Source organism: Pseudoflavonifractor intestinihominis (assembly GCF_040096055.1).
Classification (GTDB): Bacteria; Bacillota; Clostridia; order Oscillospirales; family Oscillospiraceae; genus Pseudoflavonifractor; species Pseudoflavonifractor intestinihominis.
The window spans coordinates 1-42,153 of the sequence record NZ_JBBMFK010000032.1; the positions used below are offsets into that span (position 1 = coordinate 1).

A 42,153-nucleotide genomic window follows, 5' to 3' on the forward strand; every position below is an offset into this window, starting at 1 on the left:
CTCCGTTGCCCAATCCTGCCTGACAGATGCCATAATCGTAATTCTTTCAAATCACTTTCTTATGACCACCTGTCCCACCCGGGGGATTTTTTGCGGGCAGCGTTCAGGACACGGAGGTGACCTGGTAGCCGGCCTCTTCCACGGCCTTCTTCAGCGCCTCGTCGGCCACGTCGTGGGACAGGGTGACCACGGCGCACTTGTTCTCCACGTCGGCCACGGCGGAGGTGACTCCGTCCAGGGCGGAGAGGGCCTTCTCCACGTGGGCCTTGCAGTGGGCGCACATCATGCCTTCAATTCCGAGCTTCTTTTCCATGGTGATCGTTCCTTTCTCAATGGTTTCTTTGGGCTGCGTATGCTGAGGGACAGCGGTGTCCCGGGGGGTGGGCCTGAAGAACTTGAGCCGCAGGGCGTTGGTCACCACGCACACCGAGCTGAGGCTCATGGCTGCCGCGGCGAACATGGGGCTGAGCTGGAGGTGGAACAGGGGATAGAAGGCCCCGGCGGCCAGGGGGATGCAGATGATGTTGTAGAAGAAGGCCCAGAACAGGTTCTCTTTGATGTTGCGGATGGTGGCCTTGGACAGCCGCACCGCGTCCACCGCGTCCATCAGGTCGCTCTTCATCAGCACGATGTCCGCCGACTCGATGGCCACGTCGGTGCCCGCGCCGATGGCCAGGCCCACATCCGCCCGGGCCAGGGCGGGGGCGTCGTTGATGCCGTCGCCCACCATGGCCACCTTCCGGCCCTGGGCCTGGAGGGCGGACACGGTCTTCTCCTTGTCCTGGGGCAGCACCTCGGCCACGATCTCGTCCACGCCCAGGGCCTGCCCCACCGCCTGAGCGGTGCGGCGGTTGTCGCCGGTGAGCATGACCACCCGGATGCCCAGGGCCTTGAAGCCCGCAACAGCGGCGGCGCTGGTGGGTTTGGCGGTGTCGGCCACGGCCACCACGCCCAGGAGCTTGCCGTTTTCCGCGAAGTAGAGGGGGGTCTTGCCCTGCTCGGCCAGGGCTCCGGCGGAGGCCTCAAAGCCGGACAGGTCCACGCCCGCCTCCTCCATCATGGCCCGGTTGCCCGCCAGCACGGGGGCGCCGTGGAGCAGGGCGGTGACGCCCCGGCCGTGGACGGCCTGGAAGCCCTCCACAGCCACCAGGGGGATGTTCCGGTCCCCGGCCTCGGCCACGATGGCCTGAGCCAGAGGGTGCTCCGAGGGCTGCTCCAGGGAGGCGGCCACGCACAGCAGCTCTTCCTCGGTGACGTCGTCAGCGGTGAGGCAGTCGGTGACCACCGGCTTGCCGCTGGTGAGGGTGCCCGTCTTGTCCAGCACCACCGTGTCGATGGTGTGGAGGGTCTCCAGGGCCTCGGCGGACTTGATGAGGATGCCGTTCTCCGCGCCCTTGCCGGTGCCCACCATGATGGCCACCGGAGTGGCCAGGCCCAGGGCGCAGGGACAGGAGATGACCAGCACGGCCACACCGGCGGTGAGGGCGGAGGTGATGCTGCCGCCGGTGGCGATGAGCCAGATGACGGCGGTCACCAGGGCAATGGTGATGACAGCAGGCACAAAGACGCCCGCCACCTTGTCGGCCAGCTTGGCGATGGGGGCCTTGGAGGAGGATGCCTCGTCCACCAGGCGGATCATCTGGGCCAGGGTGGTGTCCTCGCCCACTCGGAGGGCCTTGAAGGTGAAGGAGCCGGACTTGTTGATGGACGCGGCGGCCACCTTGTCCCCGGGGCTCTTGTCCACAGGCAGGCTCTCACCGGTGAGGGCGGACTCGTCCACAGCGGAGAAGCCGTCGGTGATGACGCCGTCCACCGGGATGCGCCCGCCGGGCCGCACCACGATCAGGTCGCCCACCACCACTTCCTCCACCGGCACCTCGGTCTCCACCCCGTCCCGCAGGACGGAGGCGGTCTTGGGGGCCAGGTCCATCAGGCGGGTGATGGCCTCGCTGGTCTTGCCCTTGGAGCGGGTCTCCAGGTACTTGCCCAGGGTGATGAGGGTGAGGATCATGCCCGCCGACTCAAAGTACAGGTCCATGGACCACTTGTCCGCCAGGGCCGTGTCCCCGTGGCCCAGGCCCCAGCCGATGGCGAACAGGGCGGCCACGCCGTAGATCAGGGCGGCGGCGGAGCCCATGGCGATGAGGGAGTCCATGTTGGGCGCGCCCTTGAACAGGGTCTTGAAGCCCACCTTGTAGTACTTGTCGTTGACATACAGGATGGGCAGCAGCAGCAGAAACTGGACCAGGGCAAAGACCATGGCGTTCTCTGTGCCGTGGAACACCCCCGGCAGGGGCCAGCCCATCATGTGGCCCATGGCGATGTAGAACAGGGGGATGAGGAAGACAAAGGACACGATGAGACGGCGCTTCATGTGCTTGAGCTCCGCCTCCATGGGAGAGGGGCCCTGCTGGGCGGCGGGGGCCTGCTTCCCGGCGGGCAGGGGGCAGGAGGCGCCGTATCCGGCGGCGGCCACCGCTTCCTCAATGGCTTGGGGAGAGGTCTTGCCCGGGTCGTACTCCACGGTCATGGAGTTGGACAGCAGGTTCACGTTGACCTCCGTGACGCCGTCCAGCTTGCGCACCGCTTTATCCACATGGGCCGAACAGGCGGAACAGGTCATGCCGGTGACGTCAAATTTCTGTTTCAAGGAAAACACCACACTTTCCGGTACAAAAAGAGATAGAATACAGAGCTGTCACTTGAGGATACGGCCCAGGGTCTGGGTGAACTCGTCGATCTTGGCGGCCCGCTCCTCGTCGCTGGCGGCCTCCTGGACGCAGTGCTTCAGATGGGCGGCCAGGATCTCCTTGTTGGCCCGGTTGAGAATGGCCTCGGTGGCCATGATCTGCTGGGAGATGTCGATGCAGTAGCGGTTCTCTTCCACCATCTTCAGGATACCGTCCAGCTGCCCCCGGGCGGTCTTCAGCAGGCGGGTCACGGTCTTGGGGTCGGCCATCATATCCGCCACCTCCGTTTCTCTGAGCAACACCCCCCCTGGGGGGGAGTGTTCTTACGGCGTAATCATACTCGGATAGTGGGGAATTGTCAAGCGGAAAAATCAAAAAACAGCGGGCCGCCCATAGGGGCGTTTTGAACGCGTGGGAAGGCGGACGATAAAAAAATCCGGGCCGGCATGTGCCGGCCCGGAGGCTGTCAGCGGGCAGTGCTGAGCTGCTTTGCGCTGGAGTGATAGATGGGCTTCCACTCCACCCGGCGCACCAGGGCGGCCAGGGAGATGGGGATGTAGGTAAACATGAAGATGGGGAACAGGAAGACATAGAAGATCTTCTTTACAGCCGGGGCATTGATCTTCTTCCACTCGCTGAGCACGGTAATGATGCCGTAGGCCAGCAGGCCCATGTAGAAGGTGAACAGGGAGGAGCCGATGAACTCCAGGCACAGGGACACCACATAGCGGGCGATGTAGGGGGGCTCCACCAGACAGGCGGCGCAGACAATGGCGTTGAAGAGGAACGCGGCCAGGGTGAGCAGCATGCCGGGGGCCACGGTCATCAGCATGTCGTAGCAGGACCAGCTTCTCCGATCCAGCCGGGCGCAGCCCTTCAGCAGGGGGAGGGTGTACTTCAGGTCCACCTGGTAGAAGCCCTTGGACCACCGCAGCCGCTGATCCCAGGACTGGCGGAAGGTGGTGGGCTGCTCGTCGTAGACCACGGCGGCGTCGCAGTAGCCGATGCGGAAGCCCTTGACCGCAGAGCTGACCGAGAACTCGATGTCCTCGGTGAGCAGGTGGTAGGGCCAGCCGCCGTTCTCCCGGATGACCCGGGAGGACACCAGGAAGCCGGTGCCGGACACGTGGCAGTTGCTGCCCAGCAGCATCCGGGGATAGCTGAGGAAGCGGGCCTCCCGCAGGAACCAGATGGAATAGCCGGCGGAGATCCAGTTGGCGCCGAAGTTCTTGGAATTGCGGTAGCAGGTGAGGGCGTCATACTTGCCGGTGTCAAAGACCCGGTTCATCTCCCGCACGAACTCCTTATCCACCAGGTTATCGGCGTCAAAGATGAGGTATGCGTCGTACACGTCACGGTTTTCCGCCGCCAGATGGTGGAAGAGCCAGTCCAGGGCGTAGCCCTTGCCCTTGAGGCGCTGGTCGTGTCGCTCGTAGACGATGGCGCCCGCGGCGCGGGCCGCGCGGGCCGTGTCGTCGGTGCAGTTGTCGGCCACCACATAGACATCCAGCAGCTCAGATGGGTAATTCTGCTGTTTCAAGCATTGTATGAGCTCTGCTATGACGCCCTCTTCGTTGCGGGCGGAGATCACAGCGGCGTAGCGGTGGAGCTTGCAGTTTTCCGGCAGGCGGGGCGGATGCTTCCGGCGCACCAGACCCACGCCCAGATAGATGAGCTGGTAGAAATAGAGTACCGTAAAGAGCACGGCGATAAAGAGATTCAGATGCTGTATCAAATGGATCATATTCATACACATTTCACCTGATAGCAGTTTTTATAGAAAGATAAAACCTTCTCTACCCATTTGCGATATCTTAGCACAATTTTTAAATGTTACAAGTTCTTTTCATAGATATTAATAAAAAGTTAAAAAAATTTTGTAGAAGTGACCAAAACCACAATTGAAAAAGGCAAAGTACAGGACATCTTGACAAGGGAATTGGGTGCCCCGTAATATATGTAAAGCAGAGGGGAGAGAAGACGTATTATAAGACGGGATAAAAAGAAAAAAATTCCATCTGGATTCTTTTGCTGGCGGAGTGAGGCGGGTCATGCTATACTGAATTATTCCAAATGCGAAAAATTTTCCTGACCCTCTTGACTTTCCACCCGGTGGAAGGTGTATGGTCTGGCTGTGGAGAGGTGAACGGCGATGAAGATCAATGAAGTGGAGGAGCGGGTGGGCATCACCAAGCGCAACATCCGCTACTATGAAAAGGAGGGCCTGCTCACGCCGGGGCGGAACAGCGACAACGGCTACCGGGACTACACCGAGGACGACGTGGCGGAGCTGAAGAAGATCAAGCTCCTGCGCAAGCTGGATATGCCCCTGGAGGAGATCCGCCGGATACAGGGGGGCGTGCTCACCCTGGAGGATGCCGTCCGCCGCCATATGATCGTGCTGGAGCGGGAGCGGAGCAACCTGGGCACCATGCAGGCCCTGTGCACCAAGGTGCTGGAGGAGGGCGCCCAGCTCTCCGAACTGGACGCCGACCGCTATCTGGCGGAGATGGAGCAGATGGAACAGGAGGGGACCCGGTTTGTGAACATCAAAAAGAAGGACACCGTCACCCGCTATCTGGGTCCGCTGGGGGCGGCGCTGATCTTTGTCGCCCTTATGGCGGGCATCATCGCATTTCTGGTGTGGGCCTTTACGCTGGACCCGGAGGAGGCGCCGCCCCTGCCGCTGGTCATCGCGTTCATTGCCATCCCGGCGGTATTCATCATCGGCGTCCTGGTGGCGCTGGTCCAGAGATTCAAACAGATCAAAGGAGGAGAAGAGGATGCTGCTTCTCAATATTGACTACATCCCCGACAAGAAGGTAGAGGCCCTGGGACTGGTAAAGGGCAGCGTGGTTCAGGCCAAGAGCTTCGGCAAGGACTTCATGTCCGGCATGAAGAACCTGGTGGGCGGCGAGGTGGAGGCCTATACCGACCTGCTCATCCAGGCCCGGCAGATCGCCACCAAGCGCATGGTGGACGAGGCCCAGTCCATGGGGGCCGACGCGGTGCTCAACATCCGGTACACCAGCTCCTCCATCATGCAGGGAGCTGCCGAGGTGACGGTGTACGGCACGGCGGTGCGTATCGTGTAACATATTAAGGAGGAAGCGGACGTGCTGAAGATCGAACATTTTTCCAAGACCTATCCCGGGGGAAAACGGGCAGTGGACGACCTGAATCTGAACGTTGCACCGGGTGAAATCTTTGGTTTCATCGGCCACAACGGCGCGGGAAAGACCACCACCCTCCGTGCGGTGGCGGGTGTGATGGACTTCACGGAGGGCACCATCACCATCGGCGGCCACGACGTGCGGCGGGATTCCACGGCGGCCAAGAAGATCACCGCCTTTCTGCCCGACAATCCGGATCTGTACGACTTCCTCACCGGCGTGCAGTACCTGAACTTTATCGCCGACCTGTACGACATCCCCCGCAGGGAGCGGCAGGAGCGGGTCCAGAAGTACAGCGACGCCTTTGAGCTCACCGGCAGCCTGGGCAGCCCCATCGGCAGCTACTCCCACGGCATGAAGCAGAAGCTGGCCATCATCTCCGCCCTCATCCGCCAGCCCAGGCTGCTCATTCTGGACGAGCCCTTTGTGGGCCTGGACCCGGTGGCCTCCCATCTGCTCAAGGGCTACCTGCGGGAGGTGTGCGACAACGGCGGCGCGGTGTTCTTCTCCACCCACGTGCTGGAGGTGGCGGAGAAGCTGTGCGACCGCATCGCCATCATCAAGCAGGGCAAGCTGGTGGAGGTGGGCGCCACCGAGGACATTGTGGGCAATTCCACCCTGGAGGACGTGTTCCTGGAGCTGGAAGGGGAGAAGGACCGTGACTAAATTCCTGGCTCTGGTGTCCGTCAACCTGCGGGCCACCCTGAACGCCATGCGCTTCGGCTCCAGGCGGAAGGGAAACAAGGCCGAGCGGCTCTCCGGCTTCGGGGCCCTGGTGCTGCTGGCCGTCCTGGGGCTCTATATCTCCGGCGTGTACAGCTTTACCTTCGGCAGCCAGCTGGCCCCTCTGGGCATGATCAACCTGATCATCCTCATCATGCCGGTGATCGCCGTGTCCTTTGGCCTGATGTTCACCATCTTTGCCGCCCAGGGCGTGGTGTTCGGCGGCAAGGACAACGACCTGATGCTGTCCATGCCCGTGTCCCCCTTCTCCCTCATGCTCTCCCGCACCCTGGCCCTGTACGTGGAGAACCTGGTGTTCACCGTCTTTGTTCTGGGCCCCGCCGGCGTGGCCTACCTGGTCTTCGGCGGAGCAGGCGGCGCGGGCTTCTTTGTGGTGTTGATGCTCGGCGCGGTGCTCCTCTCCGCCCTGCCCACCCTGTTCTCCCTGCTGGTGGGCTACGTGCTGGCCTGGGTGTCCTCCAAGTTCCTCCGCCGGGGCGTGCTGTCCACTCTGCTGTACCTGGTGTTCTTCCTGCTGCTCATGGCCGTGATCATGCGGCTGAGCTTTGCCATGGGCGACCTGAGCCGGTATGCCGCCGGGCTCCAGGACGCCTTCACCGGCTGGGGACTGCCCTTCCTGCTGCTGGAGCAGGCGGCCTGCGAGGGGAATCTGCTCTCCCTGCTGGCCCTCGCCGGGCTGTGCCTTGTGACCTTCTTCCTGGTGGTGTGGCTCTTTGCCGGTCGGTATAAGAAGATCGTCACCAGTATGGGCGCCCGCAAGGCCCGCAGCGACTACAAGCTGGAGCGGCTCTCCGCCTCCGGCCACCGCGCCGCCCTGCTCAAGAAGGAACTCAAGCGGTTCTTCGGCTCTCCGGCTTACTTCATCAACTCTGGCTTCGGCCTGATCCTCCTGGCCGCGGGCGGCGTGGCCTGCCTGGTGTTCCGGGGGCAGGTGGAGGAATTCCTGGCCCTCGTCCAGGGATTGGTACCCGTGGTGCCTGTGCTGGCGCTGATGATGGGCTTTTTTCTGTCCACGGTCCTGTTCACCGCCCCCTCCATCAGCCTGGAGGGCAGACAGCTGTGGATTTTAAAGGAGGCGCCCGTGTCCTGCGGGGAGATCTTCCTGGTCAAGGCCGGGGTGCAGATGCTGGTCACCCTGCCCTGCCTGCTGGTGGGGGTGATCTGCGCCGCCGTGGCTGTGGGTGTGGACCCCGGTTCCACTGTGGTGCTTCTGGTGCTGGGCGCGCTGTTCAGCGGCGTGATGGCACAGGGCGGCCTGCTGGCCAACCTGTTTCTGCCCAAACTGGACGCCCCCAACGACACGGTGGTGGTCAAGCAGTCCGCCTCGGTGCTGGTCACCATGTTCGGCTCCTGGGTGCTGCTGGCCATCTTCGGCTTCGGGTATGTCTTTGTCCTCTCCCGGCTGGGGGAGACGGCGGGTCTGCTGATCGTGGCGGCGGTGTGCGCCCTGCTGGACCTGGTGCTGTGGCGTCTGCTGGCCACTGTGGGCGTGAAGCTGTTCCGGGGACTGTAAAATGTGTAAAACTGCCGGTGGAGAGGGAACTTTTCCACCGGCAGTTCGTCTAAAGTGCGAAACCAACCGGGAAGGAGCTTTACGATGAGAGGAAACAAGATCCGCTTCGCAGTTGTATCCCTGACCCTGGCCGCCGCACTCTGCCTGTCCGGCTGTACCTCCGCCGCCGCTGAGGACAGCAATGCGTCCTCCGGTGTGGCGCCTTCCGTGCCTCCCGCGGAGGAGGCGGTCAGCGCCCCCGCCCAGACCACCGTACGCCCCGAAGAGGAGGGGCCGGCCTATACCATCGCCCAGCAGCACCAGCCCGACCTGGTGCGGGTCCAGGGCACCGTCTCCGTGGACGGGGACCGGATTTTGGTGACCAACCACAACGAGTGGGCCCAGTACCCTGAAATTGTCCTCAACGTGGACGAGGACACCCTGATTTTGAACGCGGTGGACGGCAGCCCCATGGCGATGGCGGACCTGCGGGGAGGGGAATATGTCTATGCCTATGCCGGTCCCGACATGACGGACAGCCTGCCGCCCATTGCCACGGCGGCGGTGATCCTGGCCGCCATCCCCGCAGACTACAGCGTGCCCGCCTACTCCATCGTGGAGCAGGTGAACGTGTGGGAGGGGCGCACTTCCGCACTCATGAGCGATGATATCGACTACGCCTTGACGGATGCGGAGCTGTTGGCCGGCCCCGGTTTTGACGGCGATGCGGTCACCCTGGCTGACATTACCCCGGGCTGCGGACTGCTGGCCTGGTACGACATGGTGGCCGAGTCCTTCCCGGGCCAGGCCTGGCCCAGCAAGGTGATGGTCATCCCGTCCCCCTACGCCGCATGGGCGGAGCTGGAGCCGGGGCGGCTGGCCGTCAACGGTACGGAAGTGGAGCTGACGGCGGCGGAGCAGCCCTATGTGGAGGGGGAGACATTGATGGTCCCCGTCCGGGCCTTTGCCGAGGCCCTGGGCTGCCAGGTCATCTGGAACGCCGACCGGCCCGAGCAGGTGAGCGTCCAGGGTGAAGGGGCAGAGTATGTCCTCACGCTGGGCAGCGACCGAGCCGCCACAGGGGACGGCGGCGACGGGACGGCGCTCACCGGGGCCCTTGCGGCCCGGAACGGGGTGTCATTCCTGCCCGCCGACGACCTGCTGGACCTCCACAATGTGAGGGCCGAGGGGCTCTGGCCGGTATAAGGGCAAAAAAGAAGAAAAAGCGCGGGCAGGCCTTGAGCCTGCCCGCGCTTTGTAGTAAAATGATTACATTATGTAAAGCAATACGGGCTTTGCGCCGCTGAGGCCCACGGCCCGATCCGATATCAGTAAGGGAGTTCTGCCCATGAAAGCGAAAAAGAAACTGCTGCGCCGCGCCCTGTCCGCCCTGCTGTCCCTGATGCTGCTGGCCGCTCCGGCGCTTGCTCTGGATACCGCCCAGGCCGGCGAACTGCTCCAGAAATATTACATCGACAGCGTCTCCCAGGAAGTACTCTCCCAGCCCACGGTGGAGCGCATGCTCTCCGCCCTGGGGGACCCCTATACCCAGTATTTTGACGGCCGGGAGTACGCCGAGTTTCTGGCCTCCATGTCCGACACCCGGACCGGCGGCGTGGGCGTGACCAGCACCATGACGGACCGGGGCCTGGTAGTGGAGGCGGTGACGGAGGGCATGCCTGCCCAGCGAGCGGGCCTCCGGCCGGGGGACATCATCACCGCGCTGGACGGCGTCACGGTCATCGGCCAGAGCGCCGAGGCTGCGGCGGAGCGGCTGCGGGGCGAGCCGGGCACCCAGGTGACCCTCACCGTGCTCCGGGGCGGGGAGAGCAGGGACTATGTCCTCACCCGTGAGGAGCTGGTGATCCCCGCCACCACCACCACGCTGACGGACGGCCACATCGGTTACATCCGCTGTACCACCTTCGGCGAAGAGACGGAGGGCCACTTTGCCGAGGGCATCCGGGCCAACGACACTGCCGCGGACCTCTGGATCGTGGACCTGCGGAGCAACGGCGGCGGCAGCGTCAGCGCGGCCACCCAGGCGGCGGGCGAGTTTGTGGGCCAGGGGAACCTGGTCTACCTGCGGGACAAGGCGGGCAGCTACGCCGTGGAGTCCCGGGAAGAGGACAAACTGACCATGGACCCGGTGATCGTGCTGGTGGACGGCGGCACCGCCAGCGCCTCTGAGATCTTCGCCTCTGTCGTGCGGGACGAGAACCGGGGGATCGTCATCGGCAGCCGGACCTACGGCAAGGGCGTGGCCCAGATCCTGCTGGACGAGACCGTATACCCCGGCAGCTTCACCGAGGGAGATGCGCTGAAGGTGACGGCCTACCGCTACTTCTCCCCCAACGGCACCACCACCGACCGGGTGGGGGTCATCCCCGACCTGCTGGTGGACGACGCCTATACCGCCGACGTGGCCTATCTCCTCTCTGCCCCCGCCCCCACCGGGGATACCTCCGGCCTGCTGCGGGTGGATATGAAGTGGCGGTGGTATGTGGACCTGGACGCGGCGGTCTCCGAGACGGGCAGGCCGGCCTTTGTCGCGCTGCTGGAGGCCCTCCCCACCCAGACGCCTCTCTGGCTGGGCACCGGAGGCGCCGACGGCTGGAAGAGGATCACTGCCGGCGAACTGGCGGAGCAGTACGGCCTGACGGACTATGCGCCCAGAGCCTTTACCGATCTGGAGGGCTCTCCCTACGCCGCCGCCATCAACACCCTGGCCACCTATGAGATCGTCTCCGGCCCGGGCGACGGGACCTTCCGGCCCCAGGGCACCCTGACCCGGGCGGAGTTCTGCGCCCTGCTGGCCCAGGCCCTCCACGACGGCAGAGCGGGGGACACCGGCTTTGCCGACGTCCCTGCCGACGCCTGGTATGCCCCCTCTCTCAACGCGCTCACCGCCATGGGGCTCGTCAGCGGGTACGGCGACGGCCTCTTCCACCCCGACGACCCCATGGACCACCAGCAGTTCCTGACCATCATGGGCCGGCTGGCGGAGTACCTCTCCATGAACTTCTATGGGGCGGCTCAGACCGAGCACTCCGCCGCCCTGGGGGACTACTGGGCCTGGGCGGACTGGTCCGTGGAGTCGGTGTGGCTGCTGGACGGCAGCCAGAGGAATATCATGGGCCAGCGGCTCTCCATCCTCTGGGACGATCTGCGTGACATCGACCCCACCGCCCTCACCACCCGGGAGGAGGCCGCCGCCATGGTGTACAATCTCTGCGTGGTCACCGGCCTGCTGACGGTGTGACCGGTCAGAAGCAGGCGCGGAAGGGCAGACTGCCGTCCTCTGCGGACAGGAGCGGTAGCGGGAGGCGGATGAATGGAGAAGATCATTTTGGCGTGCGACTCCCTGCGGCTGCATGTGGAGGCGGCGCAGGCAAAGATGGGCACCCGGTATGAGATGCGCCTGCTGGACAGCAGCCTCCATGCCCGGCCGGAGAAGATGAACGAGGCGGTATTTGAGGCCATAGCGGGGATGCCCGAACAGGTGGACACGGTGCTGCTGGCCATGGGCCTGTGCGGCGGCTCGGTGTCGGGCCGGGCCTTTCCCCGGCGGACGGTGATCCCCAAGGTGGACGACTGCATCACGCTGCTGCTCCACAGGGATCAGACCTGGCACCCGGACCTAAAGGAGTGCGGGCACTTCTACCTGACCGACACCCTGGACAGCCGGCTGTCCATCGAGAACATGTACCAACGCCTGAGAGAGGACTACGGCGAGACAGACGGCACGGAGATCTTCAACATGTGGTTTGCCAACTACGAGAGCGTGGATATCATCGACACCGGGGCCTATCCCTGCCGCTCGGCGGACTATGTGGAGAAGGCCAGGCGTCAGGCGGCTCTGGTGAGATGCCCCCTCACCTATGTGGGCGGCAGTAATCTGCTGCTGGAAAAGCTGGTCTCCGGGCAGTGGGACCACCAGTTCATTGTGGCGGAGCGGGGCCAGGTGCTGGATCAGACGGATTTTTCCTGCTAGCGCGGAGTCACAGATAGAAAATCTCCCCATCCTATGGATGGGGAGATTTTTTGTGCGCGGAGGCGGCAGGGGGCGTTTTCCTCAGCGGCGGAGGGGGGCCTATGGGGGAAAGGCCTTCCGGCTGCGGGGTCGTTCACTCCGGCGAGGCGCCGGAGAAATTGTCAATCCTTAATTTTTGGAAAGCGGCGGGTTGTTCACGGCTTTTTCATGGACTTTTTCAGCTGTATGTGATATTATCTAACGGAATCTATCTCGTGTGGAGGCATTGCATTGAGAATTGATGTACTGGGCGTCGGGTTTGACAACCTGACGCTGGACGAGGCCATCGAGCGGGGCGCCGGACTGGCCGCCGGGGAGAAGTTCTCCTACGCGGTGACACCCAACCCGGAGTTCCTGCAGCAGGCCAAGAAGAATGAGAAATTCCGCGCCGTGCTCAACGGGGCGGACCTGGTGCTGGCCGACGGCATCGGTGTGGTAAAGGCGGCGTCCATCCTGGGCCGGCCCCTGAAGGGCAGAGTGCCCGGCATCGACTTCGCCGCCGGGCTGCTGGGGCGGATGGCCCGGTCCGGGGAGCGGCTGTTCCTGCTGGGGGCCAAGCCCGGCATCGCCGAGACCGCCGCCGCCAATCTGCAGAAGCAGTACCCCGGACTGATGGTGTGCGGCACCCATGACGGCTATTTCCAGGACCCCAGGCCGGTGATCCGGGCCATTCAGGACGCCCACGCCGACGTGGTGTTCGTCTGTCTGGGGGCCCCCAAGCAGGAGCTGTGGATGGCCGAGTACGGCCCGTCCACCGGCGCCCGGCTCATGGTGGGCCTGGGCGGCGCGCTGGACGTGTTCGCCGGCGCGGTGGAGCGGGCCCCGGAGAAGTGGCAGAAGATGGGCATGGAGTGGCTCTACCGGCTGCTCAAGGAGCCCCAGCGCATCGGCCGCATGGCCAAGCTGCCCCTGGTGCTGGTGGACGCCGCTGGCGCCCGGCTGCGCGGAAAGTGAGGGCGCGGCAGATGTCCGGCAGGCTGATCGTATTTGAGGGGACCGACGGGTCGGGCAAGTCCACCCAGTTCGCCAAGCTGTGTGAGCGGCTGGAGGCGGGCGGCACGGCGTTCCGGCGGCTTATCTTCCCCCAGTATCAGGAGCCCTCGTCCGCCCTGCTGCGGATGTATCTGAACGGGGAGTTCGGCACCCACCCCGACGACGTGAACCCCTACGCGGCGTCCACCTTTTACGCGGTGGACCGGTACGCCGCATGGAAAAAGGACTGGGGCGGCTATTATCAGGCGGGCGGGCTGGTCCTGTCCGACCGGTATACCACCTCCAACGCGGTGCACCAGACCTGCAAGCTGCCCGAAGCGGAGTGGGAGGGCTTCATCCGCTGGCTCTTCGACTTTGAGTGCGGCAAGCTGGGGCTGCCCCTGCCCGACCTGGTGATCTACCTGGATATGCCCACCGACAAGGCGGTGGAGATGCTCCGCTCCCGGGAGAAGGCCACCCACACCAAGGGGGATATCCACGAGGTGGACACGGAGTATCTGGCCAAGTGCCGCCGCACCGCCCATGCCGCCGCCAGGCTGCTGGGCTGGCAGAGGGTCTCCTGCGTGGACGGCAGCGGCGCCGTCCGGTCCATTGAGGACATCCACCGGGAGATATGGGATATCATAACCGCGCAGAATCTGCTCTGACCCCAAGAACAATGGAAAATTCACCGGGGCGGCTGAGCTCCGGAAAAAACAGGAGGAAATGAACATGATTTATATTCTGCTGGGCAATGGCTTTGAAGAGTCTGAGGCGCTGGTCCCCCTGGACCTGCTCCGCCGGGCCGGCGCCAAGGTGACGCTGGTGGGACTGGACGGCCTGGAGATCACCAGCAGCCACGGCGTCACCGTGAAGGCGGACGTCACCATGGACGAGGCCCACGCCCCCGAGGATATGGAGATGCTGGTGCTGCCCGGCGGCCTGGGCGGTGTGGAGTCCATCCAGAAGAACCTGTTTGCCCTGGCTCTGATCCAGAAGGCCTATGACCGGGGCTGCTGGCTGTGCGCCATCTGCGCCGCGCCCACCGTTCTGGCCCGGGCGGGCTGCCTGGACCGCCGGAAGGCGGTGTGCTACCCCGGCATGGAGGACGAGATGGGCTCCGCCGTGGTGCAGAAGGGCAGCCAGGTGGTGACCGATGGCCGCATTATCACCGGCGAGGCTGCCGGCTCCTCCTTTGAGTTCGGCCTGCGCCTGGTGGAGGTCACCTGCGGCCGGGAGGCCATGGAGCGGGTGCGCAATGCCGTCCACTTCCATCACTGAGCAGAAAACGGCCCTGCGCCGGGCGGTGCGCGCCCGGCTGTCCGCCATGTCCCCGGAGGAGCGGGAGGAGAGCGACGGAATACTATTCCGCCGCTTTCTGGCGCTGCCCCCATTGGAGACGGCGGACAGGGTCCTGCTGTTTTACGGCATGGGCACCGAGCCGGACACGGCCCGGCTGATCCCCGCTTTGATGGACCGGGGGAAGGAGGTCCTGCTGCCCCGCTGTTTGCCCGGCCGGGCTATGGAGGCCCGGCGGGTGACCGGGGAGAGCGTCCTGATCCGGCACCGGTACGGCATGCTGGAGCCGGGGGAGGACTGCCCGCTGGTGGAGCGGGAGAAGATCGGCCTGATCCTGGTGCCCGGGCTGTGTTTTGATGGGCGGGGTTATCGGCTGGGCCAGGGCGGGGGATACTATGACCGTTACCTGGCCGGCTATACCGGGGTCACGGTGGGCCTGTGCCGCCGGGCGGTGCTGCAGGAGGCGGTCCCCCGGGAGCCCCACGACCATCCGGTGGACCTGGTGGTGACCGACGGAGAGCCTGTCCCGGTGTGAGACGGGAAAAGCGGGCCCCGGAGGGCCCGCCCATACCGCCGTCCGGCGGGAGGAGACGGCTCAGCAGCAGCCGCAGCCGTCGTTGCAGCCGCAGTTGTTGCCGCAGCCGCAATTGCAGCCGCAGGAGCTGCCGCCCCAGCTGCCGCCGCAGCAGCAGCACAGAAGGATGATGATCAGGATGATCCAGAGGCAGCTGCCGCCGCCCATACCGTTGTTACCACAGCACATGTAGATATTCACCTCACATTATTCTGAGGAACCGGGGGCCCGGGCCGCCGTTCCCTTCACGACCCATACTATGTCTGCCTCTGATCTGTGGTGACAGGAGGACATTTGATTTTTTCTTTTGCAATGGATAGGAGTTGAAGCAATGTCTCACTACGAAGGAAAGCGTGAGGTGCCCCGCCGCCAGACCCATCAGGAGAGCGGCAGCGCCGCGCCGCGGAGAGAGAGCGGCCAGCAGCCCCGCCGCCGCCGTCGCCGCCGGCTGGGCGCCCTGGGCGCGCTGCTCTATGTGGTGCTGGTCATCGGCGTTTCGGCCCTGCTGGCGGGCCTGGGCTGGATCTGGGCCGGGGATGTGCTGGCCCTGAACAAGGCCGAGGTCACCGCCACCATCACCCTGCCCGACGATATCTTTACCTACACCGAGGAGACCAATCAGGAGGGAGAGACGGTCACCGTCTCAAAAGCCGACGTGGGCTATGTGGCCGACCAGCTCAAGCAAAACGGCATCATTGAGTACAAGTGGCTGTTCCAGCTCTTCTGCGGGTTCACCGGCGGCAAGGAGAAGATGACGCCGGGCACCTATACCCTCAGCACCAGCATGGACTACAGCGCCATCATCCGCAACCTGAGCGCCAAGTCCTCGGCCCGGACGGAGGTGACGGTGGTCATCCCCGAGGGCTCCACAGAGGCCCAGATCTTTGCCATCCTGGAGGAGAACGGCGTGGCCACAGTGGAGGAGCTCAACGACGCCGCCGCCAACCACGACTTCAACTTCTCCTTCCTCAAGGGCGTGCTGCCTCTGGGGGACCCCACCCGGCTGGAGGGCTACCTGTTCCCGGATACCTATATCTTCTATCAGAATATGGACCCGGTGCAGGCGCTGAACAAGATGATCCTCCGCTTTGACGAGGTCTTTACCGACGAGATGCGGGAGAAGGCGGCGGCCAATGGCAAGACCGTCCACGACATTGTGATCATCGCCTCCATGATCGAGAAGGAGACCACCGGCAACGACCAGACCGACATCGCCGACGTCATCTACAACCGCCTCTACAACCCCACCTCGGAGACGGCGGGCTACCTGAACATCGACGCCACCATCCAGTATATCCTGCCCGAGCGGAAGGAAAAGCTGACGGCGGAGGATCTGGCCATCGACAGCCCGTACAACACCTACAAATATACCGGCCTGCCTGCCGGGCCCATCGCCAGCCCCGGCCAGGCCTCCCTGCGGGCCGCCATGAACCCCTCGGGCAACGGCTACTACTTCTACGCCCTGGGCGACGACGGCGAGCACCACTTCTTCAAGACCTACCAGCAGCAGGAGAACTTCAAGGCGACGCAGGAGCTGTATCAGAATGGATAAAAAGAGACCGGAGCTGCTCTGCCCCGCCGGGGACATGGAGCGGCTGAAGATGGCGGTGGCCTATGGGGCGGACGCCGTCTATCTGGCGGGAACCATGTTCGGCATGCGCTCCTTTGCGGGCAATTTCACCCCCGAGGAGCTTAAGGACGCCGTGGGCCTGTGCAAGGCCCACGGCGTGGCCGTGCATATCACCTGCAACACCATGCCCCGCAACGACGAGGTGGCCAGGCTGCCCGAGTGGCTGGAGTACCTGGACCAGACCGGCGTGGACGCCGTCATCGTGGCCGACGTGGGCACCCTGGCCCTGGTGAAGCGCTATGCGCCCCATGTCCGGGCCCATATCTCCACCCAGGCCAGCATCGTCAACTACCAGTCCGCCTCCACCTGGTACGACCTGGGGGCCAGCCGGGTCATCCTGGCCCGTGAGCTGACCCTGGATGAGATCCGGGAGATCCGGGCCAAGACCCCCAAAGAGCTGGAGATCGAGTGCTTTGTCCACGGGGCCATGTGCGTGTCCTATTCCGGGCGGTGCCTTCTGTCCAACTACATGACGGGCCGGGACTCCAACCGGGGCGCGTGCGCCCAGCCCTGCCGGTACAAGTACGCCCTGATGGAGGAGAAACGGCCCGGGGAGTACTTCCCGGTCTATGAGGACGAGAAGGGCACCTACATCATGAACTCCCGGGACATGTGCATGATCGACCACATCCCCGAGCTGGTGGAGGCGGGGGTGGACAGCTTCAAGATCGAGGGCCGGGCCAAGAGCGCCTACTACGCCGCCATTGTGACCGGCGCCTACCGCCACGCGGTGGACGCCGCCCTGGCGGGGGAGCCCCTGGACCCGGTGTGGCGGGACGAGGTGGAGCACATCAGCCACCGGCACTACTCCACCGGCTTCTTCTACGGCCAGCCCGGCCAGTTCACCGAGGACTCCCGGTACATCCGGGACTGGCAGGTGTGCGCGCTGGTGGAGTCCTGCCAGAGCGACGGCACTGCGGTCCTGTCCCTGCGCAACAAGTTCGCCGTGGGGGACGAGCTGGAGCTGGTGGGGCCGGACGTGCGCCCGGAGCGGTTCACCGTGTCCGCCATGACCGACGGCGACGGGCTGCCCCTCACCGAGGCCAGAAAGCCCCAGATGAAGCTGATCATGAAGCTGCCCCGGGCCGTGCCGCCCCTGTCCCTGTTGCGGCGGCAGGTGTCGGGAGAATAAGGAGGAATTTGTATGTTGGAGTACAAGTTTGACACCCAGCTTCTCATCGCAGGAGAGAACCTCTCCGAGGACGAGATCCACGATTACATCGCCCAGAACATCGAGGGCGACTGCCTGCTGGCCTTTGGCGACGAGGACCTGATCAAGATCCACTTCCACACCAACACGCCCTGGAAGGTGCTGGAATACTGCGCCTCCAAGGGCGACATCCACGACATCGTGGTGGAGAACATGGAGCGGCAGGAGAACGGCCTGAAGGGCTGACCCCATTGGGGGGAAGGAGGCTGAACGCCCCTTGAGCAAAGCGAAACGCGTCCGGCGGCTGGACTTCGACCTGCTCCGGGTGGCCTCCATGGCCGCCGTGGTCTACCTCCACACCGCCGCGGACGGGCTGCGCCAGTCGGAGCACATGGCCCTGTGGCACCTGTCCAACCTGCTCTCCGCGCTGGCGGTGGCGGCGGTGCCCCTGTTCTTCATGCTCTCCGGCGCACTGCTGCTGGGCTCGGACAAGACCGACGACCCGGCCTATCTGCTCCGCCGCCGGCTGCCCCGAGTGGCTGTCCCCGGGCTGTGCTGGTCGCTGCTGGTGGTGGTTGGGGTCTGGCTGACCCAGGGCGGGGAGGCGGCGCTGCTGAAGTTTGTAAACCTGCCCGCTATCTCCGTCCTCACGCCCTACTGGTTCCTCTACGCCCTCATCCCCATGTACCTGCTCTCGCCCCTGCTCAAGCGGATGACCGACCATCTGGAGGAGCGGCACTGGCGGTACCTGCTGGGGCTGTGGGTGGTGGTCACCCTGGCAATCAACCAGCTCAGCGGATTTCTGCCCGACCCCTGGTACGCCCTGCTGCGGGAGAACGCCACATTGAACGTGAGCGTGCTGGAGGGATATCTGGGGTATTTCCTGCTGGGAGCCTGGCTGGAGCGGCTGGAGAAGCCGCCTGAGCGCCGGATTCTGCTGGCGGTTGCCCTGGGTAGCTGGGCGGTGATCGCCCTGGGCACCTGGATCGTCTTCCTGGCCACCGGCACCTACGGCGAGCAGTTCGCCACCTACCGGGGCGTCTGCACCATGGCCCTTTCCGCCTCCCTGTTCCTGCTGTTCAAGGACCTGTTCCGGGGCAGGAGGAGCGGCCGGGTGGTGGTACTGCTGTCGGCCTGCTCCTTCGGCGTGTACCTGGCCCACCCCATGGCCATCGCGGCCATCAGAGGGCTGCTGGGGGGCGCGCTGAGTATACCCGCCCAGCTGGCGGTGTGGCTGCTGTCCCTGATTGGCTGTGTTCTGGGCACTGTGCTGGTGTCCAGCGTGCCGGGGCTGTGCTTCCTGGCGACGGGGCAGCGCTTCCGGGACGCCTGCCGGGAGAGCAATGTGTTCGCCCTGCTGCGGCTGCGGCGGGGAAAGCCGGGCGGAAAGCGGCTGGCGGGAAAACCGCCGGAATCGCAACAGAAATAGCGCAAAAAAACAGCGCCGGATGAAAATCCGGCGCTGTTTTTTGCGTTTACACGTTCTGGCTGATGCAGATGTGCAGATCGGTGAAGAACTTGCTCTTGGCGGGGAGGGTGCCGAAGGCCAGGTACTCATAGAGCAGCTGGAGGGGGAGGGAGCCCTGGATGTCGGGCTGCTGGACGATGGTGGCGGAGATAAGGCCGTTTTTCAGCAGCTCCTGCTGGGCAGGAGCCAGATCGTGGGTGATGACCGCCAGATTGCGGCCCCGTGCGGCCCGGTGGATCTCCTGGCACACGCCGTAGTCCCCCATGTTGACGATATAGATGGCCTTCATGTCGGGATTTTGCTCCACCAGATCCACCACCTCGGTGAAATCTCCGTTGTGGAACAGGGCGGGCATGCCGCCGTCCACCATGGACAGCCCCGGATGGTTGGCGGAGAGCTCCTGGGAGAAGCCGCCCATACGCCCGGCAAAGCTGGGGGAGTTGGGGCCGTCCGCCGCGGCGATGCCCACCTGCCCCCGGCCCTCGGTGCACAGGGACACCAGGCCGGCGGCCACCCGGCCGGACTGGACATAGTCGCAGCCCACATAGGCCAGGTGGGGGGCAAAGTCCTCGTCCAGATTAAAGAACACGGTGGGGACGCCCTTGGCGTTCATCCGCTGGATAAAGGACATGAAAGCGGTGGTGCGCAGGGGCAGCGCGGCGATGCCGTCGGGCTGGTTGTCCTCCACCTCCCGGAACAGCCGCTCCAGATAGGGGGTGTCCAGCTGGCGGACCAGGTAGAAGTCCACCGTCACGCCGAACTCCCGCAGCTCAGCGGCCTTGTCCCGGGCGGCGTGGAGGATGTCCAGGTGAAAGACGAACTCGGGCCCGTGGAAGATGAGAAAGGCCAGATGGAGCCGGCGCTTCTTGACGGCCAGGATCTGGCCGGCCATGTTGGGGCGGTAGCCCATCTCCTCGATGAGGGCCCGCACCTTGGCCTCCGTCTCCGGATTGACGCCGGGCCGGTTATTGAGTACCCGGTCCACGGTGCCGCGGGAGACGCCCGCCCGCTTGGCAATGTCCTTTATGGTGACCATAACCGTTGACCTCCCCGCAATCTTCTCAGGCCTGCTTGGCCTCAGGGAAGATGACCTTGTTGACAAAGAAGAAAATAACCATGGAGATACCGCCGTTGAGGACCACGGTACCGATGTTGTAGATAAAGTCAGGCACGAACATGCCGGCCACCGCCACCCACACGCAGTTGATGGAGTTGACGATGCAGTTGATGATGATGAAGGCCACCACATACCAGGCGATCTGCCAGGCCAGGTTCCCCTTGCTGCGGAAGACGAAGTTGCGCTGGATGGGGAAGTTGATGATCTCGCCGATGGCCATGGCGATCATGTAGGCGCAGAAGTAGCCCAGGCCGCCGTGGGCGGTGTCGTAGCCGAAGATGTTCCACTGGAAGGTCTCGCCGAAGAGGGTCACCGGGATGCCGGGCCAGCCGAAGTCCACGTTGGACAGGCTCTGGAAGGCCAGGGGCAGGAACTGGAGGATGAAGTACTTGAGCACGGTCACCAGATTGCTGACGATGACGAACAGTCCGCCCTCCCGGATCCACTTGGAAGCCTTGGGGTGCTTCTCGGCGAAGCTGTTCCACCAGCCGGCCAGGCCGGTCTTGCTTTTATTGTCGGTCATATCAGTTTTCTCCTTTCGCATTGCCCGCCTGGGCCAGAGCCTGGGCGGTCTCTTTCTTTGCCTTGTTCATCCGGGAGTTCGCGGAGATGAGGTGTCCCAGGCCCTTGAAGAAGTGGCCGTTGAAGATTTCCACCAGAGCGGCAGACATGTCCATATCAAAGGCACCGCCCATCATCTTGGCCACGCCGCGGAAGGGCATGTTGTAGATGAAGAGGATGTTCAGGTCGGGGGTGCCCTTGGCGTCGGCCTTGTTCTTCATATGCGTGAGGATGGAGTAGACCAGCCGTCCGATCCAGCTCTTGGCGTAGAACAGCTGGGAGAAGGTGTCGTTCATGCCCAGGGGGGCGGAGCGATCCCACTTGGCGGGGGGGATGGGACGGCCCAGCAGGTACTCGAACTCGGCGTCGCCCACGTCGCTCACCTTGCCGGAGCAGTAGCTGGGCAGCTTGCTGAGATCGTAGGGGGCGGGGGCGTCGGTGCCCTTCACCGCCACGGTGGCGGTGAGACGGATATCGGCGCAGGAGGCGCCCACACGGAGCTCGTAGTCGCCGCTCTCCACCTCGAACTTGCCGGTCTTCACGTTGAAGTACCGGAAAGCCTTGTCGTCCAGCTCCACGGTGACGGTCTTGCACTCGCCGGGGTTGAGAAACACCTTCACAAAGCCCTTGAGCTCCTGCTCGGGGCGGAACACCACGCCGCCCTTGCGGGAGACGTACACCTGGGCGATCTCCGCGCCGGCCACGCTGCCGGTGTTGGTGACGGTGAAGGTGACGGACTTGTCGGTGGCCCGCAGGTCGGCATAGGCGAAGGTAGTGTAGCTCAGGCCAAAGCCGAAGGGGAAGCGGACGGGCACCTGGGCGGTCTGGTAGTAGCGGTAGCCGATGTACATGCCCTCACGGTACTCGGAGGTGGCCTCAGTGCCGGGGAAGTGGCGGTAGGCGGGGGTGTCCTCGTACCGCATGGCCCAGGTCTCGGCCAGCTTGCCGGAGGGGTTGACCTTGCCGGTGAGCACGTCCACCACGGCGCCGGCGCCGGCCTGGCCGCCCAGATAGCCGTGGACCACGGCCTTGCAGCTGTCCAGCCAGGGGGTCTCGATGGGGGAGCCGCCGGAGAGGACTACCACCACGTTGGGGTTGACCTTGGCCACGGCCTCCAGCACATCGACCTGGTTCTGGTGGATCTTCATGTGCTTCCGGTCCAGGCCCTCGGACTCGCTGATCTCGTCCAGGCCCATGTACAGCAGCACCACATCGGCGTTCTTGGCCAGCTCCACGGCGGCGTTCTTCTTGGCCTCATCGGCCCCGCCGTGGCGGATGAAGCCGGGCTCAAAGCCCACCAGCTTCAGGCCGCTGCCCGACTTGATGACGGAGAGGGCACAGTCCAGCTTGGTGGGGTTGACCATGCTGGAGCCGGCGCCCTGGTAGCGGGGAGTCTGGGCGAAGTCGCCGATGACGGCCACGGAGGTGCCCGCCTTCAGGGGCAGGATGCCGTCCTCGTTCTTGAGCAGCACGATGGTGCTCTCGGCGGCCCTGCGGGCGGTGGCGTGATGTGCCTCCACGTCGAACTCCTTGGGGGCGTCGGCGGGGATAACGGTGGCGAAGAGCACGCTCAGGTACTCGTCCAGCCGCTGGTCGATCACGTCCTCGGACAGGGTGCCGGCCTTGACCGCGGCCACCAGTTCCCGGTCGCTGTTGCCGCCGGTGGCGGGCATCTCCAGGGCGTTGCCGCAGCGGAGGCCCTCGGCCCGGTCGTTGCTGCCGCCCCAGTCGGTGACCACGAAGCCGTCAAAGCCCCACTGGTCCACCAGGATGTCCCGCAGCAGCTCCTTGTCCTCGTTGGCGTACTTGCCGTTGATGCGGTTGTAGGCCGACATGATGGACTTGGGGTGGCCCTCCTTCACCGCGATCTCAAACCCGGTCAGGTAGATCTCACGGAAGGTCCGCTGGTCCACCACGCTGTCCGAGTGCATGCGCAGGGTCTCCTGGCTGTTGGCGGCGAAGTGCTTGGGGCAGGCCGACACGCCCTGGCTCTGGATACCGCGGATGTAGGCGGCCGCCATCTTGCCTGCCAGATAGGGGTCCTCGGAGAAATACTCAAAGTTGCGCCCGCACAGGGGGGAGCGCTTCATGTTCAGGCCGGGGCCCAGCAGCACGCTGACGCCCTGGGCCTTGGCCTCTTCGCCCAGCATCTTGCCCAGCTCCTCGCCAAGCTCCGGGTCCCAGGAGTTGGCCATGGTGGCCGCCGTGGGGCAGCAGGTGGCGGGCAGCGAGGCGTTCAGGCCCAGGTGATCCGCAGCGCCTGCCTGCTTACGCAGCCCGTGAGGGCCGTCCGACAGAAACATCCCCGGGATGTTCAGCCGCTTTACGCTCTTGGTAGTGAAGTTGCCCTCGCCGCTCAGCAGGCTGCACTTCTCTTCAAGGGTCATCTTCTTGATTAAGTCCGCGTATTTCAATCCCTTACACTCCTTTTCTGGAACATTATGTCCCCTGCCGCCGGTGTTCTGTGCTCGAACACGGCCTTTGCACATAGTATAGCAGAAAGAATTGAGAATGGGGTACCTTTGACGTAATCGGTACGTTTATGTGCGTAAATTGCAATTCGGAACAGACACGGAAGAAAATTCAGGCCTCAGATACCGCCCGACCGCCTGCCGGAAAGGCAGGCGGTCGGGGGGAATCAGGTATTTGCAGTGCCGGAGACAGTGCAGGTGATGCCGGTCTGGAGGTTCTCCACATCCATGGTGTAGTTAGAGCCGTCAGACGTGGTGGCAGTGAAGGAGCGGGAGTCGCCGGTAAGGGAGATGGAGCCGTCGTCGTTGAGGACCCAGGTGCCGGAGTCGGTCTGAATGCCTGCATTCTCGGCGTTGTAGTCGAAGGCGACGGTGAAGGTGTTGTCGCCCATGAGGACCACGTTGCATACCAGCCAGCCGTCGCCGGTGCCGGTGAGGGTGAGATAGGAGCCGTCGCTGGGGGCGGAGCTGCCGCCGCCCTGGACGGAGCCGGAGACGGTGCAGATGACGCCGGTCTCCACGTTCTCCACGTCCATGGTGTAGTTGGAGCCGTCGGAGGTGGTGGCGGTAAAGCTGCGGGAGTCGCCGGTGAGGGAGATGGAGCCGTCGTCGTTGAGGACCCAGGTGCCGGAGTCGGTCTGAATGCCGGAGTTCTCGGCGTTGTAGTCGAAGGCGACGGTGAAGGTGTTGTCGCCCATGAGGACCACGTTGCAGACCAGCCAGCCGTCGCCGGTGCCGGTGAGGGTCAGGTAGGCATCGGCACTGGGAGCAGAGGACTCGGTGGGCTGGATGGTCTCGGAGGCGGTGGGGGCGGGGGACTGCTGGTCGCCGTCGGCGGCGGCGGACACGGCGGCGCTGTTGGCCTGGGTGTAGAGGATGTTGTGGCAGGCGGTGCGCATGGCCTGCTGGGCGGTGTTGCCGGAGCTGTCCAGGGTGACGCCCATGAGGCAGAGCATCATGTCGCCGCCGGCCCGGATGGCCAGGTTCACGTCCATCCAGGCGGTGTTGCCCATGGCGGAGTCGGTGACCACCATGCCCTGGAAGCCCCACTCCTCCCGGAGCACGCCGGTGAGCAGGGCGGGGTTGGCCCCGGCCCAGGTGGCGCCCAGGTAGCTGTAGCTGCTCATGACCGCGGTGGCGCCGCCCTCTTTGACGGCGATCTCAAAGGCCCGGAGGTAGATTTCACGCATGGCCTGTTCGTTGGCCCACACAGAGAGGGAGAGGCGGTTGCTCTCCTGGTCGTTGAGGGCGAAGTGCTTGACGTAGCAGTACACGCCCTGGCTGGCGGCGCCCCGGATGGTGGCGGCGGCCAGCTTGCCGGAGAGAAGGCTGTCCTCGGAGTAGTACTCAAAGTTGCGGCCGGAGAGGGGCGTGCGGTGGATGTTGGCGCCGGGGGCGTAGAGGCCCACCACGTGGTTGGCCACGGCCTCCGCGCCGAAGGTGCGTCCGAACTCCTCCACCAGGGCCTGGTTCCAGGTGGAGCCGATGACCACCTGGCTGGGGAAGGACACGCCCCGCAGGTTGCTCACCAGGCTGTTGATGCCGGCAGGGCCGTCCAGGTCGTTGGTGGCGGGCTTGCCCACGCTGGTGACCTCGGGGGTGGACCAGCCGCCGTTGGAGATTATGTTGGTCATGCCCTCCACACTCAGCTGCTCCAGGAGCTGCTCCCACATGGGGTCGTCGTAGTCCTTGCCGGACAGGTCCTCCAGGGTGAGGCCGTGGTTGGCGAAGGTGATGGGCTGGTCGTCCGGGTCATTCTCGTACACCGGCGGGTTGGTGAAGGCCTCCACCACCTCGTCGGAGGCGGTCTTGCCGTCGGTGCGGGCGGTGGACAGGGTACCCTTCCAGTCGGCACGGGAGACATACTGGGTGATCTGGCCGTTGGTCACGTCGTCAAAGCGGTTGACAGCGGCGGTCACATCGGTGGAGCGGGGGTTGCTCTCGTCATAGACAATGGTGGAGGTCACAGTGTACTCCCGCTGGTCGATGACGTCGTGGGCGTTGTTCATCAGCTTGATCTGATAGGTGCCGGACTCCAGCACATAGCAGCCGTTGGTCTGGTAGTCGTAGGAGGCCATGTCCTGGGCAGCGAAGGTGATGGTGACCGACTGGCTGTCGCCGGGCTGGAGCAGCTCGGTCTTGTCGAAGCCGGCCAGCACCACGTGGGCCTTCTCAATGCCGCCCACGGTGTAGGGGGCGGTGTAGTAGACCTGGACCACGTCCTTGCCGGGGACGCTGCCGGTGTTGGTCACCTTTACAGTCATGGAGATGGCGCCGTCGGCGTCGGAGTAGTCCTCGATTTCCTGGGTAAAGGTGGTGTAGCTCAGGCCGTAGCCGAAGGGGTACTGGACGGCGGCCTGGTAGGCATCCTCGCCGCACACGCCGGTCTCGTTGTCGATCCAGCGGGTCTCGTAGAACCGGTAGCCCACGTAGATGCCCTCGGCGTACTCCACGTAGTTGCGCTCCAGGTTGCTGTATGTAAAGTCACCCGCGTTCCAGTAGGCGGGAGAGGAGGAGATGTCGTAGGCGTAGGTGTCGGTCAGGCGGCCGGAGGGGTTCACCACGCCGGACAGGGCCTCGCCCACGGCGTTCATGCCCGTGCTGCCGGGACCGCCGATCCACAGGGCGGCGTCGATACCCTCATCCTCGAGGAAGCCCAGCTCCATGGCGTGGGAGGAGTTGATGAGCACCACCACGGTCTCATAGCCCTGGGACTTGACCAGCTCCAGCAGGTCCTCCTCGTCCTGAGTGAGAGAGAGGTAGCTGCGGCCGTCGTCGGTGTCGCTGTACCCGGCCGCGTACATATCGGCGGGCAGATCGCCGCCCTCGCCGCCGATGCGGGAGAGCATGACCACGGCCACGTCGGAGAAGTCCCGGGCCTGCTGGAGCACCTGGTCGGTGTACTGGGACACAGGCACCTCGGCGGGGGTGAAGTTGGAGCCGGTGTAACCGCCCTGCTCGGGACGGCTGACGCCGGAATTGCGGTAGAAGTCGGCCAGCTCCTCATTGACGGTGAAACCGGCATTGGTCAGGCCCTGGATCAGGTCCACGTTGGAGGACGTGTCGCTGGAGCCGCTGCCGGTGCCGCCGTAGAGGGGGGAGACGGTGGCGTAGCCGAACAGGTTGACCTTGGCGCCCTGCTCCAGGGGGAGCGCGCCGTCCTTGTTCTCCAGCAGCACCAGACCCTCGGACTCCAGCTCCTGGGCCATCAGCAGGCTGGCCTCCTTGGCCTGGTCGGGGGTGAGCTGCTCGGCGGTGACGCTGCCGCCGGTGAGGCGGCTGTTCAGGTTGGCCGCCATAAAGGCGTTGATGGCGGGATACAGCCGGATACATACCACGTTGACGATCAGCGCGACGACCAGCAGCACGCTGACCAGGATGACGGGCAGCTTTCCCGCCGGACGGGGTGATGCCGTGTTCTTTTCTCTCATGTCCATACTCCTCTTCCTTTCGTTTTGCTCGTACACGGATGAAAATAGCAAAAATCTATTGCTTTTCCATTGCTCATGATGTATTGTATTCAACACAGTGTTGTTTTTAAATCATTAGATTTTTTAAAAACGCCGTGTTCAAGATATAAACGAGAAAAGTGTTGGAATTACGGCATGGACCGGGAAAAAGGCAGGGAACAGGAGGAGCGTCATGGAGAAAGAGGAGCGGAAGGAGAACCAGCGGACCCGTCTGACCAAGCGTCTGCTGCGGGAGAGTCTGCTGGGGCTGCTGGAGGAGAAGCCGGTGGAGCGGATCACGGTAAAGGAGCTGTGCGAGCGGGCGGAGCTCAACCGCTCCACCTTTTACGCCTATTATCAGGATGTGGTCCAGCTGTACTATGAGATGGGCAACGAGCTGGTGGACGCCCTGCTGGACTATGTCCGGGACATAGGGGCGGACAGGGTACAGACGGAGCCCATGCTGGCCTATATCAAGGAGCGGCGGGAGATGTTCGCTCTGCTGATCTACAACGGCCAGTTTATGGACATGAACGCTCCGCTTCAGCGTCGGGTATTTGAGGAGACCATCCGGTACATTTGGCCTGCGGGAGCGGAAATGTCTGTGGCGGGGCCGGAGTGGAAGTACATCCTCCAGTACATGTTCATGGGCGGCAGCGGCCTGATCCACCGGTGGGTGCGGGACGGCTGTGATATGGAGCCGGCGGAGCTGGCGGCGCTGCTGGGCGGCCTGACGGAGACTTTGCTGCGGGCGGCGCCTGGACTGGCCCGTCAGAAAGGCAAAAAAGCATGACAATTTGGCGAGGGTGTGGTATACTGAAGAAAATGTTTCCCGGAAGGAGGCTGTTCCATGAGCGACTGTCTGTTCTGTAAGATTGCGGCGGGCGAGATTCCGTCCAAGAAGGTCTACGAGGACGACCAGGTCTATGCCTTTTACGACATCGATCCCCAGGCGCCCACCCATTTTCTCGTGATTCCCAAGGAGCACATCGGCTCCTGCGGCGAGATCAACGCCGAGAACTCCGGCGTGGTGGCCCACGCCTTTGAGGTCATCTCCAAGGTGACCAAGGACCTGGGCATCACCGATTTCCGCGTGGTGTCCAACTGCGGCGAGCAGGCCGGCCAGAGCGTGCACCATCTGCATTTCCACGTGCTGGCGGGCCGGGACATGACCTGGCCTCCGGGCTAAGGGCCTGCGAGCCGCGCCAAGCGTTTTGGGCCGCAGGACCAAAACCTTGATGCCGGGCGGATTCACTCCGCCCGAGCAGATAAAATAAACGGGGCACCCCAGGCGGTTTCCGCCTGGGGAAGAGCGGGCCGGCCAGAGCGTGCACCATCTGCACTTCCACGTGCTGGCCGGTCGGGATATGACCTGGCCTCCGGGCTGATAGCAGCATCTAGGGTTGGCCCCTCATCCGTCTGGCCTGCGGCCAGCCACCTTCCCCCTCGGGGGAAGGCAAAAAAGGCGGTCTTTGACCGCCTTTTTTCATTGAAATAAATTGAAGCCGTATGGGTGAAACTAGCGCGGAAGAATGTTGCCGTTTGGTAGCATTTTTCTGAGGTGATCCCATGCACTTTCAGAGAATTGAGGACCTGCGGGTTGACCACGACAAGAGCCAGATTGAGATAGCGGCTTATCTCAACCTGAACCGGAACGTCTACTGGCGGTATGAAAAAGGAATTCGGGAAATTCCTGCCTGGGCTGTGATTAAACTTGCAGACCTGTATCAGACCACCACCGACTATATTCTGGGACGCACAGACGACCCCTCTCCCCGTGCGTAAGCTGGCCTCCTTTGCGCTGCCCTTTGGGGCGGGCGTATACCTGTCGGTGTACCTGCTTCCCTGGCCGGTCCGGCTGGCCGGGGCGGTGGTGTGCGCCCTGATTTGGGCGGTATGCCTGCTCCGCTGGCGCAGACAGCGGGAGGACAGGCGGCTGCGTCTGGTGCTGTGTGCCGCGGGTCTGGCCCTGGGCCTGTTGTGGAGCTGGGGCTATGACATGCGCACGGTGTACCTGGCGGAACAGCTGGCGGGGACGGAGGGGACCGTCACCGCCCAGGCGGCGGACTGGCCCGAAGCAGGGACGTCCAGCGTCTCAGTGGAGGTGCGGTTACTGGACCCGGACGGGCCGGATCTGGGGGCGATCCTCTATTTTTACCCCGGAGACGAGGCCGTCCCGGACATAAAACCCGGCGACACCCTGACCTGTACCGCCCGGCTGAGGCTGGCGGACGCCATCGGCGGGGAGAAGAGCGGCTACTACTATTCCAAGGGGATTTTTCTCACCGCCAACGCCGGAGAGCTCCCGACTGTCACACCGGCGGAGTCCGTGCCCCTGCAATACTGGCCCGCATTGTGGCGCAGGGCCATGGGGGAGCACATTGCCGAACTGTTTTCCGACGAGACCGCCGGTCTCGCCCTGGCCCTGACCACCGGGGACAAGTCCGGCCTCACCGGCGGGTTCTACACCGCCCTCAAGCGCTGCGGCCTGGCCCATGTGGTGGCTGTGTCCGGCATGCACATGAGCATGGTGGTGATGCTGCCCGCCATGCTGGTGCGCAGGCGGCGGAGAAAGATGATGGCCATGGTGTCCATCCCGCTGGTGCTGGCCTTTATGGCCCTCACCGGCTTCGCGCCCTCGGTGGTGCGGGCCGGTGTGATGCAGATTCTCCTGCTGCTGGGCCCAGCCCTGAGCCGGGAGGGGGACACGGTGACCTCCCTGTCCTTCGCCCTCCTGCTGCTCCTGCTCCAGAACCCCAACGCCGCCATGGATGTGGGCCTTCAGCTCTCCTTCCTGTCGGTGGCGGGCATTCTCGCCATTACAGGGCGGCTCAACGAGAAGTTTTTCCACCGCTTCCCCCTGAAAAAGGGGAAAACACGCCCCCGGCGGCTGTACAACAGCGCCGTCCGCTTCCTGGTGGGCTGCGTCACCATGAGCATCGGGGCCATCGCCTTCACTACGCCCCTCACGGTTCATTATTTCGGCACTGTCTCCCTGGCCTCGCCCCTGGCCAACCTGTTAACGCTGTGGGCCGTGACGGTGCTCTTTCTCCTGTGCCTGCCCGCCGCCGCCCTGGGCGGGGTGCTGCCTCTTGCGGGTACGGTGCTGGCCGCTCTGGCGGAGCCGGTGAGCTGGGTTTTCCACCGTATCGTGTACGGCCTGAGCGGCCTGCCCTTTGCTTCGGTCAGCCTGGAGGCGGGCCGGTATCTCCTGTTCTGGCTCCTCTTCGTCTACGGGGTCATCGGGGCCTGTATCCTGTTCCGCAGGGAGAAGCCCCGGCCCCTTGCCCCGGTGTGCTGCTGCGCCGTGACCCTGGCGGTGGCCCTCATGTTCAATATGATCTCCCTGCGGGGCAGCGGCCTGACCGTCACCGTGCTGGACGTGGGCCAGGGGCAGAGCATACTGCTGACCAGCCAGGGGAACACGGCCCTGGTGGACTGCGGCGGCAGCGGCGCCGACGACCCGGGGGACATTGCCGCCGACTACGTGCAGGCCATGGGCAAGAGCACTCTGGACCTGCTGGTGCTGACCCACTTCCACGATGACCACGCCTGCGGCGTGCCCGAGCTGATGGAGCGGCTGACAGTGTCCGCCCTGGCGGTGCCGGACATGGAGCCGGACAACCCCCTCCGGGCGGAGATCCTGGCCCTGGCGGAGAAGAAGGGGACCGAGGTCGTCTTTATCGAGGAGGACGCGACGGTGGAGCTGGGCGGCGCGGCACTCACCCTCTACGCGCCCCTGGGCACCGGCGGCGGCAACGAGGAGGGGCTCTCCGTGCTGGCCACTCTGGGGGACTTTGATGCCCTCATCACCGGAGACATGAACGCCGCCGTGGAGCGGCGGCTCATCAAATACGGGAATCTGCCCGACATCGAGCTGCTGGTGGCGGGACACCACGGCTCCAAGTCCTCCACCTCGGAGGAGCTGCTGGCGGCGGTGATGCCGGAGTACGCCGTCATCTCCGTGGGCTACAATTCCTACGGACACCCTGCCGACTCCACCCTGGACCGGCTGGAGCAGGCGGGCTGCGCCGTCTGGCGCACCGACCTCCAGGGTACCATTACCGTCCGGGCGGCGGACTGAATCCACCCACAAGGGGGAATGACCCATGGCAAAAAAGGAAAAGGCGGACAGCGCCGCCTATCAGAAGCTGAAAAAGGACATTGCCGACGGCACCATCGGCCGGCTCTACGTGTTCTACGGGGAGGAGGCCTACCTGCGGGACTTCTACCTGGGGCAGATGAAGAAAAAGCTCCTGCCCGCGGGCATGGAGGAGTTCAACCTCCACACCATGTCGGGCAAGGAGTTTGACATCAAGCGCCTGGCCCAGATGGTGGACTGCCTGCCCATGATGAGTGAGCGCACCCTGATTGTGGTCAGCGACTACGACCTCTACAAGGGGGACAAGGAGGGCCTCACCGCCCTCTTTGCAGACCTGCCCGACTATGTGTGCCTGGTCTTTGTCTACGACCTCATTGAGTACAAGGCGGACGCCCGCACCAAGCTGGCCGCCGCCCTGAAGGAGCACGGCAGCGTGGTCAACTTCGCCCGGCAGGAGCAGGGGGACCTGGTAGACTGGGTCCGCCGCCGCTTCCGTGCCACCGACCACGACATCGGCTCCGAGGAGGCCAAGTACCTCATCTTCCTCTGCGGCGACCTGATGAACGGCCTCATCTCGGAGATCGGCAAGATCGGCTCCTATGCCAAGAACCACCGCATCACCCGCCAGGACATCGACGCCGTGGCCACGCCCCAGCTGGACGCGGTGGTGTTCCAGATGACCGACGCCATCGCCGCCGGCAACTTCGAGCGGGCTGCCGCCGTCCTGGGGGACCTGTACCACATGCAGGAGGCCCCCATCAAGATCCTGGCCGTTCTGGGGAGGCAGCTCCGGCAGCTCTACTCCGCCCGGCTGGCCATTGAGAACCGGAAGGGCACCTCTTATCTGATGGAGCTGTGGGGCATGCGCTCGGCCTACCCGGCGGAGAAGCTGATGCAGTCGGCCCGCCGGTTCTCTCTGCCCTGGTGCCGCCGGGCGGTGATCCGCTGCGGGGAGATGGACCTGGCCATGAAGTCCACCGGCGCCGACGGGGAAGAGCTGCTCACCCAGTTTCTGCTGGAGCTGGCGGGGGCCTCGTCCCGAAAGCGCTGAAAACGCCGGACAGGAGAGATACCAACTATGCTGAAAATCAAGGAAGCCGTGGTGGTGGAGGGGCGTTACGACAAGAACACCCTCTCCCAGCTGGTGGATACCATTATTATTGAGACGAAGGGCTTCGGCATCTTCAAGGACAGCGAGCGGCTCTCCCTGCTCCGCCGTCTGGCCAGGGAGCGGGGACTGGTGGTGCTCACCGACTCGGACGGCGCGGGCTTTGTGATCCGCAACTTTCTCAAGGGGGCCATCCCGCCCGGGCAGGTGAAGCACGCCTATATCCCCGACCTCTTCGGCAAGGAGCGCCGCAAGCGCCAGCCGGGGAAGGAGGGCAAGCTGGGGGTGGAGGGCATGCGCCCCCAGGTGCTGGAGGAGGCGCTGCGCCGTGCGGGGGTCACCTTCCTGGATCAAGAGTCAGGGGAGCACATATCCCGCCGCCCCATCACCAAGGCGGACCTGTTTGCCGCCGGGCTGTCGGGCGGACCGGACTCCGCCCAGCGCCGCCAGGCCCTGCTGCGCCGTCTGAAGCTGCCAGAGCATATGACGGCCAACGCCATGCTGGAGGCGCTGAACGTGTTTTGTACCTATGAGGAGTTTCAGAGCGCCCTTTCTGCCTCTGAGGAGGAGCAGGAACCGTAAAATTCATTCCGGGAATCTCCCAAAAATTATTTTCGAAAAAGCGAAAAAAACCCTTTACAAACTCCGACCAGTATGCTATGATAATCCTGCAAACAAGAATTACTACTGATAAGGAGGCGAGTATGGAACGCACCATCCGGTACAGCAAAAAGCGTGAGGCCATTCTGGAGGCCATCTGCTCCACCGATATCCACCCCTCGGCTGACTGGATCTATCAGCGGCTCAAGCCCGCCCATCCGGATCTGTCGCTGGGCACGGTCTACCGGAACCTGAACTTTTTCCGGGAGCAGGGGACGGTACAGTGTGTGGCAGTGGTCAACGGACAGGAGCGCTTTGATGCAAACGTCCGCCCGCACAACCACTTTATCTGTGACTGCTGCGGCGCTGTGATCGATCTGCATCAGATTCCGGTGGACGCCGGGCTGGACCGGCAGGTCAGCGAGACGTACGGACTCCAGGTTCACCACCACGACCTTGTTTTCCACGGCACCTGCGCAGAATGCAGGGAGAAAAGCCAGATCAGTTGAATAAAACAAAAAATCAAAAATCAGGAGGAAATCAACATGAAGAAGTTTGTGTGCACCGTCTGTGGTTATGTCTACGAGGGCGAGACCGCTCCCGAGTTCTGCCCCATCTGCAAGGCTCCCAAGGAGAAGTTCAAGGAGCAGACCGGCGAGAAGAGCTGGGCCGCCGAGCACGTGGTCGGCGTGGCCAAGGGTGTGGACGAGAGCATCCTGCAGGGCCTGCGTGAGAACTTCCAGGGCGAGTGCTCCGAGGTCGGTATGTACCTGGCCATGGCCCGTGTGGCTCACCGCGAGGGCTATCCCGAGATCGGCCTGTACTGGGAGAAGGCCGCCTATGAGGAGGCCGAGCACGCCGCCAAGTTCGCCGAGCTGCTGGGCGAGGTCCTGACCGACTCCACCAAGAAGAACCTGGAGATGCGTGTTGACGCCGAGAACGGCGCCACCGCCGGCAAGTTCGAGCTGGCCAAGAAGGCCAAGGAGCTGGGTCTGGACGCCATCCACGACACCGTCCACGAGATGGCCCGCGACGAGGCCCGTCACGGCAAGGCTTTCGAGGGCCTGCTGGAGCGTTACTTCGGCTAATCTGAGCGAGTAAAAATCCCCGGACCGGAAGGTCCGGGGATTTTTTTGCTGTGGCGGACCTCGTCACCGAGCGTTTTGCCGGAGGCAAAACCTCGATGCCGGGCGGATTCACTCCGCCCGAGCAGATGAAATCAGCGGGGCCCCCATGGGACGGGTCCCAAGGGGAGCGGCCCGCCACGGCAAGGCCTTCGAGGGCCTGCTGAAGCGCTACTTCGGCTAATCTGAGCGAGTAAAAATCCCCGGACCGGAAGGCTTAATAGTGATAAGGTACTATTTAGCTTTGCGAGGGGCAGAGAACGGTGTGACCGCAATGGTCACGCCGTTTTTCTGCGTCCAGGGGTAGATTTCGCAACAACAGGCTCGGAAATCACAGGAATCTCTACGTCATCCACGAAGTTGAAGTAGATTTTTACCTTCTGTACCCGCTTGCCACTGGATTTGTCTGGCGCAAACACCTCGATCTTCTTGATATACTCATTGACTATCGTAGGTGTCAATTCCGGTACATCCACATACTTCTGAGTCAGGGCGACAAAGGCATCCACATCCGCACTCATGGTTTCCTGCGTTTCCAGCCATTCTTCCGTCACTTCGATTTCGAGCTTTAACCGTTCCTGTTCTGCCTCGTAATCGGCGGTCATTTTCTTGTACCGCTCCTTGTTCAGATCGCCCAGGACAAAATCCTCATAGAGTCGGGACAGAAGAACATCCAAGTCAGCCAGCCGCTTCTTAGCCTGCTCCACTCGCTTCCGATTTTCACGGATGTTGCGTTCCTGATCGGAGCGGCGGCATTGCAGCCATTCTTCCTGAAAACCTTCCACGTCCTGCCGGATATAGGCATTGACCGCCCGAATGCGCTCCAACACCAGTTCCCGCAGTACATCTTCCCGGATATAGTGGGCAGAACAGGTACCTCGACCGCTTTTGTAGCTGGAGCATACATAGTGGTCTTGCTTGCCGTCAAAGCTTTTGCAGGTAGCAAAGTGCAGCTTATTCCCACAATCAGGACAGAACAGAAGCCCGGAGAACAATCCCTGCCGCTGGGCTTTTGTGGGACGGCGTTTATTTTTTCTCAGCTCCTGCACCCTGTCCCACTGAGCCTGGGAAACGATTGCTTCCTGCGTATCAGGGAAGATGCACATATCTTCGATGGCATTGGGAATCCGCTTCTTCAGCTTATAGGACTTGGAATAGGTCTTGAAATTGCAGGTACAGCCGGTGTACTCCATCCGTTCCAGAATACCCGCAACCGATTGACCAATCCAATGGTAAGGGCGTTCCGGCATCTTCTTCCGCTTTTTCGGGTCAGGATGGTTTTCCGACTGTTTGGCATACAGCGCCTTGGTAGTCAATACCTTATCCTGCTCCAGTATGCGGGCAATCTGTTCCGGCCCCTTGCCGTCAATGGCCAAGTCAAAGATGCGCTTGACTACTGGGGCAGCATCCTCGTCAATGATCCAATGGTCTTTATCGGCTGGGTCAGTGCGATAGCCATAGGGCGGTTTTCCCAGATGCTTTCCGCTGGTGCCTTTCTGACGGAATACGACCCGGACTTTTTTGCTGGTGTCCCGTGGATACCACTCGTTGAACAAATTGCGAATAGCGGCAAAGCCGTCGCTGTCGCCCCGCTCACTGTCCACACCATCGTTGACGGCGATAAAGCGCACATCGTAGCTGGGGAAAATGATGTCCGTGTACTGCCCAACGGTCAGGTAATCTCGGCCAAACCTGCTGAGATCCTTGACCAGCCAGCAACCGACGAGTCCCTGCTTAACCAGTGCAAAGCCTTCCTGTACGCCAGGGCGGTCAAAATTGGTTCCCGTATATCCGTCATCCACCAGAATTTTCAGGTTGGTGTAGCCATGCTCGGCTGCATACCGGGTTAAAAACTCTTTTTGATTCTGTATCGAATTTGATTCTCCATCCAGCGCATCCTCATTGCTGAGGCGGCAATACAGGATGGTGATTTTCTGCTGATCCAACATATCGTCCTCCTTTACGGTTGGGTCAGCTGACAGAATCGGTGTGCATGGTGATATTGTAGCATGAATTTGAGTCTGTGTCATGAACAAAGCGCCTCCTTATTCGAAAAAATGAGCCGTTTTACCTTGTGGGTAAGCGGCTCATTTCCGTCACATACAGTCTCCAGCAGATACCAGGTATTTCCGATTTTCCGCTCCACCGTACCGGTGAACGGATTCATCCGGTTTTCCCACCGTTTCCGGCATTCTTCCAGAAAGTCGATCGGCGGCTCAAAAATCGGGTCAAAGCAGGATTCAATGTCGATATAGCCATAGTCGGGTTCGCTCATAAAATCTTTGTGTTTTCTCATGCAGTTTCCTCCATCAATTAAAGTTCCATATCCTGCGACTTGCGGCGGGAAGGTTGATCGTGCTGCCTTGTTTGCCGTGTACGGGGCAAAATGGCATCAAGAAAAGCCCGCACCTTTTCGGGTACGAGCTTGACAGCGTCCAGATATGGCTGGACTTCCTTTTTCAGTTCTTGGTACTTGTCATAAATCTTTTCATACCGCTGTTTCCAGACAGCGGCACTCTTTTGCGCTTGTTGCAGACTATCTTCCAAACGGCTGTTTTCTGCCTTGGCAAGAATCCCATTGACCGCATAATCCTTGAGCGTACTGCACTCGGATGGGGTCAGAGTGATATTGCCGGTGATCGTCTTTTTCCCCATGGAGCGGATTTCCTGCACAGTCAAAGCAGCGGTGCGCTGCTCTTTGGTCTGCCTTTGCAGGGATTGCAGTTCCTTCTGCTTTTTCTCAACGGCAGCCTGTGCGGTGTCCAGCGCCTGTTCTGTCTGAGCGATTTGGGCGGTCACATCTTCCAGCCGCTGCTGCTCCTGTGCCACCTTAAACTGGGTCACCGTCAGATGCTCCTCGGTGCTGCCTCGCTCTCCACGCTCTACGTCGGTATATCCAGCAGCTCTCATGTGCTGATAAAAATCATCCTGCAAAATGGAGTAGGATTTCTTTAGAACCGGCTTTCCATTTTTCTGCAAAACGGGATTCCCGGTTTCGTCCAATGCCGGTTTGGACAGCCACTTTTTGCTGCGGCTGACCTGCATAATGGTCTCCTTGACCGTCCCCACCAAAGCCTTATCCTTGCACCGCTTTGACCAGAGAATCTGCTTTTCCACCACTGGGACATACACCACATGAAGGTGGTAGTGGTACACATCCTGTCCCAGAGCTTCCGACATGGCCCGGTTGATCTCATCGGCGTGCATGACGGCAGAGAGGATATACTGTTCGCCGCCCACAATCTTCACAGCGGCTTGGTAGGCTTCGGCATAAAACTGTTTAGCAAACTCATAGCCGCCGTGATTGTGGAAATAGGCGGAGTTCACATCGAAAATCAGTTCTCCATAGTGAATGGCATCCGGTTTCAGTCCACGGGTGGAGATCATACCGGAGGATTCCATCTGAGCAAACAGTTCCGTATAGCTGGCGGCTGGGTTTTTGAAGTGGACGTTATAGCTGAGACGTTCCGGGATAATATCCGGGTTGCGATAGCTGTCTTTTTCCCGTTCATTGTGCTTTTGGGTGTTGTCGATGTCCTTGTCCGGGACATCCACATTTCTGGCACTGGTACGGTCGATTCCATCGTTTCTGGCCATAAAAATCAGCTCCTTTCTGTTGTGCGGCAGACGGCTGGGGGACGGGGATGCACTTCCTGCGGGAAGTGTAATAACCCACTATGACACTTTCATCCCGAAGGGCTGCAAAGTGCCGTGGGCTCTCCGAGGGGGAATTGCGGTCATTGCGATGACCGCTGCTGAACTGCCCGGAAACCGCCTGCATCGTTTCCTGTTGTTCAGCCCGGACAGCCGATGTTCTGCCAAACATCAGCCATCCGGCGGCAGCGAAAAATCGAATGTTTTCGCCGCCTGTCCATATCAATACTGCGTTATTGCTATGGGGACGAGAGAGACGGGCCGCAGGAACGGCAGGCATCATTTGTCCCTCCGCTTCTGCCATACGAGGTCATAGCCAAGGGCATCGGCAAGCTGTACCGCCTCTACATACCGCAGAGACTCCCGCTGGAGCTTATTGGACAGGTTTGAAACGCTGTCGCTCCAACCGTAATCCTCAGAAAGCCGGTCGACGACTTCCTGCATCGTGTACCCGGAACGCACAATGCACGACTTAATTTCATTTCTTAAATTGGATTTCATAGAAAATACCTCACTCTTTCGTAAAGTTAGTTTGCCGTGGAGCACACACGCTGCACGGTACAGTTAATCTTAATTACTTCTCAAAAATCGTTCAGAACTGCGTTTGTGAAGAACTGTCCGCAACAGCACCCCATCGACTTTGCCATTAGGTGGGCTTGCAAGCGAAACCGTGAAAATAGTCACCTTACCGCATACCAGCGTCACTGTTTCGCAAATCACCGAATGATGATTTGCATTCTTTTTACAGTAATGTTTTTCACTGTTTGCACAACCATTGATCGGAAAGTGCGGATTTTAGAGCGCCCTCTGAGCCGAACAATAAAAAATAAACTTCGATTTTTTGCGTTCGTGCGTTCCTTCGTTCCACAGGCTGTACCCGGTCAGGAACGCATGAACGCACGAACAGAAGATTTTGAAGTTTCATTACAACTCCATAGGCGAGAGCAGGACATAAATACCCATGTATCCCCGACACCGTTTTCCACCGCCGATGTGCAGGTTATTGACCGGCTCCAAATGGTAGCGTTCAGCATTCTGGCTAAGCTGGTTTGCGAAGCTCTTTGGGGATAGTGGGTTTTCTGCGTTGTCCTCACACCACCGCTTATAGGCTACATACAGATTTTTGGTGCTGGCTTCATAATCGGCCTTGAATGCCACATAACCCTCAGAATCGAGAAAATCCAGAATGTTATTGGCATCCCGAACAGCGGAAGTGATATTGTCCTTGGCTCTCTGGCTGATGGTAAAGTGGTAGTGATTGGCGATCAGCCGCCGCAGCCCCTCCAGCATCCAGAGGAAGATTCCCTCTTTTTCCGCAATCAGTTTCTCGGCAAGGAACGGATCATCGAACCGATCCACAGGCTTGTCCTTGGTGGTCAGAATGATTTGGCGGCGAAAGAAGCCGTCGCTGCGGTCGTGAAGTGCAGTCAATGCCCCGTTGCCGAAACAGAGAAAACGCACATAAAGCTGCCCCTGATAACTCTGTTCTTTCTTCCGTTCCAAATCCATCCGCAGTTCTGCTGTCACGATGGATTTTACATAGTTGGTTTTGGTCAAGGCGTTCATGTCCAGATCATCGTCCACCATGAGCAGCTTGCCCTCCAGGTCGGCTCTGGCGAAACGGTTGTTTTCTACCTTCTGGATGGAAGTGGTGTTCATGTTGAACCCGAAAATGGCGTTCATCACCACACCGATGCGGCTTTTGCCCTCGCCGCCCTTGCCGATCAGCATGAGCATTTTCTGGCCCTTGGTGGACGGAATCAGGCAGTAGCCCAGATATTCCTGCAAGGCGGGAATATCCTCCGGCTCCAACAGCTCCGAGAGAAAACGCAGCCATTGTTCCGGTGCAGGAGCCTCTGTCTGATAGGACACCGGCAGGCGGTTGCTGCAATACTCTTTTTCCTCTGTAAACGTGCCATCCAGAAAATAAGTGCCGTTCGCCACATGGATGCGGTCACATTGCAGGGGCAAAGGGTCGGCGTATGCCGCCAGCTTCAGCGCTTTGATTACCTGTTCCACCGTCTGTGTGGCTTTGGCATGAAGCCAGGGCGAGAGTTCCTCATAAATCGTTCGCTTCAATTTGTTCTCATCCGGCAGCTGTCCATCCACAGTATAAAATCGGTCGTTGATGCAGCGCATGGGATGCCGGGACAGAAAATCCCGGCAGTATTCCGGCTCTACGATTTTCCCCTTGTCATCGATCCAAACAGGGTTATTCATGGTATCGCTCCTCTCTCAGGCGGGCTTGTAATTTGCGGATGTATCCGTCTGCCGTTAGTTCGCTTACGACTTCGCTTCGTTCATAGGAATCGCCTTGCAGCAGGATGTCCAGCTGATACTCCACCCAGGGCAGACGGTGACAGGCTTCCACAAATCGCTTATCCAGCGAATCTTCCGGCGCTTGCGGCGCATACCGTTTTTTCCAATCCAGGAGCAGCCGCCGGTATTCGTTCAAAACAGAAAAGCACAGCTGCTCGTTCTCACGAAGCTGCTGTGCTTTGGTTTTCTGCTTCCATTTTTGACGAATGGATTCCGGCAAGGGCTTGTCCGGCGCAAGGTGAAAGTCCGACGCCAGTTTTCGGGCCGCATCATACAGCCGAAGGTCAAACAGTTTGGCAGTCAGGTCGATCACATCCCCATGCTCCCCACAAGCGAAACAGTGGTAGTGGTCATCCGATACATACAGGCTCGGGTGACGGTCATTGTGGAACGGACACAGCGCCATGCCGTTTCGGTTGACTTGTAGCCCATAGTGTTCAGCCGCTTGTCTTACGGTAACTGCTGCCTTTACCATCGTAAAAATATCCATGCCATAGTTCCTCCTTCATCTTTGTACAGGTTTCTCCTGTCACCTCAATGTACGGAGAAAAAGGGCATGGTTCCAAAAATCCGTCAGTCCTGCAAGAAAATAAAATACCGCCTCCAAAACTTGCAGAATTGCAAGATAGAAGGCGGCTGGATTCTCAAAATATGGATTGAGATTGTTCCTGTTATGGAATATAATAGAAAATAGAATTGCAAACAACGAGGGCTGATTATGAAATATCTTTCTACGTTTGAAATTGCAGAGAAATGGGGGATTTCTCCCCGACGGGTCGGCATCCTCTGCAACCAAGGCCGGATTCCCGGCGCACAAAGAGCAGGAAGCCGCTGGATCATCCCGGAGGATGCAGAAAAACCAACCGATGCCCGCATTAAAAGCGGGAAATACAGAAAAGAAACGAGGTGATCTGCCTATGGAACAGGAATATCTCCCTGGTGATACTCCACAGCAGAGATTACAAGACTTGATGAAGGAGTATAAAATCACTCAGGCAGAGCTTGCTTCTAAAATTGGCGTTGCGGAAAGCTCCATCAGCCGTTTTCTGAATGGGACAAAGAATAAACTGACTATCGAGCAGATCATCCGTATTGCCCGGATTTTTAATGTATCCTCGGATTTTCTCCTTTGTCTGACCAATGTGCCAGATAAGAAAAATTATGACATCTCTGAGCTTGGCCTTTCTGCCGAAGCAGCACGCAATCTCTATACGGGGCGTGTAAACCCGGAAGTGGTGAGCCGCCTGCTGGAAAACCGCCGCTTTGCCCAGCTGACCAGTATGATCGCCCTGTATTTTGACGAAACGATGGCCTCCGGCTTTGCGGCGCAGAACCAAATCCTGCAATCGTTAAGTTCCATGCTGTTGATGACTGGCAAAGAACAGCCGGACATCCGGAAAGCAACTCAACAGGCGGCTCAGGCGGTCTCTCTGAACAAGATACCGGTTTTTCAAGCCGATCTGACCAATATTCAAAATCAATTTATGGCAGTTCTTCGGGAGATCAAAAAGGAAATGACTTCTGGGGAGGAAATTTCCCAGAACATAACAAAAGAGCTTACCGAGCAGATGTTCTCAGAGCTGACCAAGGGACAAGACCTTCATCATCCATCGGTTTCCCCAGAGCAGCTTGCAGCTATGGTTGTGCAGCCCATATCCCAGATGGGGCTGGCAAAGGATGAATCACTGGAAGAATTACAGCTGGCGCTGCTTCACATGATGGAAAGTATGCAGCCTAAGCAAAGCGATGAAAACGATGACCAATGAGCGGCTTTGTACTCTGGCACAGCGAGGGGATACACAGGCGCAGGAGCAGCTGGTGCAGAACAATCTGGGGTATATCCGAAAAACTGCAAATGAATTGTACATCAGTGTTGGCCTTGGAAACAGTGAGTTGGGCATCGACCACGATGACCTGATTCAAGAGGGGAGCATTGGTTTGCTCCGGGCAATCTCCCTGTATGACCCGGGCAAAAAAATAATGTTTTTGACCTATGCGGGGCCTGCCATCCGCAACGCCATGATGGATTTAATCTCGGCTGCTTTTGCGGCCTTTGAACAGCGGATGCAGTCTGACAAAGACGGTATCCCTATGGAGAGAATCAATCTGGATGATCTGCTTCCCGGTGAACATTCCGTGCAGCGTTCCGACCTGATTGCTGACCCCTATGCGTCAGAGCCGGAAAAGATTATGGAGGAAGCGGAAAACCGAAAAGAGCTTTATGAAGGGCTGCGGCGCATATCAGAACGGGAGCAAGTTTATCTGTTGTACCGCTTTGGCTTTGAGGATGACATGGAGCATCCTCTTGTGGGAACAGCTCTGCACTTTCATCTCAGTGAGAGCCGTGGATAAGGTAGAATAAGTTTCGCAAAAAGAAAAAGAGACATGGTTTGCAGATCTCTGGTAGAATGAAGTCGCGACAC

General features: G+C 61.4%; 40 protein-coding genes and 1 pseudogene. 27 read left to right on the forward strand and 14 right to left on the reverse strand.

Features of this window, described 5'->3' with window-relative positions; all coding sequences use genetic code 11:
- Positions 1 to 103: 103 nt before the first annotated feature.
- The 3 genes from WMO64_RS14900 to WMO64_RS14910 all read right to left on the reverse strand — a co-directional run bounded on the left by WMO64_RS14900 (position 104) and on the right by WMO64_RS14910 (position 4,440).
- A complete protein-coding gene (locus WMO64_RS14900) occupies positions 104 to 2,650 on the reverse strand; it encodes a heavy metal translocating P-type ATPase (RefSeq protein WP_349232473.1) in 2,547 nt (848 codons plus the stop codon).
- 48 nt (positions 2,651 to 2,698) lie between these two features.
- Positions 2,699 to 2,962 carry a metal-sensing transcriptional repressor gene (locus WMO64_RS14905; RefSeq protein WP_294520625.1) on the reverse strand — a complete coding sequence of 88 codons (264 nt, stop codon included), beginning with the start codon at positions 2,960 to 2,962 and terminating at the stop codon, positions 2,699 to 2,701.
- A 194-nt stretch (positions 2,963 to 3,156) separates the two neighbouring features.
- On the reverse strand, positions 3,157 to 4,440 hold the full coding sequence (locus WMO64_RS14910; RefSeq protein WP_294520542.1) for a glycosyltransferase family 2 protein: 1,284 nt from the start codon (positions 4,438 to 4,440) through the stop codon (positions 3,157 to 3,159).
- A gap of 402 nt (positions 4,441 to 4,842) precedes the next feature.
- Between WMO64_RS14910 and WMO64_RS14915 the strand changes: the two genes are divergently transcribed.
- The 11 genes from WMO64_RS14915 (at position 4,843) to WMO64_RS14965 (ending at position 14,938) form a co-directional block, all read left to right on the forward strand.
- On the forward strand, positions 4,843 to 5,493 hold the full coding sequence (locus WMO64_RS14915) for a MerR family transcriptional regulator (RefSeq protein WP_294520545.1): 651 nt from the start codon (positions 4,843 to 4,845) through the stop codon (positions 5,491 to 5,493).
- Entirely contained in the window at positions 5,474 to 5,785 is a 312-nt protein-coding gene (locus WMO64_RS14920) for a YbjQ family protein (protein ID WP_294520548.1), read from the forward strand. Before WMO64_RS14915 ends, WMO64_RS14920 begins: the two co-directional genes overlap by 20 nt.
- Before the next feature lie 21 nt (positions 5,786 to 5,806).
- The gene (locus WMO64_RS14925) at positions 5,807 to 6,529 is read left to right on the forward strand and encodes an ABC transporter ATP-binding protein (RefSeq protein ID WP_349232474.1); all 723 of its coding nucleotides are present in this window, start codon (positions 5,807 to 5,809) and stop codon (positions 6,527 to 6,529) included.
- Positions 6,522 to 8,120 carry a putative ABC transporter permease subunit gene (locus WMO64_RS14930; RefSeq protein WP_349232475.1) on the forward strand — a complete coding sequence of 533 codons (1,599 nt, stop codon included), beginning with the start codon at positions 6,522 to 6,524 and terminating at the stop codon, positions 8,118 to 8,120. Before WMO64_RS14925 ends, WMO64_RS14930 begins: the two co-directional genes overlap by 8 nt.
- Before the next feature lie 84 nt (positions 8,121 to 8,204).
- Positions 8,205 to 9,305: a stalk domain-containing protein gene (locus WMO64_RS14935; protein ID WP_349232476.1), complete on the forward strand. Its 1,101-nt coding sequence runs from the start codon at positions 8,205 to 8,207 to the stop codon at positions 9,303 to 9,305.
- A 142-nt stretch (positions 9,306 to 9,447) separates the two neighbouring features.
- A complete protein-coding gene (locus WMO64_RS14940; protein ID WP_349232477.1) occupies positions 9,448 to 11,361 on the forward strand; it encodes a S41 family peptidase in 1,914 nt (637 codons plus the stop codon).
- Positions 11,362 to 11,433: 72 nt separating this feature from the next.
- Positions 11,434 to 12,093: a DUF1638 domain-containing protein gene (locus WMO64_RS14945; RefSeq protein ID WP_349232478.1), complete on the forward strand. Its 660-nt coding sequence runs from the start codon at positions 11,434 to 11,436 to the stop codon at positions 12,091 to 12,093.
- A gap of 270 nt (positions 12,094 to 12,363) precedes the next feature.
- On the forward strand, positions 12,364 to 13,086 hold the full coding sequence (locus WMO64_RS14950; protein WP_294520564.1) for a WecB/TagA/CpsF family glycosyltransferase: 723 nt from the start codon (positions 12,364 to 12,366) through the stop codon (positions 13,084 to 13,086).
- An 11-nt stretch (positions 13,087 to 13,097) separates the two neighbouring features.
- Positions 13,098 to 13,772, forward strand: a complete 675-nt coding sequence (locus tag WMO64_RS14955; RefSeq protein WP_349232479.1) for a dTMP kinase — start codon at positions 13,098 to 13,100, stop codon at positions 13,770 to 13,772.
- Positions 13,773 to 13,836: 64 nt separating this feature from the next.
- Complete coding sequence (locus WMO64_RS14960; protein ID WP_349232480.1) at positions 13,837 to 14,385, forward strand: DJ-1 family glyoxalase III; 549 nt, start codon at positions 13,837 to 13,839, stop codon at positions 14,383 to 14,385.
- Positions 14,363 to 14,938, forward strand: coding sequence for a 5-formyltetrahydrofolate cyclo-ligase (locus tag WMO64_RS14965; RefSeq protein WP_349232481.1), 576 nt, complete (start codon positions 14,363 to 14,365; stop codon positions 14,936 to 14,938). The genes WMO64_RS14960 and WMO64_RS14965 overlap by 23 nt, the downstream gene beginning before the upstream one ends.
- A gap of 60 nt (positions 14,939 to 14,998) precedes the next feature.
- Here WMO64_RS14965 and WMO64_RS14970 read toward each other — a convergent pair whose 3' ends face one another.
- Complete coding sequence (locus WMO64_RS14970) at positions 14,999 to 15,166, reverse strand: hypothetical protein (RefSeq protein WP_349232482.1); 168 nt, start codon at positions 15,164 to 15,166, stop codon at positions 14,999 to 15,001.
- A gap of 142 nt (positions 15,167 to 15,308) precedes the next feature.
- On the opposite strand from WMO64_RS14970, the gene mltG reads away from it, so the two are divergent.
- The 4 genes from mltG to WMO64_RS14990 are packed head-to-tail and all read left to right on the forward strand — an operon-like array spanning position 15,309 to position 19,186.
- On the forward strand, positions 15,309 to 16,529 hold the full coding sequence (gene mltG, locus WMO64_RS14975) for an endolytic transglycosylase MltG (RefSeq protein WP_349232483.1): 1,221 nt from the start codon (positions 15,309 to 15,311) through the stop codon (positions 16,527 to 16,529).
- Positions 16,522 to 17,739, forward strand: a complete 1,218-nt coding sequence (locus WMO64_RS14980; protein WP_294520581.1) for a peptidase U32 family protein — start codon at positions 16,522 to 16,524, stop codon at positions 17,737 to 17,739. Before mltG ends, WMO64_RS14980 begins: the two co-directional genes overlap by 8 nt.
- A 12-nt stretch (positions 17,740 to 17,751) precedes the next feature.
- Complete coding sequence (locus tag WMO64_RS14985) at positions 17,752 to 18,003, forward strand: kinase to dihydroxyacetone kinase (protein WP_294520584.1); 252 nt, start codon at positions 17,752 to 17,754, stop codon at positions 18,001 to 18,003.
- A gap of 31 nt (positions 18,004 to 18,034) precedes the next feature.
- Positions 18,035 to 19,186: an acyltransferase gene (locus WMO64_RS14990; protein ID WP_349232484.1), complete on the forward strand. Its 1,152-nt coding sequence runs from the start codon at positions 18,035 to 18,037 to the stop codon at positions 19,184 to 19,186.
- A gap of 46 nt (positions 19,187 to 19,232) precedes the next feature.
- On the opposite strand, the gene WMO64_RS14995 is transcribed toward WMO64_RS14990, so the two are convergent.
- The 4 genes from WMO64_RS14995 to WMO64_RS15010 all read right to left on the reverse strand — a co-directional run bounded on the left by WMO64_RS14995 (position 19,233) and on the right by WMO64_RS15010 (position 26,805).
- Entirely contained in the window at positions 19,233 to 20,261 is a 1,029-nt protein-coding gene (locus tag WMO64_RS14995) for a LacI family DNA-binding transcriptional regulator (RefSeq protein ID WP_349232485.1), read from the reverse strand.
- A gap of 25 nt (positions 20,262 to 20,286) precedes the next feature.
- Complete coding sequence (locus WMO64_RS15000) at positions 20,287 to 20,865, reverse strand: GtrA domain-containing protein (protein ID WP_294520592.1); 579 nt, start codon at positions 20,863 to 20,865, stop codon at positions 20,287 to 20,289.
- A gap of 1 nt (position 20,866) precedes the next feature.
- Positions 20,867 to 23,317 (reverse strand): glycoside hydrolase family 3 C-terminal domain-containing protein, encoded by a 2,451-nt coding sequence (locus tag WMO64_RS15005; RefSeq protein ID WP_349232486.1) that lies wholly within the window; start codon positions 23,315 to 23,317, stop codon positions 20,867 to 20,869.
- A gap of 224 nt (positions 23,318 to 23,541) precedes the next feature.
- Entirely contained in the window at positions 23,542 to 26,805 is a 3,264-nt protein-coding gene (locus tag WMO64_RS15010; protein WP_349232487.1) for a beta-glucosidase, read from the reverse strand.
- Between the two features lie 211 nt (positions 26,806 to 27,016).
- Here WMO64_RS15010 and WMO64_RS15015 point away from each other — a divergent pair, with 211 nt between their 5' ends.
- From WMO64_RS15015 to WMO64_RS15055, 9 genes and pseudogenes are all read left to right on the forward strand, one after another.
- The gene (locus WMO64_RS15015) at positions 27,017 to 27,616 is read left to right on the forward strand and encodes a TetR-like C-terminal domain-containing protein (protein WP_349232488.1); all 600 of its coding nucleotides are present in this window, start codon (positions 27,017 to 27,019) and stop codon (positions 27,614 to 27,616) included.
- A 57-nt stretch (positions 27,617 to 27,673) separates the two neighbouring features.
- Entirely contained in the window at positions 27,674 to 28,012 is a 339-nt protein-coding gene (locus WMO64_RS15020) for a histidine triad nucleotide-binding protein (protein ID WP_294520605.1), read from the forward strand.
- A gap of 124 nt (positions 28,013 to 28,136) precedes the next feature.
- A pseudogene (locus tag WMO64_RS15025) lies at positions 28,137 to 28,211 on the forward strand (HIT domain-containing protein); the annotation flags it as partial.
- 181 nt (positions 28,212 to 28,392) lie between these two features.
- Positions 28,393 to 28,608: a helix-turn-helix domain-containing protein gene (locus WMO64_RS15030; protein ID WP_148316972.1), complete on the forward strand. Its 216-nt coding sequence runs from the start codon at positions 28,393 to 28,395 to the stop codon at positions 28,606 to 28,608.
- Entirely contained in the window at positions 28,601 to 30,907 is a 2,307-nt protein-coding gene (locus WMO64_RS15035; protein WP_349232489.1) for a DNA internalization-related competence protein ComEC/Rec2, read from the forward strand. Before WMO64_RS15030 ends, WMO64_RS15035 begins: the two co-directional genes overlap by 8 nt.
- A 25-nt stretch (positions 30,908 to 30,932) precedes the next feature.
- Positions 30,933 to 31,976 carry a DNA polymerase III subunit delta gene (holA, locus tag WMO64_RS15040; protein ID WP_294520613.1) on the forward strand — a complete coding sequence of 348 codons (1,044 nt, stop codon included), beginning with the start codon at positions 30,933 to 30,935 and terminating at the stop codon, positions 31,974 to 31,976.
- Between the two features lie 27 nt (positions 31,977 to 32,003).
- The gene (locus WMO64_RS15045; protein ID WP_349232490.1) at positions 32,004 to 32,615 is read left to right on the forward strand and encodes a ribonuclease M5; all 612 of its coding nucleotides are present in this window, start codon (positions 32,004 to 32,006) and stop codon (positions 32,613 to 32,615) included.
- A gap of 122 nt (positions 32,616 to 32,737) precedes the next feature.
- A complete protein-coding gene (locus tag WMO64_RS15050) occupies positions 32,738 to 33,142 on the forward strand; it encodes a Fur family transcriptional regulator (RefSeq protein WP_294520619.1) in 405 nt (134 codons plus the stop codon).
- Between the two features lie 36 nt (positions 33,143 to 33,178).
- Positions 33,179 to 33,721 (forward strand): NADH peroxidase, encoded by a 543-nt coding sequence (locus WMO64_RS15055; protein WP_349232491.1) that lies wholly within the window; start codon positions 33,179 to 33,181, stop codon positions 33,719 to 33,721.
- A gap of 314 nt (positions 33,722 to 34,035) precedes the next feature.
- Here the strand turns inward: WMO64_RS15055 and WMO64_RS15060 are convergent, their stop codons facing one another.
- From WMO64_RS15060 to WMO64_RS15085, 6 genes are all read right to left on the reverse strand, one after another.
- The gene (locus tag WMO64_RS15060) at positions 34,036 to 35,787 is read right to left on the reverse strand and encodes a DUF4368 domain-containing protein (protein ID WP_349232492.1); all 1,752 of its coding nucleotides are present in this window, start codon (positions 35,785 to 35,787) and stop codon (positions 34,036 to 34,038) included.
- Positions 35,784 to 36,053, reverse strand: a complete 270-nt coding sequence (locus WMO64_RS15065) for a hypothetical protein (protein ID WP_349232493.1) — start codon at positions 36,051 to 36,053, stop codon at positions 35,784 to 35,786. Before WMO64_RS15065 ends, WMO64_RS15060 begins: the two co-directional genes overlap by 4 nt.
- 17 nt (positions 36,054 to 36,070) lie before the next feature.
- On the reverse strand, positions 36,071 to 37,354 hold the full coding sequence (locus WMO64_RS15070; protein ID WP_021658839.1) for a plasmid recombination protein: 1,284 nt from the start codon (positions 37,352 to 37,354) through the stop codon (positions 36,071 to 36,073).
- Between the two features lie 336 nt (positions 37,355 to 37,690).
- Positions 37,691 to 37,912 (reverse strand): LLM class flavin-dependent oxidoreductase, encoded by a 222-nt coding sequence (locus tag WMO64_RS15075; RefSeq protein ID WP_349232494.1) that lies wholly within the window; start codon positions 37,910 to 37,912, stop codon positions 37,691 to 37,693.
- A gap of 423 nt (positions 37,913 to 38,335) precedes the next feature.
- Complete coding sequence (locus WMO64_RS15080; protein WP_349232495.1) at positions 38,336 to 39,631, reverse strand: DNA primase family protein; 1,296 nt, start codon at positions 39,629 to 39,631, stop codon at positions 38,336 to 38,338.
- Positions 39,624 to 40,220 (reverse strand): CHC2 zinc finger domain-containing protein, encoded by a 597-nt coding sequence (locus WMO64_RS15085; RefSeq protein ID WP_349232496.1) that lies wholly within the window; start codon positions 40,218 to 40,220, stop codon positions 39,624 to 39,626. Before WMO64_RS15085 ends, WMO64_RS15080 begins: the two co-directional genes overlap by 8 nt.
- A gap of 228 nt (positions 40,221 to 40,448) precedes the next feature.
- On the opposite strand from WMO64_RS15085, the gene WMO64_RS15090 reads away from it, so the two are divergent.
- Genes WMO64_RS15090 through WMO64_RS15100 form a run of 3 tightly spaced genes read left to right on the forward strand, consistent with a single transcriptional unit; the run spans position 40,449 to position 42,082 of the window.
- On the forward strand, positions 40,449 to 40,640 hold the full coding sequence (locus WMO64_RS15090) for a helix-turn-helix domain-containing protein (protein WP_303926211.1): 192 nt from the start codon (positions 40,449 to 40,451) through the stop codon (positions 40,638 to 40,640).
- Positions 40,641 to 40,647: 7 nt separating this feature from the next.
- The gene (locus tag WMO64_RS15095; RefSeq protein ID WP_349232497.1) at positions 40,648 to 41,496 is read left to right on the forward strand and encodes a helix-turn-helix domain-containing protein; all 849 of its coding nucleotides are present in this window, start codon (positions 40,648 to 40,650) and stop codon (positions 41,494 to 41,496) included.
- Positions 41,486 to 42,082, forward strand: a complete 597-nt coding sequence (locus tag WMO64_RS15100; RefSeq protein ID WP_349232498.1) for a sigma-70 family RNA polymerase sigma factor — start codon at positions 41,486 to 41,488, stop codon at positions 42,080 to 42,082. The genes WMO64_RS15095 and WMO64_RS15100 overlap by 11 nt, the downstream gene beginning before the upstream one ends.
- Positions 42,083 to 42,153: the final 71 nt, after the last annotated feature.

Excerpts from the sequence above, each read along its gene's own strand:
- WMO64_RS14905 (WP_294520625.1), bottom strand. The coding sequence starts at position 2,962 with ATGATGGCCGACCCCAAGACCGTGACCCGCCTGCTGAAGACCGCCCGG.
- WMO64_RS14910 (WP_294520542.1), bottom strand. The coding sequence starts at position 4,440 with ATGAATATGATCCATTTGATACAGCATCTGAATCTCTTTATCGCCGTG.
- WMO64_RS14915 (WP_294520545.1), top strand. The coding sequence starts at position 4,843 with ATGAAGATCAATGAAGTGGAGGAGCGGGTGGGCATCACCAAGCGCAAC.
- WMO64_RS14920 (WP_294520548.1), top strand. The coding sequence starts at position 5,474 with ATGCTGCTTCTCAATATTGACTACATCCCCGACAAGAAGGTAGAGGCC.
- WMO64_RS14935 (WP_349232476.1), top strand. The coding sequence starts at position 8,205 with ATGAGAGGAAACAAGATCCGCTTCGCAGTTGTATCCCTGACCCTGGCC.
- WMO64_RS14940 (WP_349232477.1), top strand. The coding sequence starts at position 9,448 with ATGAAAGCGAAAAAGAAACTGCTGCGCCGCGCCCTGTCCGCCCTGCTG.
- WMO64_RS14945 (WP_349232478.1), top strand. The coding sequence starts at position 11,434 with ATGGAGAAGATCATTTTGGCGTGCGACTCCCTGCGGCTGCATGTGGAG.
- WMO64_RS14955 (WP_349232479.1), top strand. The coding sequence starts at position 13,098 with ATGTCCGGCAGGCTGATCGTATTTGAGGGGACCGACGGGTCGGGCAAG.
- WMO64_RS14960 (WP_349232480.1), top strand. The coding sequence starts at position 13,837 with ATGATTTATATTCTGCTGGGCAATGGCTTTGAAGAGTCTGAGGCGCTG.
- WMO64_RS14965 (WP_349232481.1), top strand. The coding sequence starts at position 14,363 with ATGCCGTCCACTTCCATCACTGAGCAGAAAACGGCCCTGCGCCGGGCG.
- WMO64_RS14970 (WP_349232482.1), bottom strand. The coding sequence starts at position 15,166 with ATGTGCTGTGGTAACAACGGTATGGGCGGCGGCAGCTGCCTCTGGATC.
- mltG (WP_349232483.1), top strand. The coding sequence starts at position 15,309 with ATGTCTCACTACGAAGGAAAGCGTGAGGTGCCCCGCCGCCAGACCCAT.
- WMO64_RS14980 (WP_294520581.1), top strand. The coding sequence starts at position 16,522 with ATGGATAAAAAGAGACCGGAGCTGCTCTGCCCCGCCGGGGACATGGAG.
- WMO64_RS14985 (WP_294520584.1), top strand. The coding sequence starts at position 17,752 with ATGTTGGAGTACAAGTTTGACACCCAGCTTCTCATCGCAGGAGAGAAC.
- WMO64_RS14995 (WP_349232485.1), bottom strand. The coding sequence starts at position 20,261 with ATGGTCACCATAAAGGACATTGCCAAGCGGGCGGGCGTCTCCCGCGGC.
- WMO64_RS15000 (WP_294520592.1), bottom strand. The coding sequence starts at position 20,865 with ATGACCGACAATAAAAGCAAGACCGGCCTGGCCGGCTGGTGGAACAGC.
- WMO64_RS15010 (WP_349232487.1), bottom strand. The coding sequence starts at position 26,805 with ATGAGAGAAAAGAACACGGCATCACCCCGTCCGGCGGGAAAGCTGCCC.
- WMO64_RS15015 (WP_349232488.1), top strand. The coding sequence starts at position 27,017 with ATGGAGAAAGAGGAGCGGAAGGAGAACCAGCGGACCCGTCTGACCAAG.
- WMO64_RS15020 (WP_294520605.1), top strand. The coding sequence starts at position 27,674 with ATGAGCGACTGTCTGTTCTGTAAGATTGCGGCGGGCGAGATTCCGTCC.
- WMO64_RS15030 (WP_148316972.1), top strand. The coding sequence starts at position 28,393 with ATGCACTTTCAGAGAATTGAGGACCTGCGGGTTGACCACGACAAGAGC.
- holA (WP_294520613.1), top strand. The coding sequence starts at position 30,933 with ATGGCAAAAAAGGAAAAGGCGGACAGCGCCGCCTATCAGAAGCTGAAA.
- WMO64_RS15045 (WP_349232490.1), top strand. The coding sequence starts at position 32,004 with ATGCTGAAAATCAAGGAAGCCGTGGTGGTGGAGGGGCGTTACGACAAG.
- WMO64_RS15050 (WP_294520619.1), top strand. The coding sequence starts at position 32,738 with ATGGAACGCACCATCCGGTACAGCAAAAAGCGTGAGGCCATTCTGGAG.
- WMO64_RS15055 (WP_349232491.1), top strand. The coding sequence starts at position 33,179 with ATGAAGAAGTTTGTGTGCACCGTCTGTGGTTATGTCTACGAGGGCGAG.
- WMO64_RS15060 (WP_349232492.1), bottom strand. The coding sequence starts at position 35,787 with ATGACACAGACTCAAATTCATGCTACAATATCACCATGCACACCGATT.
- WMO64_RS15065 (WP_349232493.1), bottom strand. The coding sequence starts at position 36,053 with ATGAGAAAACACAAAGATTTTATGAGCGAACCCGACTATGGCTATATC.
- WMO64_RS15070 (WP_021658839.1), bottom strand. The coding sequence starts at position 37,354 with ATGGCCAGAAACGATGGAATCGACCGTACCAGTGCCAGAAATGTGGAT.
- WMO64_RS15075 (WP_349232494.1), bottom strand. The coding sequence starts at position 37,912 with ATGAAATCCAATTTAAGAAATGAAATTAAGTCGTGCATTGTGCGTTCC.
- WMO64_RS15080 (WP_349232495.1), bottom strand. The coding sequence starts at position 39,631 with ATGAATAACCCTGTTTGGATCGATGACAAGGGGAAAATCGTAGAGCCG.
- WMO64_RS15085 (WP_349232496.1), bottom strand. The coding sequence starts at position 40,220 with ATGGATATTTTTACGATGGTAAAGGCAGCAGTTACCGTAAGACAAGCG.
- WMO64_RS15090 (WP_303926211.1), top strand. The coding sequence starts at position 40,449 with ATGAAATATCTTTCTACGTTTGAAATTGCAGAGAAATGGGGGATTTCT.
- WMO64_RS15095 (WP_349232497.1), top strand. The coding sequence starts at position 40,648 with ATGGAACAGGAATATCTCCCTGGTGATACTCCACAGCAGAGATTACAA.
- WMO64_RS15100 (WP_349232498.1), top strand. The coding sequence starts at position 41,486 with ATGACCAATGAGCGGCTTTGTACTCTGGCACAGCGAGGGGATACACAG.